The following is a 56,063-nucleotide window of genomic DNA, read 5'->3' as shown; positions in this document are numbered from 1 at the left end:
CTTTGATAGATGCCGGTCGCGAAGGTCTGGACCCCGAAATAGGAGACGGTCCCGAAATCGGCGAGCGTCTCCATCCCGACGAGAAGGGTGCCGGCCGCGATCGCGGGCCGGGCCGCCGGAAGCGAGACCTGCCGGAACGCGGCGATCGGCCCGAGCCCCAGCCCCCGCGCGGCGAGGAAGGTGGATCCGCCCTGATGCACGAACGCCGCCCGCGCCAGCAGGTAGACGTAAGGATAGAGCACGACGATCAGCACGAAGGCCGCGCCGCCGGTCGACCGGATCTCGGGGAACCAGTAGTCGCGCGGGCCCCAGCCGGTCGCGGATCGCAGCGCCGTCTGCACCGCGCCCGGATGGTCGAGCAGGTCGGTATAGGCATAGGCCAGGACATAGGCGGGAAAGGCCAGCGGAAGGACGAGCGCGACCTCGACGATGCGCCGTCCGGGAAAGTCGTAGGCCGAGACGAGCCACGCCGTCACCGTACCGACGAGGGCGGTGCCGATGCAGACCGTCGCAACCAGCATCGCCGTCACGGACAGATAGCGCGGCAGAACGGTGTCCCAGAGATGCGCGAGCGTCGAGAGATCGCCCGCGACCGCCGCCAGCAGCGTCGCGACCATCGGCAGCGCCACCAGGACGAGCAGCAATGCGACGGCGAAGTGGAGCGCGGGATGCGCCCTAGCCATCGGCGAGAAGGATCGCGGGCTCCCGCATCGACAGGCCGATGGGCGTGCCTTGCGCGTAATCGGCATTGCCGTGGATCAGCGCGACGAGGTCGGTGCCGCCATGCGCGCGGATCCAGTAGACCTGATCGTGGCCGCGGAACTCGCGGCCCATCACGACACCCGACGCGGCATCCGGCACCTTGTCCGACAGCACGATCTGCTCGGGACGGATCGAGAGGCGCACGCGGCCCCGCGCCGCGCGTTCGAGCCTGACGGGCCCGAGCGCGGTTTCGGCGATCGTGCCCTGCGCCTCGCCCTCGATGATGTTGGAATTGCCGAGAAACCGCGCGACCGTTTCCGAGACGGGACGGGTATACACCTCGCGCGGGGTGCCCGATTGCAGGATGCGCCCGGCCTGCATCACGGCGATCCGGTCGGCGAGGGCCAGCGCCTCTTCCTGGTCGTGGGTGACGACGATCGCCGCCGCACCGATCCGCTTGAGCAGCGCGCGGACTTCCTGACGCATGGCCACGCGGCGTGTCGCGTCGAGGTTGGAGAAGGGCTCGTCCATCAGGACGAGATCGGGTTCGGGGGCGAGCGCGCGGGCCAGCGCCACGCGCTGCTGCTGCCCGCCCGAAAGCTGGTGCGGCATCCGCGCGGCCTCGGGGGTCAGGCCCACCATCTCGATCAGCTCGGCCGCGCGGGCGCGTCCGGCACGGGCCCCCAGGTGATGCAGTCCGAAGCGCACGTTCTGCTCGACGCTCAGATGCGGGAAAAGCGCGTAATCCTGAAAGACGAAGCCGATGCCTCGGGCCTCGGGCGGCAGGTCGGTGACGTCGCGTCCGCCCAGATGCACGCGGCCGTCATCCGGCCGGTCGAACCCTGCAACAAGGCGCAGCGTCGTGGTCTTGCCGCATCCCGACGGCCCCAGAAGCGCGAGGATCTCGCCCCGTCCGACATCGAGCGTGACATCCGAGACCGCGGAGCCCGCGTTACCGGTGAAATGCCGCCTCAATCCCCGGATACCGAGCAGCGGGCCGTCGATCACGTCTTTCATGTCCGAAGATCCGACTGGGGCCTGGAAACGTCATGGCGCTAGCATGCCCGACAAATCTTGTAAAGTTAACCTCTCGCGAGCGGGTCGGCGGATTCCGTCAATCGACCCGGCGCTTGCCGAGCTTCCGGGCGAGCGTGCGGCGATGCATCCCGAGCCGTCGCGCGGCCTCGGAGATGTTGAAATCGCATTCGGCCAGCACCTCGTGGATGCGCTCCCACTCGAGCGTCTTGATCGAGGTCTGGCGGAACGTGACGGTGACATCCGGATCGCCCTCGCCCCGCGCGAAGGCGGCCTCGATATCGTCGGTATTCGACGGCTTGGCGAGATAATGACAGGCCCCCAGCTTGATGGCCTCGACCGCCGTGGCGATGCTTGCATAACCCGTCAGCACGACGATCTTCATGTCGGGATCGCGCTCGTGCAGGGCCTTGACGCATTCGAGCCCTGATCCGTCGCCGAGCTTGAGATCGACCACCGCGAAATCGGGCGTCTCGTCCTGCACCGCTTCGCGCGCGGCGGCGACGCTTTCGGCATGGGTGACGACGTAGTCGCGCCGCTCGAACGACCGGGCGAGGGTGCGCGACAGCGCCGCGTCGTCCTCGACGATGAGCAGAGTGGGTCTAACCTCCACGGCGATCCTCCGGAGTGAGCCGGTCGAGCGGCAGCGTCAGGCACAGCACGGCCCCGCCTTCGGGATCGTTGCGCGCGACGACCTGTCCGCCGAGCTTACGCATGACGTTCACGACGAGATATAGTCCGAGACCGCCGCCCGGCCGCCCCTTTGTCGAGGTATAGGGCCTGCCGAAGCTCTGCAGCATCTCGTCCGGAAAGCCCGGCCCGTCATCCGCGATGTCGATCTCGAGCGTTTCGCCGTCGAGCCGTGCCGTCACCTCGATCCTGAGGGCCCCGGCTTCGAACGCGTTGTCGAAGAGACTCGCGATGACCTGCCGGAGCGCCGGATCGGCCAGGATCTCGCGATCGGGATCGACCTTGTCGCGATAGCCGATCCGTCCCGTCTGCCGGGTAAGCTTCCATTCGGCGATGGTCTGCCGCATGAAATCGCCGATGGTGGTGCGGCTGATCATCTCGCCGCGCGCCTCGCCCGAGGACATGAGGATGCCCGTCACGATCGTCTTGCAGCGGTCGAGCTGCGTCTGCATCTCGGCAAGTTCCGGGCCCAGATCCGGATCGCCGCCGAGCGCGGGAGATCGCTGCCAGTCCCCGAGTATCACCGACAGCACCGAGAGCGGCGTGCCGAGCTCGTGCGCGGCACCAGACGCCAGAAGCCCGAGGCGGACGATATGTTCCTCCTCCACGGCCTGCCGTTTGAGATCGGCGAGCCTCTGGTCGCGGCTGCGCAGGTTCCGGGCGATCCGGCCGATGAAATAGACGAGCAGCCCGGACGCCAGCAGGAAGCAGATGAGGGTTCCGACGACATAGAGTTGCGGCAGGTTCGCGTCGGGCGCCAGCGTCAGGTCGTGCGACAGCGGATCGTAGATCAGCGCCGCGAAGAAGACGGCCGTCAGCGCGGCGAGGGCCCAGGCCGCACGCGGCGTCAGCAGCACTGCGCCGAGGATGATCTGCAGCAGATAGAGCATCACGAACGGGTTCGAGGCACCGCCGCTGAAGACGAGCTGCGCCGTCAGCGCGGCCACGTCGAGCAGGATCTGCATCAACAGCTCGGTGTTCGAGACATGCGGATCCCTGCGGCCGAGCGTCAACGTCGCGACATTGGCCCCCAGCAGCAGCGCCACGACGACCGCCATCGGCACCAGCGGCAGGTCGATGCCCAGCACGAGATACACGAAGAGGATCGTCGCGATCTGTCCGGCCGCCGCGATCCAGCGCAGCTGCGTCAGCAGCGCGAGGTTCTGGCGATTGGCGATCGCATCGGCGGGAAACGGTGTGTCCGTCATCCGTCGGCCCCGGTCGGCCGCCCCTTCGGGCGGACCCGCAGGACCAGCCATGTCGCGCCGAGCGACATGGCCATCAGGGTGAACCAGGTAAGCGCATAGACCATATGCGTATTGCGGAACGCGATGACGGTAAGGCCGCCTTCGGGCGGCGCGCCGCCATTCGCCCCGGCCTCGGCGTCGATGAAGTAGGGGGCGACCTGCCCCAGATCCATCGCCCGGGCGATCGCGTCGACATCGCGCGAATACCAGCGCCCGGCTTTGGGATCGTTGGCGCGCAGGAAGCCGCCATCGGGCTCGGTCATGCGCAGCAGGCCGGTGACCTCGACCGGCCCCTCGGGGCGGGTGATCTCGGCGTCGCGGGAGGGAACGAAGCCCCGATTGACGAGGATCGTGGGCCCGTCATCCGTCACGAAGGGCTGGAGAACCCAGTATCCGGCCCCCAGTTCGGTGACCGCCTGCACGAGCGAGGTTTCGCCGCGAAACCTCCCCCCCGACGAGACGCGCAGATATTCCGCATCCTCGCGGGTGAGATCCGCCCAGTCGCCGGGCCCCGGAGGGGCCACGGGCGGTGCCGTCACGCGGGTTTCGACCCGGTCGATCAGGTCGATCTTCCAGGCACGCCGCTCGATCTGCCACCAGCCGAGGCCGGCGAAGGCCACGGCGAGCGCGAGCGTCAGGAGGGCGGGCAGCAGGCGGCGCATGGCCGCGCTCAAGATCCGCCCATGTCGTGGACCGGCATCATGTTGGCGTTCATGTGATACATGACCCAGAGCGTGCCGCTGACGGCGATCACGAGGACGATGAAGGTGAAGATCAGCGCCATGAAGGTCCATCCCCCCTCGGATCGCGGATCCATGTGCAGGAAGTAGATCATGTGCACGACGATCTGCACCGCGGCGAAGGCCACGACGAGGAGTGCCGTGATCTGCGGGCTCGCGATCGGCCGGTCCATCACCAGCCAGAACGGGATCGCCGTCAGGATGACGGCGAGCACGAAGCCCGTCACGTAACCCTTGATCGACCCGTGCGACGCACCGCCGTGGTCGTGGCTGATTTCGGCCTCGGTATTGGCCTCGCCGTAGGTGTCGTGATGCGCGGGGCTCATTGCAGCACTCCCAGCAGGTAGACGAAGGTGAAGACGCCGATCCAGATGACATCGAGGAAGTGCCAGAACATCGACAGGCACATCAGGCGGCGCTGGTTGGCCCCGATGAGGCCGCGCCGGCTGACTTGCACCATCAGCGTGACGAGCCAGATCGTCCCGAAGAAGACGTGCAGCCCGTGCGTGCCGACAAGGACGAAGAAGGCCGAGAGGAACCCGCTCCGCTGCGGACCGGCGCCGATATGGATCAGGTGGTGGAACTCGTAGAGCTCGACCCCGAGGAAGCCGAGCCCCAGAAGCCCCGTGACGGCAAGCCAGGCCTGCATCGCGCCCTGCCGTCCGGACGTCATGGCGATCATGGCGAAGCCGAAGGTGATCGAGGAGACCAGCAGGATCGCGGTGTTGATCGCGATGAGGTGAAGCTCGAACAGGTCCGCGGGCGCGGGCCCGGCGGCGTAGTTGCCGCCGAGCACACCGTAGGTGGCGAAGAGGATCGCGAAGATGAGGCAATCGCTCATCAGGTAGATCCAGAAGCCCAGCATCGTCGAGCTGCCCTCTGGGTGGTGCGGCTCTTCGGGCAGGTGGAAGCGGTCGCGGGCGATGTCTGCGGTGGCGCTCATCACGTGGCTCCCGTCAGGCGTTGCGTGCGGATCGCCTCGGTCCGGGCGACCTCGTCGGCGGGGATGTGGTGGTCACGGTGATAATCGAAGCTGTGATAGATCGCGTAACCGATGACCCCCAGGAACGACAGGGCCGCGAGCCACCAGACATACCAGACGAGCGCCATGCCGAGGACCACGCTGAAGCCCGCGATGACCACGCCCGCCGAGGTGTTCGAGGGCATGTGGATGGGCTGGAAGCCGTCCTCCGGCCGCTCGTAGCCGCGTGCCTTCATGTCAGCCCAGGCGTCGGTCGCATGGACCACGGGCGTGAAGGCGAAGTTGTAGGCCGGCGGCGGCGAGGAGGTCGCCCATTCCAGCGTCCGCCCGTTCCACGGGTCGCCCGTCGTGTCGGCGAGTTCCTCGCGACGCCAGACCGAGACGGCGAACTGAACCAGCATGGCCGCGATGCCGATGGCGATGAGAACCGCGCCGAAGGCCGCGATGCCGAACCAGATCTGCAGCGAGGGATCGTCGAAGACCCGCATCCGTCGCGTCACGCCCATGAGGCCCAGGATGTAGAGCGGCATGAACGCGGCCCAGAAGCCCACGACCCAGAACCAGAACGACACCTTGCCCCAGAACGGGTCGAGCTTGAACCCGAAGGCCTTGGGCCACCAGTAGTTGATCGCCGCGAAGCTGCCGAAGAGCACGCCGCCGATGATGACGTTGTGGAAGTGCGCCACGAGGAAGAGCGAGTTGTGCAGCAGGAAGTCCGCAGGCGGCACGGCCAGCAGCACGCCCGTCATGCCGCCCACGGTGAAGGTCAGCATGAACGCGACGGTCCACATCATCGGCAGCTCGAACCGGATCCGGCCCTGATACATGGTGAAGAGCCAGTTGAAGATCTTGGCCCCCGTCGGGATCGAGATGATCATCGTCGTGATGCCGAAGAAGGCGTTCACGCTGGCCCCGTTGCCCATCGTGAAGAAGTGGTGGAGCCACACGACATAGGCCAGGACCGTGATGACCACGGTCGCGTAGACCATCGAGGTATAGCCGAAGAGCCGCTTGCCCGAGAAGGTCGACGTGACCTCGGAGAAGACGCCGAAGAGCGGCAGGATCAGGATGTAGACCTCGGGGTGGCCCCAGATCCAGATGAGGTTCACGTACATCATGGCGTTGCCGCCCATATCCGTCGTGAAGAAGTTCGTGCCGACATAGCGGTCGAGCGACAGCAGGACGAGAACGGCCGTCAGGACCGGGAAGGAGGCCACGATCAGGATGTTGGTGCAGAGGCTCGTCCAGGTGAAGATCGGCATCTTCATCAGGTTCATGCCCGGCGCGCGCATCTTGAGAATCGTGCAGATGAGGTTGATGCCCGACAATGTCGTGCCCACACCCGCGACCTGCAGCGCCCAGATGTAGTAGTCGACGCCCACATAGGGCGATGCATCGAGCCCCGATAGCGGCGGGAAGGCCAGCCAGCCCGTCTGCGCGAATTCGCCGAGGAAGAGCGAGGCCATGACCATGACCGCGCCGCCCGCCGTCATCCAGAACGAGAAGTTGTTGAGGAACGGGAATGCCACGTCGCGCGTGCCGATCTGCAGCGGGACGACGTAGTTCATCAGGCCGGTGATGATCGGCATCGCCACGAAGAAGATCATGATGACCCCGTGGGCCGTGAAGACCTGATCGTAGTGATGCGAGTTCAGGTAGCCGTCGGACCCGCCGAACGCCATGACCTGCTGAAGGCGCATCATGATGGCGTCGGCGAAACCCCGCAGCAGCATGACGATGCCGAGGATCATGTACATGATCCCGATCTTCTTGTGGTCCACGGTCGTGAACCATTCGTTCCAGAGATACCCCCAGAGACGATAGCGTTGGATCAGGTAGATCATGCCGATCCCACCCAGTGCAACGACGACGAAGGTCGCCTGCACGATGGGGTCGTAGGGGATCGCAGCCCAGGTCAGGCGCCCGAAGATGGGGCTGACGGGAATGGTTTCTGTCATTTCCATGATGTCACGATTCGCTGTCTTGGTCCGGGGACGTGCCGTCGGGGGAGGATTGCCGCGGCGCGATGCCGCCGTTTAGGAGGTCTTGCCCGGTGAGGATGGCGAAGCGGTCGCGGATCGGCAGCGCCTCGCGCGCGACGATCGCGTCCATCGCCTCTTCTTCGGTGCAGATCGCGGGGACGTAGCGGCGCTCTGGTCCGAAGACGGCCGCGGTTCGCCGGTCAGAGTTGTCGGGCAGTGTGGCGTGCAGCCCTTCGAGCCCGAGCCCGCCCTGCGCGTCGATCGCCATCATCTCGCTCATGCACATGCGACCGGGCTCGACGCACATGTTGACGATCAGGTCGAAGAGGTTGTCCTCGACGTCCGAGAAGGGGACGACCGGATCCGCCACGCTCGGCACGGCCAGTTCGAGATAGGCCTCGCGGTCGAGCGTGGAGCCGTCATCGCGCGTGCGGGCGATCCAGTCGTCGAAGCCCGCATCGTCCGTCGCCACGACATCAAAGCGCATCTGGGAGAAGCCCGCGCCGCTGTAATGGGCCGAGCGCCCCTCGAACGTGCCTTCGGAATTGAGCACGCCGTGCAGCGTCGTCTCCATTCCGGCCATGGTGTAGATCATGCCGGCCATGGTGGGCACGGAGAAGGTGTTCATCACCTTTTCGGAGGTGAGCGAGAACGTCACGGGACGATCGACCGGCACGACAAGCTCGTTGACCATCGCGACGTCGTATTGCGGATAGATGAAGAGCCATTTCCAGTCGAGCGAGACGACCTGGATCTCGATCGGCTCCACCTCGGCGTCGATCGGGGTCGAGGCGTCGATCCGCCCGAGCGGACGATAGGGGTCGAGATGATGCGTGCCCACGTAGGTCACGGCACCCAGCACGATGATGATGAGCAGCGGCACCGCCCAGACGACAAGTTCGATCTTGGTCGAATGATCCCAGTCGGGCGCGTATTCCGCGTCCTCGTTGCTTGCGCGGTAGCGCCAGGCGAAGATCACCGTGAGCGCCATGACCGGCACGATCACGAGCAGCATCAGCAGCGTGGCGAAGATCAGCAGGTTGCTCTGCTGCTGCGCGACGTCGCCTGCGGGGGAAAGCAGCACCATGTCGCATCCGGCCAGCGGCAGGACGGCGAGAAGGGCGAGAATCGTGCGTCTGAGGATCATGGCATCCACGGTCTTGGTCTGGATCGCCGCAAGGGCTACCAAGGGGGCGGGGCGGTGGCGATTGGACAATCCGTCCAATGCAGCCCGCGGCCGCGACGCGGCATAAGGGACCCTGCGGCGGGATGCGTCCGACCGCGAAAGACGCGATGAACGAGGCGAAACACGTGGCCGATTCCCCAGAGAGCGCTCTCGAGAAAGAGGCGCGCAACATCAATATCGACGATCCGCACCATGTGAATCCGGGCGATGTCGCGGTGGGCGTGGTGATCGGCCGCACATCCGAGTTCTTCGACTTCTTCGTTTTCGCGGTCGCGTCGGTGATCGTGTTCCCGGCCTGGGTCTTTCCCTATGCCGATCCGGTCGTGGGCACGATCTACTGCTTCGCGATCTTCGCGCTCGCCTTCATCGCGCGGCCCTTCGGCACGATGCTGTTCAATTACATCGACCACCGGCAGGGAAAGAGCGCGCGGCTGACATCGGCGCTGCTGATGCTCGGCACCGCGACCGTGGCGATCGGGTTTCTCCCGTCCTACGATTCGATCGGCAACTTCTCCGTCGCGATCCTGATCATCCTGCGGATCATGCAGGGGCTCGCCATCGGGGGCAGCTGGGACGGGCTCGCCTCGCTTCTCGCGCTCGACGCGCCCGACGAGAAGCGGTCGTTCTACACCATGGTGCCGCAGATCGGCGCCGCCGTCGGCTTTCTCGTGGCGACGGGGCTCTTCGCCTATTTCCTGGCCGTGCTCTCGCCCGAGGATTTCTACGATTGGGGCTGGCGTTATCCGTTCTTCGTGGCCTTCGCAATCAACGTCGTGGCACTTTTCGCCAGGCTCCGGATCGTGGTGACACCCGAATACACCAAGCTTTTCCGCGCGCGTGAATTGCAGCCCGAGCCGATCTTCAAGACGGTGCGCTCCGAGGGGCCGACCATCCTGCTGGGCGCGTTCGTGCCGCTCGCGACCTTCGCGCTCTTCCACATGATGACGGTGTTCCCGCTGTCGTGGATCTTTCTCTACACCGACGAAGAGCCGTGGCACTTCCTGACCATCTCCTCCGTCGCGTCGGCCTTCTTCCTGGTGGGGATCCTCGCCTCGGGATGGCTCGCCGCGAAATACGGTCGGCGCCGCCTCCTGCGCGATTGCGCCATCGCGACGGCCGCCTTCAGCGGTTTCGCGCCGCAATTCCTCGATGGCGGCGTGGTGGGCGAGATCTTCTTCATGTTCAGCGGCTTCGCGCTTCTCGGCATCTGCTTCGGCCAATCCTCGGGCGTGGTCGCGCAGCGTTTCTCCAAACGGTTCCGCTATACCGGGTCGGCCATCACATCCGACATGGCGTGGCTGTTCGGGGCGGGGTTCGCACCGCTCGCGGCGCTTTCCCTGTCGGCCTATTTCGGCCTGATCGCGGCGGGGGCCTATCTCCTGTCGGGGGCGATCTGCACGATCGTGGCGCTCGGGGTGGCCAACCGGCTCGACCGGAAGGGCTGAACGCCGCTCCGCGCGTTGCGGTCGGGAACCCGGCTCCGCGCGGCCTTGTTAGACGGACGAAGCAATCCCGTGCGGTGAGGAACCCCGGATATGTCGTCCGACACGAAGAAGAACATGAAGGACGCGAGCCTCGAAGAGCTCGCGCAACATCGGTTGGTGATCGAGGCGGTCGCGCCCATGATCGACGGGGGCCGGTTCGCCGCGAAAGCGGTCGAGGGCTGGCCCTTCGCGATCGAGGCCGACATCTTCGGCGACGGCCACGAGGTGGTCGCGGCGGCGGTGGTCCTGCCCGACGGCCGCGAAGAGCGGATGGCCTTTGTCGACAACGACCGCTGGGGAGCGGAGGTCACGTTCGACCGTAATGGCCCGTCAAGTTTCAAGATCATCGCGTGGCGTGATCTCTGGGGCACCTGGGCGCGCGATACCCGCAAGAAGATCGACGCGGGCCAGGATGTCGCGGTCGAGATGAAGGAGGCGGCGGATCTCCTTTCGCGGACCAAGGCCCCGCGTGGGTCGGCCGGAACGCTCAAGGCGCTCGCCACCGCCGCGAAGAAGGGCAATGCCGAGACGCTGCTGACGGCTGAGGCGGCCGAGCTCATGAACCGGATCGGGCCGCGCGGCAACGTCACCGAATATCCCATGGAAATCCCCGTCTGGGTCGATCGCGAGCGCGCCGCGTTCTCGGCCTGGTACGAGCTTTTCCCACGATCCGCCGGGTCCGCGGGCAGGCACGGCACGTTCCGCGACGTGATCGGGCGGCTCGACTACGTGCGGGATCTGGGGTTCGACGTTCTCTATTTCCCGCCCATTCACCCGATCGGCACGACGAACCGCAAGGGCAAGAACAACGCATTGCGTGCCGAGCCCGGCGATGTCGGCTCGCCCTATGCGATCGGATCGCCCGAGGGCGGAATGACCGACGTCCATCCCGAACTCGGGACGCTTGAGGATCTCGACGCGCTGGTCGCGGCGGCCCGTGAGAAGGGGCTCGAGATCGCGCTGGACATCGCGCTCAACGCTTCGCCCGATCACCCTTGGATCGAGGAACATCCCGACTGGTTCGAGCGACGGCCCGATGGAAGCATCAAGTTTGCCGAGAATCCGCCGAAGAAATATGAGGATATCGTCAACTTCCGCTACTACAACGACGATGGAAGCCCGAACGCCCCCTTCTGGAAGGCGGTGCGCGACATCTTTCTGTTCTGGGCCGATCGGGGCGTGCTGTGCTTCCGGGTCGACAACCCCCACACCAAGCCGTTCCCGTTCTGGGAATGGATCATCGCCGAAGTTCGGGACGCGCATCCCGGCGCGATCTTCCTGAGCGAGGCGTTCACACGCCCGAAGGTGATGAAGCGGCTCGCCAAGCTCGGCTTCAACCAGAGCTATACCTACTACACCTGGCGCAACACGAAGGCCGATCTGGCGGAGTATCTGACCGAGCTCACGACCGAGGAATGCCGCGATCACATGCGGCCGAACTTCTTCACCAACACGCCCGACATCAATCCGTATTTCAACCACACGTCGGGCCGTCCGGGCTTTCGGACCCGCGCGCTGATGGCCGGATCGCTTGTCGGGAACTGGGGGATGTATTCGGGCTTCGAGCTGTGCGAGGCGGACTGGCTGCCGCCCAAGGACGAATATCTCGATTCCGAGAAATACGAGTTGAAGCATCGCGACTACGATGCGCCGGGTCACATCAAGGAAGATGTCCGTCTCATCAACCATATCCGCCGGACCGAGCCCGCGATGCGCGACTTCCGCAACCTGCGGTTCTATCACGCATCGGACGACCGGGTGCTCTATTACGGTCGTTTCGACCGGAGTTCGGGCAGTTACCTGCTCTTTCACGTGCTGATCGACCCGTTCAACCCCGCCGAGTTCTCGTTCGAAGTCCCGCTCTGGGAATTCGGCCTGCCCGACGACGGTGCGATCGGGGTGGTGGACATGGTGCATGGCAACGGGTTTGACTGGCACGGCAAGACGCACATCCTGGGCCTCGATCCGCAGACGCGGCCCTACGCGATCTGGAAGCTGGTGCCGCGGGAGGCCGAATGAACGACATGGTGACGGGCGCAATGGCGCAGGCGACGGACGGGCAGGCGGCGGACTGGTACAAGGATGCCGTCATCTACCAGCTGCATATCAAGGCATATCAGGACTCGAACGGCGACGGCATCGGCGACTTCAAAGGGTTGATGCAGCGGCTCGATCATATCGAGGATCTGGGCGCGACGGCGATCTGGGTACTGCCGTTCTATCCCTCGCCGCTTCGCGACGACGGCTACGACATCTCCGAATACAAGGCCATCAACCCGTCCTACGGCACGATGGAGGATTTCGAGACGCTGGTCTCCGAGGCGCACCGGCGCGGCCTGAAGGTCATCACCGAGCTCGTCATCAACCACACCTCGGACCAGCACGAATGGTTTCAGCGCGCCCGCCGCGCGCCGAAGGGAAGCCCCGAGCGGGATTTCTACGTCTGGTCCGACGATCCGCAGAAATGGATGGACAAGACGCGGGTCATCTTCAACGACACCCATGACAGCAACTGGACGTGGGACCCGGTGGCGGAGCAGTTCTACTGGCACCGCTTCTTCGATCACCAACCCGATCTGAACTTCGACAATCCCGCCGTGATGGAGGCCGTGCTCGATGCCATGCATTTCTGGCTCGACAAGGGTGTCGACGGCCTGAGGCTCGACGCGATCCCCTATCTGGTCGAGCGCGACGGCACCAACAACGAGAACCTGCCCGAGACGCATGACGTGCTGAAGGCGATCCGCGCCGATCTCGACAAGCATTACGAGGGCCGGATGCTGCTGGCCGAGGCGAACCAGTGGCCCGAGGACACGCGCCCCTATTTCGGCGAGGGCGACGAATGCCACATGGGCTTCCACTTCCCGCTCATGCCGCGGATGTACATGGCCGTGGCGCAGGAGGACCGCTATCCGATCTCGGACATCATCCGGCAGACGCCCGAGATCCCCGAGGATTGCCAATGGGCGATCTTCCTGAGGAACCACGACGAGCTGACGCTCGAAATGGTGACGGATCGCGAGCGTGACTATCTGTGGGACTTCTACGCGTCGGACAAGCGGGCGCGGATCAATATGGGGATCCGCCGTCGCCTCGCGCCGCTGCTGCAGAACGACCGCCGCAAGATCGAGCTTCTCAATTCGCTGCTGATGTCGATGCCGGGCACGCCCATCGTCTATTACGGCGACGAGATCGGCATGGGCGACAACTACTATCTCGGCGACCGGGACGGCGTCCGCACGCCCATGCAGTGGTCGGCCGACCGCAATGCCGGTTTCTCGCGCGCGCTTCCCCAGCAGCTCTACCTGCCGACGATTCAGGACCCGGTCCACGGCTATCAGGCCATCAACGTCGAGGCGCAGCAGGCCTCGCCCACATCGCTTCTGAACTGGATCCGCCGGATGATCGGCGTTCGGCAGCGCCATCCGGTCTTCGGGCGCGGCGAGATCGAGCTGCTCTATCCCGCGAACCGCAAGGTTCTCGCCTATCTGCGCCGCGACGGGTCCGAGACGGTACTCTGCGTCGCGAACCTGTCGCGTCAGGCCCAGGCGGCCGAGATCGACCTGCACGAATTCGACGGGCGCGTGCCGATCGAGATGACGGGGCAATCGGCTTTTCCTGCGGTGGGCACGCTTCCCTATATGTTGACGCTGCCCGGATACGGTTTCTACTGGTTCCTGCTGTCCGAGGCGGATGACGCGTCGGGATGGAACGCACCGCAAGGACAGATCCTGCCGGATTTCCTGACGCTCACCACGCGCGACGGGACGCTCGCGGGTGCATTGTCGGACCGCGCGGCGGGGGCTTTCGTGCAGGATACGCTGCGCGACTACCTGCCCATGCAGAGATGGTTCGCCGCCAAGGAGAACCGGATCGACGGGGTCGAGCTGACCCAGCTCGCCCAGATGGAAGAGGGGCGGCACATGCTCGCCGTGGCCGATGTGACTGCCGGCGACGCGACGCAGCGCTATTTCATGCCCCTCTCGGCCGTTTGGGGCGAGGACAATCTTTCGATGTCGCCGCGCCTCCCCGCGACGCTGGCCAAGCTGCGCCGCGCCAACAGCGTGGGTGCGGTGCTTGACGGTGCCGTGGACGAGGCAATGGCCGTGGCGCTGCTCAGGGCGCTGCGCGACGGGCGGGAGATCGACGCGCAGGCAGGTCGTATCGATTTCACCAGAACCGACCGGATGGATGCGATCCCAGACGATCCGGGCGAGCCGAGATTGCTGTCGGGCGAGCAATCGAACGCCTCGATCGCCTTTGCCGACACGGTGATCCTGAAGCTTTATCGCCGTCTCCAGCAGGGGGTGCAGCCCGATATCGAGATCGCGCGGTTCCTGACATCCGAGACCGATTTCGCGGCAGCCCCCGCGCTGCTCGGGACGATCGACTGGACGGATGCGGATGGCGAGGTCACGACTCTCGCCGCCGCGTTCGATTTCGTCCGCAACCAGGGTGACGCCTGGACCTACGTGACGGGCGCGCTCGATCGCGGGCTCGAACGACGCGAGATGGCGGGTCGCGAGGCGATGTCGCCAGAGGACGACACCAGCCTCGACGGGCCGGTCGATATCGCGACCGTCCTCGGGCAGCGGACGGCCGAGCTTCACCTCGCGCTGGCAAGCGGGGCCGAGGGCAGCGCCTTCGCCCGCGAGCCGCTGACGCGCGACACGGTATCCGAGCTTGCCCGGACCGTCCGGGCCGAACTGTCGGACACGCTCGACCGGTTGCAATCGCATCTGGGGTCGTTGCCCGAGGAAAGCCGCGTCGTGGCCGAAGAGTTGCTCGACCGGCGTGCGGCGCTCCTCGCGCGGATCGACGCGCTCGAAGGGATGGAGCCGTCGGGCGGCATTGCCCGCATTCATGGCGATTATCATCTCGGACAGGTCCTTGTCGTCGAGACCGACGTGACGATCATCGATTTCGAAGGCGAGCCCGCGCGCCCGCTTTCGGAACGGCAGGCGAAGACCTCTCCGCTGCGCGACGTCGCGGGCATGTTGCGGAGCTTCGACTACGCGCTCTGGTCTACTCTGCGCCGTCGGATCGAGCTCGGGGCCGACCCCGACCGCACCATGGCAGATGCCGAAGAATGGAGGCGCGCGACGGAGGCGACGTTCCTGTCGGCCTATCGCGAAGTGGCGGAAGGCAGCGCGTTGCATCCCTCGGATGCCGGGTTCGAGCGTGCGTTGCTGGACCTCTTCCTGATCCAGAAGGCGGGCTACGAGGTGGGCTATGAGATGGCGATGCGGCCCGATTGGGTCGAGATCCCGCTCAGGGGCCTGCTGACCCTCGCGCGCGCGGGCTAGTTCCTGTCAGCGATTCGCCGGGCCGCATCGAGGCCCGAGCGGATCGCGGCTTCGATGGAGCAGGGAAGGCCGGTCGCAAGGTGATCGCCTGCAAGGGCGAGGTTCGAAAACCGGCTTTCCGGCGAATGCCTGCGCGCGACGGCGTCGGCCGACTGGTCCCACGTCGCCGATTTGGCGCGGATCAGCCGCCGGGCGAGGGGGGGCGCGCCACCCAGATCGAGCGCGCGGCGCACGTCCGGCCAGAGCGCGTCGAGCAATGCCTCGTTCGCCATGCCCGCCGCGCCGGAGCTTTCGGCGGCCGAAACGGTGACCGAGACCACGTCGTCGCGGCAGAAGATCCATTGCGTGCGCGCCCCGACCACACCCATGATGGATGGCAAGTCCCGCGCTTTGTCCGGCGCGATGCGGAAATGCGCGTTGAGAATGGTCTGCCCGGGCGCGGGCCGCGCGCCGTCGATCACCCGCTCCATCGCATCGGCGGAGGCGAGAACGACTGCATCGTCATGTGCGAGGGGAACGCTTTCGGACCCGAAGGAGAGCGCGGTGATCTTTCCCTCGGCGGATTCGACTCCACGCAGCGGCGCACCCCATCTGAGACGCGCCCCGCGCCGTTCGAGCAGGGCAAGCGCCGGGTCGACCAGCGCGGGGCCGAGCCCTTCAGGCGCGAGGACCGGGCGGCTCGCGCCCGCGCCTTTCAGGACCGTCTCGCGCAGAACCCGCGCGAGGAGGAGGGCCGATCCACGCTCGGGCGGCTCGTTCAGGACGGCGAGGGTCAGCGGCTCCCAGAAGGCGCGCCATCCGGGACCCCGGCCGGGGATCGTTTCGCCGACGCTCCGCCCCGGCCCGGCGCGAAGCAGGCGCAGGATGTCGAGCGCCACGCGACCCGTGCCGCCCGGAAGGCGGGTCCCATGTCGCCAAAATGCGCCGATGCCGTCTGGAATCCGCACAATCCAGCGTCTTCCGTCGGCAAGGTCGACGAAGGGCAGGGCGGCATCTTCGGCAATGCTCAGCCGGTCGCTTGCCCCGATCCGCCGCGCGTGGTCGAGAACGGCTGCGTTACCCGACAGGATCAGGTGATTTCCGTTGTCGATCACCCGGTCGAGCGCGCTGTCGTGAAAGCTCCAGCAGCGGCCACCGGCGCGGCGTGTTGCCTCCCAGAGGGTGATCCGGAGCCCCGGATCCTCGCTCAGCCGTGCGGCGCATGCAAGACCGGCCAGCCCCGCGCCGACGATGTGGATCTGCCTCATCTGAGGCCCGACCCGCCCGACAGCACGCAGGCGATGCCGTCCACCGCCTTGCGCCAGCCGGGGCTCGGGGCGGGTACGGTCCAGTGGCCCTCCATCCGGCGCAGAAGCCTCTCGTAGGGCCCCATCATGAGGAGCGCCGGCACGATCCGCAGCCGGTCATGGGCGGGAACCTCGCGCGCGGCTTGCCCGAAGGCCGCCCGCGCCCGCACCCCGAGCGCCGCGCGCGCGCGGGGAAGGCCCGGCGCGACGGCGATGAGATCGGGATCGGCGGGCACGCCCGCGCGGTCGAGCGTCTCTCGTGGGAGGTAGATCCGACCGAGCGCCGCATCCTCCTCCACGTCGCGCAGGATGTTGGTCAGCTGCAGTGCCTCGGCCAACGACAGCGCGAAGCGCTCGGACGGTGCGCCGCGCCAGGCCCCGAAAATCCGCATCGACAGAAGCCCGACCGTGCCCGCCACGCGGCGCACGTAACGATCGAGCGTCGCATCGTCGGGGGCCACGATCGGATGGATGTCCATCCGCATCCCGTCGAGGATCAGGCTGAGCTCTTCGGGCGGGAGGTCGAACCTGTCGATGGCATCCGAGAGCTCCTGCCCGAGCGGGGTCCGCGGCCGTCCGGCGGCCATGGCATCGAGCTCGTCCTCCCAGAAGGCAAGGGCGCTGGCCTTTTCCGCGGGCGGGCGCGGGGCATCCACGATGTCGTCGACGATGCGGCAGAAGGCGTAGATCGCATAGATTGCGGCGCGTCGCTCTGCCGGCAGGATCCGCATCCCGTGGACAAAGGACGAGCCCGATGCCGCGACGATCTGCCGGCTGTCGAGATGGGCCGCCTCGTTCCCCCGGCTCGTATGCGTCATGCCGAAACGCGCGCCGTCCCCGCGCGTCGCGGTCCGAGCGCCGTGCCGATCCCCGCCGCGAAGGCGCGCACGACGTCGCCGCGCGCGGGCTTGATCCGGGTGGCGAGCGGATCGCCCGCGCGGAGCCTCGCTGAAAGCCTGCGGGCGATGACGAGGATCACGCGCACCTCTCCGGCAAGACGGCGCGACGTCAGACGGCCCGGCAGCAGGGCCGCCTGCGCGAGAAGCCCGTCCGTGAGGTCGAGGGTCGCGTCGATCGCGGCCCGCAAGCCGGGGCTTGCCGCGTCCCGGTCGAGATCGGCAGGGGTGCATCCCGCCGCCTGCATCATGTCCCGCGGCAGATAGACCCGGTCGAGATCGCGGTAATCGGCGCGCAGATCCTGCATGTGGTTCAGCACCTGCAGCACGGTGCAGAGTGCGTCCGAAGGACCGTACGTCGCGGGCGCTTCGTCGTGGATGTCGAGGATGAAGCGGCCGACTGGGTCCGCCGACATCCGGCAGTAATCGACAAGGTCGTCCCAGCTGGCATAGCGCGTCCGCACGGCATCCTGCCGGAATGCGCCCAGCAGCGCGCGGGCATGGATCGTGGCACCGCCGCGATCGTCCGCGATCAGGACCCGGGCGAGTTCAACGCCATACGGCTCCCCTTCCGGCGCGAGGTCGAGCCCGGCCTCGAACCGGTCGAGCCGTGCGAGCTTCTCCCCGGAAGGCAGGACCGGATCGTCGGCCACGTCGTCGGCGGCACGCGCGAAATCGTAGAACGCAGCCATCAGCCTGCGACTGCGACGCCGCACGAGGAGCGATGCCACGGGAAAGTTCTCGCCCCGGCTCATCGCGACGCCCTGCGCCGCGGGTGGCGCATCATTTCGCCGCATGATCGAGCGTGAATCCGCACTAGCTTTCCTCGGAGTTGCATTCGGTATCATGGTTGCTGAATGGTAGTCTCAGACAAGGGCGAGACTATCAATAAGGAGGTTGAGATCGCACGGCTTGCCATTTTGTCGCTTCTGGCGGCGATCGGTCTCGGATCAGGGTCCTCTGCGGCGGATCTCGTCGTCAGTGCGACGGGCCTTCGCAGCGCGGCTGGCGATCTGCGCGTGGCCATCTGCGAGCGGGAGCATTTCCTCGAGCCGAGCTGCGCATTCGGAGCCTCCGCCCCTGCGGCAGAGGGTCGCGTGACGATCCGTGACGTCCCGCCCGGCGAATACGCGGTTCAGGCCTTCCATGACGAGAACCGCAACGGAAAAATCGACCGAAACCTGCTCGGCCGTCCGACCGAGGGGATGGCATTCAGCCGGGATGCGCCCATGCGCTTCGGCCCGCCCTCTTACGCCGATGCGGCGGTGGTGATACCCCCCGGTGGCGGACGCTTGACCATGACGATGAGGTATTTCCGATGAACGCTCCGAGACTCGAACGGGGGAGCCACGCCGTTGTGGTGGGCGCGGGGCCCGGCGGCCTCGCCACCGCGATGCTGCTTCGCGCGGCGGGGGCGCATGTCACGGTCCTTGAAGGCGCCGACCAGGTCGGCGGGCGCACGGGCGCGATCCGGCAGGATGGCTTCACCTTCGATATCGGCCCGACCTTCTTCCTCTATCCCGACATCCTGCGCGAAATCTTCGCGGCCTGCGGGCGGTCCTTCGACGACGAACTCGAGATGACGCGCCTCGATCCGATGTACCGCCTGCAATTCGACGACGGCACGACGCTCGAGGCGACGCCCGACGTGGAGCGTCTGACGGCGCAGGTCGCGCGGATCGATCCCGAGGACGCGAAGAACGTGCCGGGATACCTCAACGAGACGAAGGCCAAGTTCGACCTCTTCAAGCCTTTGCTGCAGCGCCCGTTCCACAACGTGGGCTCGATGATGAAGCCCGACATGGCGCGCGCGCTGAAGCTGTTCCGGCCTTGGCTGACCGTCGATCAGGATCTCAAGCGCTGGTTCAAGAACCCCGACGTCCGGCTCGCCTTCTCGTTCCAGTCGAAATATCTCGGCATGTCGCCCTTCAAGTGCCCGTCGCTCTTCACGATCGTGGCGCATGTCGAATACGGGTACGGCGTCTATCACCCCAAGGGCGGCGTCAACCAGGTGCCCCACGCGATGGCGCGCGTCGCCCGTGAGATGGGCGTCGATATCCGCCTGTCGGAACCGGTCGAGCATCTGACCTTCGACGGCCGCAAGGCCACGGGTGCCATCACCGCCAAGGGCAGCTATCCCGCCGACGCGGTCGTGGTGAACGGCGATTTCGCGACGACGATCCCGCGCATCGTGCCCGACAACCTTCGCAAGCGCTGGACCGATCGCAAGATCGCCTCGAAGAAGTATTCCTGCTCGACCTTCATGCTCTATCTCGGCGTCGAGGGCGAGTTCCGCGACATGCATCACCACACGATCTTCCTGTCGCCCGACTACCTCACGAATATCCGCGAGATCGATGCGGGCCAGGCCCCGGACGATCCGACGATCTACGTGCAGAACGCCTCGGTCACCGATCCCACACTCGCCCCCGAGGGACATTCGGCACTCTACGTACTGGTGCCGGTCGGCAATCTGGAGGGCGGGACCGACTGGAAGACGCTGGCACCGATCTATCGCGAGAAGATCCTCAAGCGGCTCGAACGGCTCTGCGGTCACGACATCCGGCCGCATATCAAGACCGAGATCATGTACACGCCCGACGACTGGCAGTCGCAGATGGGCATCTATCGCGGTGCGACGTTCAATCTCGCCCACAATCTGGGGCAGATGCTCCACTGGCGGCCGCGCAACCGGTTCGAGGATGTCGACGGCGTCTATCTGACGGGGGGCGGCACGCATCCCGGATCGGGCCTGCCCACGATCTTCGAGAGCGCGCGGATCGCGAGCCGGCTCGCCGCCGCGGATATGGGTCTGCCCGCACCGATCGGAACCAGCGCAGAGAAGGAGGCCGCAGAATGAGCAGGACGGGTATCATCGGCGGGGGCCTCGGCGGTCTGGCCGCGGCCTGCACGCTGGCCGCGCGGGGCCATCAGGTCACGCTGTTCGAGCGCAATTCCTGGCTCGGCGGCAAGGCGGCCGTGCTCGAACGCGATGGTTTCCGCTTCGACATGGGGCCTACCATCCTGACCATGCCGCGCGTGCTCGAACGGATCTTCGCCGAGGCGGGGCGGGACCTGTCGGATTATCTCGACCTGCGACGGCTCGACCCGCAATGGCGCTGTTTCTACGAGGACGGATCGGTACTCGATCTCGCGGACGATCGCGAGACGATGCGCCGGACGCTGCAGGATTTCGCGCCGGACGACGTGCAGGGCTACGACGACTTCCTCAAGGTCGCGAACCGGCTGTCGGACGTGTCGGACCGGTTCTTCTTCTGGAAATCGGTCGAGGATCTGCGCGACACGATGGACATGAAGAGCTCCTTCAACCTCTCGACGTTGTCGGATGTCATGTCGCTGAGGATGCACCGCACCGTCGCGGGGCAGGTCAAGCGCAACGTCCGCGACAAGCGCGTCGCGCAGATGCTCGAGCATTTCATCCAGTATGTCGGCTCGTCCCCTCTGGCCTCTCCGGCGGTGCTCTGCGGAATCGCGCAGATGCAGGTGGGCGAGGGGGTCTGGTATCCGATGGGCGGCACCCGTGCCGTGCCGCGCGCGCTGACCCAGCTGGCCGAGGAGCTTGGCGTGGAGTTCCGCACCGGCGTGGAGGTCGAGCGCATCGAGACCGAGCAGGGTCGCGCCAGCGCCATCGTCGCTGATGGCGAGCGGGTGCCCTTCGACCTCGTCGTGTCGAACATGGACAGCGTCCGCACCTATCGCGAGCTGGTGGGCGGCGAGCCGTGGACCGAGTTCCAGAAGGGCCGCAAGCGCGAGGCCGCCTGTTCGGGCGTGGTCCTCTATCTCGGGCTCGACAAGGCCTACGACCATCTCGCCCATCACAACTTCGTCTTTTCGAAGAACCCAGAGGACGAGTTTCGCGAGATCTACGACGAGGGGCACCCTGCCACCGATCCGACCGCCTATATCGCGGCCCCCGCCCGGACGGAGCCCGGCGTCGCCCCCGAGGGCGGCGAGGCGCTCTACATCCTCGTCCATACGCCCTATCTGCGCGAGGGGCAGGACTGGTCGCAGATGCTGCCGGACTATCGCCGCACCATCCTCGACAAGCTCAAGCGCTGCGCGGGGATGGAGGATATCGAGGATCGCATCGTCACCGAGGACGTGCTGACCCCGCAGGACATCCACGACCGCTACAAGGTGCTCGACGGGGCGATCTACGGGCTCGTCAGTCACGGCAAGGTCTACGGCGCGTTCAAGCCGGGCAACCGCTCGCGTCAGGTGCCGGGTCTCTATCTCGCCGGTGGATCGGCGCATCCGGGGCCCGGAATGCCGATGGCGCTGATGTCGGGCTGGATCGCGGCCGATACGCTCGACCAGGACGCGACCCGCAACGAGACGGTCCATGCCGTCGCGGAATGAGACGGCGGGCGGCGATCCCGTCGCCCTCCGCTCGCCGTCCATGTGCCGGTTCTTCGCGGGTATCATGCGTCGGCAGATGCGGCAGGGGTTCCGCGCCGTGCGGCTTGCACGGCCGGGATTGCCGGACCTGCCCGGGGATCGTCCGCTCCTCGTCTATGCCAACCACCCCTCGTGGTGGGACCCGGCATTCTTCATCCTTCTTGCCGCCGAGATATTCACGGACCGCGAGAGCTATGGCGTCATCGAGGCGCCGATGCTCGAGAAATACCGCTTCATGCGGCGCATCGGGCTTTTCGGGGTCGAGCGCGATCCGCGGCGCGGTGGCGCGCAGTTTCTCCGGACGGGCGAACGCCTGATGGCCGATCCCGCGCGGATGCTCTGGGTCACGGCGCAGGGCGGCTTTGCCGATCCGCGGCTGCGGCCGCCCGAATTGCAGGGCGGCGTCGCCCGCCTGATGGCGCGATGTCCGGAAACGGTGGCGCTGCCCCTCGCGGTCGAATATCCCTTCTGGAGCGAGAAGCGCCCCGAGGCGCTCGCGCTTTTCGGGACGCCCGTGACGCATGACGGGACCGAACCGCCCGAGGCGCTCAACGGTCGTCTTTCCGCCGCGCTCGACACCGCGATGGGCGATCTGGCCGATCGGGCCACGGCCCGCGATCCCGCCGCTTTCACGCGCCTTCTCGCGGGGCGGTCCGGGGTCGGCGGAATCTACGATGCCTGGGGGCGGCTGCGTGCCGCCGCGCAGGGACGGCGCTATGTCGCCGATCACATGGAGGAGACCTGACCCCGTGCTGCCCCTCGCCATCCTCTCGCTCGGCCTGGCGGGTCTCTACGCCGTCGTGACCTTCGTCAATCTGTCGATCTTCCGCGCGCCGAAGCGCGACCCGGCCGCACGCCTTCCGGCGATCTCGGTCCTGCTGCCCGCCCGCGACGAGGCCCGCAATATCGGCCCCGCGCTCGATGCGGTGCTTGCCAACCGGGATGTCGATCTCGAGGTGATCGTCCTCGACGACGGATCGACCGATGGCACCGACCGGATCGTGTCCGAGCGCGCGGCCGCCGATCCCCGCATCCGCCTGCTGCGGGGCGACGACCTGCCGAAGGGCTGGGCGGGCAAGCAATATGCGTGCGACCGGCTGGGCCGTGCAGCCCGCAACGAGATCCTCTTCTTCGTGGATGCCGATGTGCGTATCGCCCCCGATTGCCTGTCGCGCATGGCGGGGCATCTCGAGGCCCGCGATCTCGACCTGCTGAGCGGGTTTCCGCGGCAGCGCACCGAGACGCTGGCCGAGAAGCTGACCATCCCCAAGATCTTCGTGCTGCTGCTGGGCTATCTCCCTCTGCCCTTCGCGCGGACGTCGGACAATCCGGGTTTCGCCGCCGGGTGCGGGCAGATGATGATGGTGCGCCGGGCGGCCTACGAGCGCGCGGGCGGGCACGAGGCGATCCGCTTCACCATGCATGACGGCCTGCTGCTCCCGAGGCTGCTGCGGACGAGCGGTGCACGCACGGACCTGATCGATGCGACGCCGCTCGCCACATGCCGCATGTACGAGACCTGGGACGAGATCTGGTCCGGCTTCGGCAAGAACGCCGCCGAGGGCATGGCGAAACCCGTGGCGCTGCCCGTCTGGACGCTGCTTCTGGGGGGCGGACATGTCCTGCCCTACCTGCTGGTGCCCTTGTCGATCCTGACCGGCAACGGGCTTGCCTTCCTCGTCTCTCTCGCGGCGCTGGTGCTGGTCTTTTCGGCGCGGCTGGCCACCGCGATCAAGGTCCGCCAATCGCTGATCTCGGTGCTGCTGCACCCCGTCGGCATCTGCATCGTGCTGGCGATCCAGTGGAACGCGCTCGTCGGGGCGGGCCGCGGCCGGCGGAGCTGGCGCGGGCGCAGCTACGATGCCGGCTGAAGGGGGCTTTCCCTGGCACCGATGGTTCCACCCCTTATGCGGGGCGGATCCGCTGACGCTTCTGTCGGTCGTCGCGCGCGGGGGGATGCCCGCGCCGTCGCGCGTTCCGGCCTTCGCCATCGCCTGCGCCATGTCGGTTTTCCGGCTGCCCTTCACGCTGGCCGAACGGGTGCTCGATGCCGGTGCCTCCGCGCCTGCGCATCCGCCGGTCTTTGTCGTTGGGCATCCCCGCAGCGGAACGACGCATCTTCATAACGTGCTGGCCGCCTCGGGGGCCTTCGCGACGGTGCCGCCGGTCCTTGCCGCGCTGCCATGGGAGCGGCGCACGATCGGCCCGCTGATGCGCCCGATGATCGAGCCGCACCTGCCCGCCAACCGCCTGATCGACGGGGTCGAGATCGGTCGCGACGACCCGACCGAGGACGAGGTCGGCCTCGCCAATACTGGGCCGCTGTCCTATTTCCACGCGCTCTACTTTCCCCGTCACTTCGCGCGCGATTACCGCGCGGGACTTCTTCATCTGGGGACGGCCCGCACGCGCCGGGGCCGCGAGCGCGCGATCGCACGCTATGTCCGGAATATGGGACGCCGGTCGGTCGATCGACCGCTGCTGCTGAAGAACCCTGCCTATACGGCGCGCGTGGATCTGCTGGCGCAGCTCTTTCCCGGTGCGAAGGTCATCCATATCCATCGCGACCCTGCGGCGGTCTTTTCCTCCGCGCATCGCGCGCTCGCCATTGCGCTGCGCGAGATGTCGTTCCAGGACGCCGCGCAGGTCGATCTCGACGCCGCGATCCTCGAGACCTATCCCGAGATGATGGCATCGCTGAGGCGTTCGCGCGATGCGCTGCCCGAGGGTTGCTTTGCCGAGATCGCCTTCGAGGATCTGGTGGCCGATCCAGACGCGACGCTCGGACGGCTCTGGGCCGATCTGGACCTTCCGGGCGGGGCCGGTTCCGCGATCGGCTATTGCCGCGAGGTCGCGGGATACCGCACGCAGTCGAGCCCGCTTCCGCCCGCGCGTCGCGACGCGCTCCGCAGGCTCTGGCCCGCCGATTTCGCGGCCTACGGACGGCCTAGCGAAGCAGCAGGCGGATGATGCGCTCGATCGCCTTTCCGTAGGGCGGCCGCGACATCCCGATGGGCGCGAAACGCGACCGCACCATGATGCTGCGCGGACGGGTGAAGGCGCGGAACCCTTCCTCGCCGTGATAGGCCCCCATGCCCGATGCGCCCGCCCCGCCGAATGGCAGGGCATGGGCCGCCACATGCAGGACGCAATCGTCGATCATCGCGCCGCCTGACGGTACCTGCGCCACCATCCGCTCGCAGGCCCCGACATCCGGCCCGTAGACATAGAGCGCCAGCGGCACGTCGCGCGCGCGGACGAACCGCGCGGCATCGTCGGGCGTGCGATAGGCGACGATCGGCAGGATCGGCCCGAAGATCTCCTCACGCATCAGGTCGCTTTCGGGATCGGGGTCTAGCACGGCATAGGCCCCGAGGTGTGGAGCCTCCGGCATCCGGTCCATCAGCGGCACAGCCCGTCCACCACCGAGCAGGCCCTTGAGCCGCCTGCGGTCGGCGGGACGTGCGATCGCCGCGTAATCGCCGCCCGACGGGTCGGGATAAAGTGCCCGGCACGCGGATTTCAACGCGGCGAGGATCCCTTCCTCGCTTCCCTCGGGCACCAGCAGGTAATCGGGCGCGATGCAGGTCTGCCCGGCATTGAGCAGCTTTCCCGCCATGACGGAGCGCGCCACGCGGTCGGGATCGGCACCCGGCAGGACGATCGCCGGGGATTTGCCGCCAAGCTCCAGCGTCACGGGGGTGAGGGTTTCGGCCGCCGCCGCCATGACCCGCCGCCCAGTCGCCGTCGATCCGGTATAGAATATTCCGTCGAGCGGCATCCGCGTCAGGGCCTGCGCGACCTCCGCGCCGCCTTCGACGACGCGGGCGCGATCGCCGACGGCGGCATGGACGATCTTCGACAGAACTGCGCTGGTCCGCGGCGTGAATTCCGACGGTTTCAGCAACACGCGATTGCCCCCGGCCAACGCCGCGACCAGCGGAACGAGCGCGAGTTGAACGGGATAGTTCCACGGCGCGAGGATGCCGACGAGGCCGAGCGGCACCCGCTCGACCCGTGCGCGCGAGGGCCAGAATTCGGGGGAAAGCCGGACGCGTTCGGCCTTGGTCCATCGGCCAATCCTGGCCTTCGTCCAGCGGATGTTCTCGAGCACCATGGCGACCTCGGCCAGCATGGTCTCGGTCCGGGGCCGCCCGTTGAAATCCGCATCGATGGCGCGCGCGATCTCCTCGGCATGCGCGCGGGTCTCGCGCGCCAGCGCCGAGAGATGCGCGCGCCGTTCGGCCGGGGTCGCGGGGCCCGCCCGGCTCAGGCGGGCCTGGGCGGCGTGAAGGTCGTCGGAATCCGTATCGCTCATCTGCTCCGACATAGTGCGGAGCGGGCGGCGATCCCGTCCGTCAGCCAGCCAGCGCGATCGATGCGCCGCTGATCGCGGTGAGCAGGCCGAGGGCTCTCAGGACGCGCGTGTCGGTCGCCACGCGCGCAATTCCGACGCCGGCCGCGTGGAGCAGCGCGGTCGACAGCGCGAATCCCGCGCCGAAGGCCAGTGCCCCCGCCGCGCCGAGCTCGGCCCCGTGCGCGTGGCCGTGGAAGAGCCCGAACAGTGCCGTGAGCGCCACCGCCCCGCCGAGCGGCAGGCTGATGGCAAGGGCGAGGACGAGGCCGAGCGCCATCACCGAGACGAGGATCATCGGCTCGACGAACGGCAGCCCGACGCCCCCGACGGCCCCCGCATATCCGACGATCATTGCCCCGACGAAGGCGGCGGGCAGCGCCCAGACCGCCCGCTGGCCAAGCGCCACGGCCCAGAGGCCGACGGCCACCATCGCCAGGATATGGTCGAGCCCGAAGACCGGGTGCGACAGCCCGGCAAGCACCGATCCATGCGCTGCCGGGTCCAGATGGGCCATCGCGGGCGTCGCGGCGAGCGTCGTTAGGAGGGCGAGCGAAAGTCGGGTCATGTCGAGATCCTGATCGGTGCGTAAATCCTGTGATGACCTTGCCTCGCCTTCGATGACGGTGAAGGCCAGAGCGGGTGATCCGCGATGATAGGGTCAACAACGGAATGCCTGCAAGCAAGGCATCCGGAGATTGAAAGCGCCTAAAATGAAGGCGATATGCGAAACGGCGCGCTCCGGTCAGGGGCGCTGCCAGTCACGCCTCTCGTAGGCGCTCTGCCAGAAGGTCCATTCGTGGAGCGACGACCGCTCGAAGGCATGCCGCATCGCCATGCGCGTGGGCTCGTCCGCCGCATCGGCCAGCCGGTCGACGAGGACGAGCATCGCCGTGACCGCAGCCTCGAAATCCTCTCCGGCATAGGTGTCGATCCAGGCGCGATAGGGATGCTCGGGAGCGGCCTCTGCATGGATGGACTGGCCGACGCGAAGATAGATGCAGAAACACGGAAGAAGCGCCGTCACCGCGACCGGAAAGGGATCCGTGGCGGCCGACCGGATCAGGAAGCTGACGTAATGGTCGCAGGCGGGCGAGGGAGGTTTCGCGGCGAAACCTTCGGGCGTCACGCCGTAGAGCGCCATGTATTCGTCATGGAGCTGTCGCTCCACCGCGATGGCACCCGCCGCGGCACCCGAAAGCTGCGCGATGGTCGCGGGGTCTGGCGCGCGCGACCCGGTCAGGGCAAGCGCGCGGGCGAACCCTTCGAGATAATGCGCGTCCTCGATGATGTAGAAGCGGAAGGTCTCGGGCGGCAGGGTGCCCGACGCCATCTCGGTGTTGAAGGGCATGGTGCGGATCCGCTCCTGCAGATCGGCGGTTTCGTCCCAGAGGGTTTCGGTAAAGCTCATTGCGTGTCTCCGGCGACTGCGTGGAAATGGTGGACCGGGCCGTAACCGCCGCCGACCGACAGCTCGCCCGAGGCCGCGATGGCGCGCGCGACGTATTCCTTGGCGCGTCGGGCGGCGTCGGGCAGGGCATGCCCCTTGGCGATCTCGGTGGCGAGCGCGGAGGACAGCGTGCAACCCGTCCCGTGCGTGTTCGCGGTCGCGATGCGCGCGCCGGTCATCGTCATTTCGCCCTCGGGCGTGACCAGCAGGTCCGTCACCGCGTCGCCCGGCAGATGCCCTCCCTTCATCAGAACGGCACCACAGCCGAGCGCGAGGAGTGCGCGCCCCTGTTCGCGCATTCCCGCCGCGTCGCGCGCGGCCTCCCGCCCCAGGAGGTCGCCAGCCTCGGGCAGGTTCGGCGTGAGGATCGTCGCCATCGGCACCAGCAGCTCGGAGAGCGCCGCGACCGCCTCGGATGCAAGCAGCCGGTCGCCCCCCTTGGCGACCATCACCGGGTCGAGAACGACAGGCACCCCGAGCCCGTCAAGCGCGCGGGCGACGGCCTCGACGATCGCGGCATTGCCGAGCATGCCGATTTTTACCGCATCGATGCGGATATCCTCGCGGATGGCGGCGATCTGTGCGGCGACCATGTCGGCATCCGTCAGCGCGACCCGCGCCACGCCGCGCGTGTTCTGCGCGGTCAGCGCCGTGATCGCGGCCATCGCATAGCCACCGTTCGCCGCGATGGCCTTGATGTCGGCCTGGATGCCGGCACCGCCCGACGGGTCGGATCCCGCAATGGAAAGGATGTTGGGAATCATGTCGTGGTCCATTCGTCGATGAGGGCCTTTGCCGCGGCCTCGGGGTCGGCTGCGCGCGAGATGGCCGAGATCACGGCCGCCCCCGCGCAACCCGCCCGTCTGAGCGCGGCCATGTCACCGGGACCGACGCCGCCGATGGCGAAGCAGGGCAGGGGCGTCGCCGCCACGATCCGGGCGATGCCGTGAAGGCCGATGGGCGGGGCATGGTCCGGCTTCGAGGCGGTCGCGCGCATCGGGCCCACGCCCAGATAGCTCAGACCCTTTTCCGGCAGGGCCGCGATCTGGGCGTCCGTTTCGACCGAAAGGCCGAAGATCATGTCCGGGCCGATCCGGTCGCGGATCGCCATGGGGTCGCCGTCACCCTGTCCGGTATGGAGGCCCGCCGCCCCGACCTGCCGCGCGATCTCGACCCGGTCGTTGACGATCAGCGCGACACCGAAAGGCGTCAGCCGGTCGATCAGCGTCCGGGCGAGATCCGCGAAATCCGTATCGCCGAGCGTCTTGTGGCGAAGCTGCACCCATCCGGCACCGCCCCGCGCCGCGCGTTCGGCCTGTTCAGGGATCGAAAGCGGCGCACCCGGATCCGTGACGAAATAGAGCGGCGGTATCATGCCCGCTCGATCCGCGCGGCCGCGTCGAGACCGGGGCCGTCGATCGCGTGAAGCGCGTCGAGAAATGCCACCTGGAACGATCCCGGGCCCTTTGCCTCGCGCGCCGCGATCTCGCCCGCGTAACCGTAATGGGCGAGTGCCGCGACGCTGGCCTCGAACGCGTCGTCGGCCGGTGCAACGAAAGCCGCGATGAGGCCCGTCAGCGAACATCCCATGACCGTGACGCGCGGCATCATCGCATGGCCATTGCGGATCCGCGCGATCCGGCTTCCGTCCGTCGCGAAGTCCACCGGACCCGTCGCGATGACGACGGCACCGGTGCGGCGCGCGAGGTCGCGGGCCGCGTCCTCGGCATTCTCGACGGCATCGGCGGCATCGGCCCCGCGTCCCGCCGCTTCGGCCCCCGACAGCGCGAGGATCTCGGAGGCGTTGCCGCGCACGACCCTCGGCCCGAGCGCGAGGAGCCGCGCACCCGCCTCGCGCCGCATCGCGGTCGCGCCGACGGCCACGGGATCGAGAACCCAGGGCGTCCCCGCCTCGCGCGCGGCATCGGCGGCGATCGCCATGCACTCGATCCATTCGTCGTCGAGCGTGCCGATATTGATGCTGAGTGCAGAGGCGATGCGGGCGAATTCGGCGGCCTCGCCCCGCGCGTGGACCATCGCGGGCGACGCCCCCGCGGCCAGCAGCACGTTCGCCATGACGTTCATCGCGACGTAATTCGTGATATTCTGCACGAGCGGTGCGGCATCGCGCATCGCGCCCAGATGGTATGAGGGGGTATCCATGTCATCTCCCGCGTCTGGCGGCGGAAGATGCGCGGCGGTCCCCCGGATCGGGACCGCGTTCGCGTTGCAACTTCCTCCGCCGGCATGATCCGGATCAGGTTCCAAGGGTGCGTCTCAACCCGGCCCTGTCGGCCGGATGCCCCTGTCGCGGGATCGAGCGTTCCATGCCGGCGGGAAGGTGTCAACAGGGACGCGCGGGAACGCCCGGGGACTGGCATGCCGGCGCCCTTCGGGCTATTGCCGGGCGCGCATGCGCGGGGGAGATCCGCCAATCCGAAGGAGAAACCGCATGAAGGACGTCGTGAACCTTTCGAAGCTCGCTCTTCCCGAGCCTCTGAACCTGATCGGGGGGGAATGGGTTCCGGCCCGGTCGGGGGGCGAGATGGATGTCGTGTCGCCGATCGACGGGGAGGTCTTCGCGCGGATCGCCGACAGCGATGCGGCGGATGTGGATGCGGCGGTGCAGGCGGCGCGGGCGGCGTTCGAGGGGGGCGCGTGGTCGGAGCTGACGGCGGCCGAGCGGGGACGGCTGATGATCCGGCTGTCGGAGAGGATCCTCGAGCATGCCGAGGATCTCGCGCAGCTCGAGACGCGCGACAACGGCAAGCCCATCGCGCAGGCGCGCGCCGACATGAAGGTGACGGCGCGCTATTTCGAGTATTACGGCGGCGCGGCCGACAAGGTGCATGGCGAGGTCATCCCCTTCCAGAAGGGCTACAACGTCGAGGTGCATCGCGAGCCGCACGGCGTGACGGGCCACATCATCCCGTGGAACTATCCCGCGCAGATGTTCGGCCGCTCGGTCGCGCCGGCGATCGCGATGGGCAATGCCGCGGTTCTGAAGCCCGCGGAGGATGCGTGCCTGACCGCGCTCGCCATCGGGCGGATGGCGACCGATCTGGGCTTTCCGCCGGGGGCGATCAACATCGTGACGGGCCGGGGGGCGCGTGCGGGACAGGCGCTGGCCGATCATCCCGGCATCGACTTCATCTCGTTCACGGGGTCTCCGGAAGTGGGTCAGATGATCCAGCAGGCGGCGGCGCGGAACTTCATCGGCTGCACGCTGGAGCTCGGGGGCAAGTCGCCGCAGATCGTGTTCGAGGATGCCGATCTCGACGCGGCGCTGCCGGTGCTGGTCAACGCGGTGATCCAGAACGGCGGGCAGACCTGCTCGGCGGGCACGCGGGTGCTGGTCCAGCGGGGCATCTTCGACGCGGTGGGCGCGCGGCTCGCGGAGCGGTTCGGGGAGGTCGAGGCGGAGGCGTCGGACCATGACGGGGCGACGCTGGGGCCGCTGATCTCGGCGAAGCAGAAGAAGCGGGTCGAGACCTACATCGCCGAGGCCGACGCGCCGCTGATGGCGCGCGGGCGGATCGGGGAGGGCGCGCCCGACGGCGGGTTCTACGTGGCCCCGGCGGTCTTCGGGCCGTGCGATCCGAAGGCGCGGATCGCGCAGGAGGAAGTGTTCGGGCCGGTGGTCTGCATGATCCCGTTCGAGGACGAGGCGGAGGCCATCGCGATCGCGAACGGCACCGAATACGGCCTTGTCGCGGCGGTCTGGACGCGCGACGGCGGGCGTCAGCAGCGGGTCGCCAAGGCCATGCGCTGCGGCCAGGTCTTCATCAACGGCTACGGCGCGGGCGGCGGGGTCGAGCTGCCCTTCGGCGGCATCCGCAAGTCCGGACACGGCCGCGAGAAGGGCTTCGCAGCCCTCCTCGAATTCTCCACCATCAAGACAATCGTCAATAACCACGGGTGACTGGATGGCGGACCCTGCGTATGCGGGGTCCGGCAGAAGTGGTTCGTGCGTGCGGTCAGCGCACCCGGTCCGCGCGGGCGAGGATCTGGCGTGCCCGCGCGACGACCGGCGCGTCGATCATCTCTCCGTCGAGCTTGACGGCATCGGTCGATTTTTCGGCCGCGGCGACGACGCGGTGGGCCCAGTCGCGCTCGGCCCCGCTGGGGGCCATGGCGGCGCGGGCCGGCGCGATCTGCGCGGGATGGATCAGCATCTTGCCGCCGAATCCCATCATCGTGCCATGACGGCAATCGTCGGCGACGGCCTCGGCATCGCCGGTTGCGATCGTCACGCCGTCCCATGGCGGGACGAGCCCCGCGAGCCGCGAGGCCATGACCACTGCCGAGCGCGCGAAGGCCAGCGCCTGCCGGTCATGGGCGATTCCGAGATCGGCGGCGAGGTCGATGGAGCCGAAGGCGAGCCTGCGACAGGCCCCGGCCACGTCATGCGCGTGGTGCACCCCGAGCGCCGATTCGATGATCCCGATGACCGGCTTGCCCGTCCGCCGCGTGACTTCGGCGCAGATGCCGCGATCGGATGCCTTGGGCACGACGATCGCGGCCACCGGCAGAACCGAGGCCGCGCTGACATCCTCGTCGAAGAAGGGGGTGTCGCCACCGTTGATCCTGAGCAGGACCGGCACGGGCGGCGTGTCGGGCAACGCCCCCTTCAGCCCTGCGCGGGCACCGGGCTTCTCCGCCTCGGAGACGGCGTCCTCGAGGTCGAGGATCACGGCATCCGCACCGGAATTCAGGGCCTTGTCGAGCCGATCGAGCCGGGCGGCCGGCAGGAAAAGGGGCAGGGCGATCTCGTCGAGCGTCATGGTGGTGTCCTCCCTTCGAGGAAGACTATCCGCGCGATCGGTTGCGGACCACGCGAAATCCGCAGGTACGGATCAGAAGCTGCCGCCCGAAGGGCGGGTTCGCTCGACATCCGCGAGCGTCAGGATGCGAGCGGCATGATCGGTCGATCCGAGCGCCCGGGCGAAGCGCAGATCGGCCGTGACGAGCCGCCGGTCCATCCGTTCGGCCAGCGCGAGGTAGACGCAATCGTAGATCGGGTGGCCGAGATCGAGCGCCAGGTCGAGCGCGCGGCGTTCGAGCGCATCGTCGGGATCGGCAATGGCCACGGGGGCCTCTTGGAAGAAGGCGAAGAGATCGCGTGCTTCGGCTGGTGCGATCGCCTGTCGCGCCGCGAGGGTCCGCAACACGTTGCCGACCTCGATCCTGAGAAGGGCGGGCGCCGCCAGATCCGCATCGCGCAGCGACAACGCGGTATCGCTTCCATCCTCGTCGATCAGCCATTTGATCGCGACGGAGGCGTCGATAACCAGCCCGCCGGCGAGGCTCATTCCGTGCGGTCGCGGTCGGCGCGGATCAGGTCGGTGGTGACAGGCCCGGCCGCGCCGAGCTTTACCCGCCGCGTGCGGGCACGGTCGAAGAAATCGATGCCGCCGGGACGGCCGAGCGCCTCTTCGAGAATGCGCCGATGCTCGGCCTCGGCCGAACGGCCGGATGCCGTCGCACGGGCCTTGAGGGCGGCGGCGATGCTGTCGTCGATGTTGCGGACGGTCAATTGAGCCATGGAACCTCTCCCCGAAAGCGGAATGCCATCAAAATGACATCACTCCGCAGCCGGATCAAGCCCTCTGCCGGAAATCAGGCGAGCCGTCGGCCGGATTCCGTGTCGAAGAGGTTGATCTCGTCCAGATCCACGACGAAGGGGACAGACCTTTCGGGCGAAAGGCGCGCATTGGGCCGGAAGACGCGGGAAGTCACCTCGGCATCGCCCATCTCGAGGAAAATCAGCGCCTCGCCACCCAGCGGCTCGACGAGCGTGATGTCGGCCTCGAAGCCGAACGGACGTTTCAATGGTCCGGCCATCCGTTCGGGTGCGAGCGCCTCGGGACGCAGGCCGAGGCGCACCGCGCGGTCTGGCGCGAGATCGGCGAACTGACCCTCGCCGATCGGCAGGCGCGGCCCGCCGGGGATCTCGACCGCGCGGCCGTCTCCCTCGCGCACGATCCGCGCGTCGAGAAGGTTCATGGGCGGGCTGCCGATGAAGCCCGCGACGAAATCGGACGCGGGGGCGTGATAGACCTCGTCCGGGGTGCCGACCTGTTCGATGCGGCCGTCGCGCATCACGACGATCCGGTCGGCCAGGGTCATCGCCTCGACCTGATCGTGGGTGACGTAAATGACGGTATTGCGGACCTTTTCGTGAAGCTTGCGGATCTCGGTGCGCATCTGGCCCCGCAGCTTGGCGTCGAGGTTGGAGAGCGGTTCGTCGAAGAGGAAGACCGCCGGATCGCGCACGATGGCGCGGCCCATCGCGACGCGTTGCCGCTGACCGCCCGAGAGCGCGGCGGGCTTGCGCGACAGGAAGCCCTCGATCCCGAGAAGGCGCGAGGCGCGGCTGACCTTCTCCTCGATCTCGGATTTCGGCCGCTTGGCGATCTTGAGCCCGAAGCCCTGATTGTCGCGCACGTTCATGTGCGGATAGAGCGCGTAGTTCTGGAACACCATCGAGATGTCGCGGGCCCGTGGCGGCAGATCGTTGACGACGCGGTCGCCGATGCGGATCTCGCCGCCGGAAATGTCCTCCAGCCCCGCGATCATGCGCAACGTGGTGGACTTGCCGCAGCCCGAGGGACCGACGAAGACGACGAATTCCTCGTCCGCGATCTCGAGGTTGAAATCCTGAACCGCCTCGACCTTGCCGTAGCGCTTGACGACGTGCTTGAGCGAAACCTCGGCCATGTCCGGCCCTCCTCAGCCCTTGATCGCGCCGGCGGTGAGGCCGCCCACGAGATATTTCTGGATTGCCGTGAAGAAGATCGCCGGCGGGATGAGCGCAAGCGTCGCGGCCGCCATCATCTGCCCCCAATCGACGCCGGAGCGTCCGACGAAGCCCAGAAGACCCACGGCGAAGGTCTTCTTGGCCTCGGAGCTGATGAGCATGAGAGAAAAGAGAAGCTCGGACCATGCGGCGGTGAAGACGAAGCCCAGCGTCGCGCCGACGCCCGGCAGCATCAGCGGCAGGATGATGCGGATCAGTGCCTGGAACCGCGTGCAGCCGTCGATCATCGCCGCCTGTTCGAGTTCGCCCGGGATGCCCTCGAAGAAGGAATGCATGAGGAAGGCCGCGAAGGGCAGGTTAAAGGCGGTGAAGACGACGATCAGCCCGATCCGCGTGTCGATGAGACCCAAGGGGGCCAGAAGCTGGTAGAGCGGCGTGATCACCATCACGATCGGGAAGAGCTGCGTGATGACGAGGAACACCATCAGGGGCGTCTTGCCGCGAAAGCGGAACCGCGAGAAGGCATAGCCGATGCCGGTTGCGAGGACCGTGACGATGGCGGCCGTGCCGAGCGAGACGATGACGGTGTTGAGGAAATAGGTCGGGAAGGGGCTTTCCTCGATTACGAAGCGGAAATTCTCGAACGTCGTGACCGAGGGCCAGAGCGTCGTGCCCTCGCGATAGAGGATCTGGTCGGGCGTCAGCGCGATCCTGAGCAGCCAGAACAGCGGAAAGAGCGCAAAGACCAGATAGGCGAGACGGACGAGCCAGAGAGAGGCGCTTGCGACGATCTTCATTGTCCGAGCCTCCCCCGGACCCAGAGAAGCAGGATCGAGTAGATCACGAGCATCACCATCAGGACTGAGGCCAGCGCCGAGGCGTAGCCGAAATTCATCGAGCTGTAGGCCGAGGTGAACACGTAGTTCGGCAGCGTCTGCGACATGCCCGCGGGCCCCCCTTCGGTCATGACGAAGATCAGTTCCGGCGAGTTCGCGACCCAGACTGTCCTGAGCAGGATCGTGATCGTCATCATCGGCAGCAGGAACGGCACGGTCACGTAGCGGAAGGATTGCCACGCGCTCGCCCCGTCGATGGAGGCGGCCTCGTAGAGGTCCGACGGTACCGAGCGCAGCGCGGCCAGCAGCGTGATCGCGAAGAACGGCACGCCCCACCAGATCATCGCTGTGATCGGACCGTAGAGCGCGAGATCCGGATCGGAGAGGATATTACGGGGCGCATCGAGGATGCCGACGAAGGCCAGCCACGAAGGCAGGGGGCTCACGATCGGATTGAAGAGCCATTGCCAGTTGAGACCCGACAGGAAGGTCGGCACCGCCCATGGCAGGAAGACGAGCGACTGGAAGACCGGACGGCCCCAGAATGGCTTGTCGAGGATCAGCGCGAGGCCGAGACCGAGGCCGATCTGGAAGAGGACGGACCAGAATGTCCACTTCACCGTGTTGCCGAGCGCGTGCCAGAAGGTGCGGTCGGTCCAGAGCTCGACGTAGTTCTCGAGCCCGCTCCACCCGCGGGAGGCGGGGCGGAAGATCACGTAGTTCTGGAAGCTGAAGGAGACCCCCACGACGAGCGGCACCAGCATAACCAGCGCCACGATGGCGATGCCGGGCGCAAGATAGAAGTAGGGCTCGGCGGAACGCATCCGCCGGGCCCTGTGCGGCGAGCGCCCCGAGCGGGACGGGTCGGTCGCCATGATGCTCACTGGTTTTCCGCCATCCAGCGCTGCTGCGCCTCGGTCAGGAACTCGTCCCAGGTCTGGCCCAGCTCTTCGGCGGACATCTGGCCCAGAAGCGCGGCCTGGCTCGTCTCGACGGCGATGACGTCGAAGAATTCGCCGAGTTCGGGAAGATAGGCCGGCCATGGCACGAGATTGTACTGATCGCTGTCGAGTTCCTCGAAGAAGCCCGCATAGACGGGATCGTTGAAGTACTCGTCATCCTCGGGGATCTCGACGGCGGGAACGATGCCGATGAACTTGGCCCATTCGAGATTGGCCTCCGGCTCCATCAGGCGGCCGATGAAATCCTTGGCAAGGTCGGGGTTCTCGGAGCTTGCTGGGACCGACCAGCCGAACATGCCGATCGGGGGCGAGATCTTGCCCGGAGGGCCGAGCGGGACCGGAGCGGTGGCGAATTCGTCGTCGCCTAACCGCTCGCGCACCTGGATGAGCGCGTCGGGGTCCTGATCCATGAAGGCACAGGTGCCGGAATAGAAGCCCGAGACCTGTTCGTTGAAGCCCCAGTTCACCGAATCCCGCGGTGCCGCTCCGTCTTCGTAGAGGTCGAGCATCATCTGGATGCCCTCGATCGCCTCGGGGGAGGCGAAGACGCTGGTGCCGTCCTCGTTGAACCAGCTCTCGGCACCGGTCATTCCGGACACTGCCAGCCACCAGCCCACGAAACCGCCCGTCGATCCGCGAAGGCAATAGCCGTACTTGCCCTCGATCTCGGATACGGCGCGGGAGATCTCCGCGAACTCTTCCCACGTTTCCGGCGGAGCGTCGTAGCCCGCCTGAGAGAGCAGGTCGCGGTTGTAGTACATCGCGCGGACGAAATAGCCGTAGGGCAGGAAATAGGCGGTATCGTCGTAGATGCGGGCGAAATCCATCGTCGCCTCGGTCATCTGGTCCGCGCCCTGCCATTCGTCGAGCCAGGGGCCGAGGTCGGTCAGGAGGTCGTTGACGGCAAGGGTGGAGATCCAACGCTCGGGCATTTCGAGCACGTCGATCTGCTGGCCCGACATCGTCATGGTCAGGATCTGTTCGAAGGCGGAATCCCAGGGGACCGACACCAGCTCGACATCGACGCCCTCATGGGCGGCCTCGAACTCGGAGGCGATCTGCTCCATCAGGCCGGTGCGTTCGTTGGTGGTCAGAACCTCCACCACGCGCAGCGTCTGGGCGTTTGCCATGCCGCCCCAGGCGGCGAGTGCGGCGGCGGCCGCGATGCTCATTCCTTGGATTGTCTTCATCTCTCAACTCCCTGTTGCAGAACGTTTTTGTAGTTATTCACATTGATCGAGGGCGGCTTCGATATCGCGCCAGATATCTTCGGGATCCTCCAGTCCGACATGCAACCGGACGAGATCGTCAGGCACGCCGAAGACCTGGAACGGGTTGGTGAGGCCAGGCTGGATAAGACCCAGTTGCGCCGGAAAGGCGAGGCTTTCGTGGCCGCCCCAACTCACGCCCAGTCGGACGAGCTTCAACGCATCGCAGAAGCGCCGCGCGGCAGGTGCGCCACCCTTGAGGCGGAACGCGAAGAGCCCAGAGAAGCCCGACAGCGTCGTCTCGTTGCGTGTCTCAAGCCCCGGATGGCGCGTTTCGGAAACCGCAGGGTGATCCTTCAAGCGTCGGGCGACCGACAGGCCCGAGCGATGGTGCTGGCGCATTCGCATCGGAAGGGTTCGCATCCCACGCAGGAGAAGCCATGCGTCAAAAGGAGAAAGCTTAGCCCCCAGGCTGGGATAGGCGACGCGGTTGATCTCGGATATGAGGTCCGCACGGCCGCAGACGATGCCCGCCACGGTGTCGGAATGCCCCGAAAGGTATTTCGATGCCGAATGGATCACGAGATCCACGCCATGCTCGATCGGGCGCTGGAAGGTCGGGCTTGCCCACGAATTGTCGATGACGCTGATCGCCCCGGCATAGTTTGCGATCGCTGCAAGGCGCGGCAGGTCGAGTACGTCGAAGGTGATGCTGGTCGGGCTTTCGAGATAGAGCATCCGTGCGCCCGTCATGGCCTCGGCCACCGCATCGAGATCGGTGCCCTCGACGAAGACCGCCTCGATCCCCATTCGCGCCATCAGCCCGGTCATGATGCGATAGGTGTCAGGATAGACGTTGCGCACGCAGACGACCTTGTCGCCTGACTTGAGCAGGCCGAGGAGCGTGGCCGAGATCGCACCCATGCCGCTGGCGAAGCCGCGCGACTCCTCCGCACGTTCGAGACGGGCGACCTTCTCCTCGAAGGCTCGGACGGTCGGGTTCAGGCCGCGGGTATAGATCGCATGGCGTTCGGGCGCGCGGAACGCCGTCTCGAAGGCGTCGACACTCTCGAATGTGAAGAGGCTCGTCTGCACGATGGGCGGCACGGCCGGTCCGCCGCCTGTATCGTCGGTAACGATGGTTGCGAAATCGTCGGGGATCACTGGATCAGGCATCGTCACGAAGGGTCGTCTCCACGAAGTCGAGAATGCGGGTTACGGCCGCGACGGCCGCGTCGGGATCACGCGCGGCGATCGCCTCGTAAAGCGCGCGGTGGTCGGGCTGGGAATGATCGACGAAGGGCGTCATCACGAAGGGGTTGTCGGCGGAGGCGTTGAAGTTCTCGACGACTTTGACGTAGAGTTGACGAAATACCTGCAAATACAATGGATTGCCGCTCGCAACGTAGAGGGCTTCGTGGAAGGCATCGTCTTCCTTGTTGGCAAATCCCTGCACGGAATAGGCAGTCTCCATCGCCTCGAGCGCGACGCGCAGCCGGTCGATATCCTCTACCGATCCGCGCAGCACGGCGAGACGCGCGGCATCCGTCTCGATCACGCGCCGAAGCTCCAGCAGGTGGAACACCGCGCGCTTCTCAAGCTGGATGGTGACGGGCATATGCACCGAAGCCGCGCCGATCTCCTGCGCGAGGTAGGTGCCGCTGCCCTTGCGGATGTCGATCAGCCCCATCGCCTGCCAGGATTGCAGCGCCTCGCGGATCGTGGGTCGGCTGACGCCGAGCTGCGCCGCGAGCGTGCGTTCGGTGGGAAGCTTGTCGCCGGCACCAAGATCCGCCGCCTCGATATAAGCCGTCAGCGCCCTCAGGATCCGGATCCGGGATCCGTCCTGGGAAAGCGGGCGCAGGGTAATCGCAGCGCTTGGATCGGGGTGGGCCGTCATCCGGTCTCCGTCAATTCGGTCGGCTCTCAGCTTTGCGGCGGGCGAAAAATCTGTCAAGTGGTCTTACCAAAATGGACGCGGATTTTCCCGAACTCCTTTTTTTATCGACGGACTTCGAGCGATCAGAGCGTTTCGAGCGTCTGATCGATCGCGCCGAAGATCGACCGCCCGAGGTCGTCATGCATCTCGATCCGCACGCGGTCGCCCCATCGAAGGAAGGGCGTCGAAGGCGCACCATGCGCGATCGTCTCGATCATGCGGATCTCGGCGATGCAGGAATAGCCGCGTCCGCCCTCGGCCACCGGACGTCCGGGCCCTCCGTCGGGATCGCGGTTCGATACGGTGCCGGACCCGACGATCGTCCCGGCTCCGAGCGCACGGCTGCGGGCGGCGTGTTCGATCAGGCGGCCGAAATCGAAGGTCATGTCGATCCCGGCATCGGCGCGGCCGAATGGGGTTCCGTTCAGATCGACACGCAGCGGCAGATGCAGCTTTCCATCCCGCCAGGCATCCCCGAGTGCATCGGGCGTTACGGCCACGGGGCTGAAGCTCGATGCCGGTTTCGATTGGAAGAAACCGAACCCCTTGGCAAGTTCGCCCGGGATGAGGCCGCGCAGCGACACGTCGTTGGCGAGCATGACGAGGCGGATGCGATCGCGTGCTGCATCCGCATCGATGCCCATCGGGCAATCGTCGAGCACGACCGCGATTTCTCCCTCCATGTCGACACCCCAATCGGGAACGGCAGCCGCGGGAAACCGGATCGGCGCGTGCGGCGGCACGAACCCGTCCGATCCGCCCTGATACATCAGCGGATCGGTCCAGAAACTTTCGGGCATTTCCGCCCCCCGGGCACGACGAACGAGGTCCACGTGATTGACATAGGCCGATCCGTCCGCCCACTGGTACGCCCTTGGGAGTGGCGAGAGACATGACGCCTGGTCAAAGGGTTGCGCGTCGATGTTGCCATCCTCGACGTCGTGGAAAAGGGCGCGGAGTTCGGGTTCCGCAGCCTCCCAATCGTCAAGCGCGGACTGAAGCGTCCGCGCGGGGGCGGGCGCACAGCGCGAGAGGTCGCGGGAGACCGCGACGAGCCGTCCGTCGCGTGTGCCGTCCGAAAGGGTGGCGAGCTTCATCCTGGAACCGAGACCGTTATTTCACGCCCGACGTACCGTCGAACTTCTTTTCGAGTCCGTCCCAGCATTCGACGTAACCGTCCTGAAGGGGAGCCTCGTGCGCCGCGAATTCCGTGAGATGCTGTGGAAACCGCGTCTCGAACATGAAGGACATGGTGTTCTCGAGCTTCTGCGGTTTCAGATCCGCATTCGACGCCTTTTCGAAGGCCTCGCGATCGGGGCCATGGGGCAACATGCAATTGTGCAGGCTCATGCCGCCCGGTACGAAGCCTTGAGGTTTCGCATCGTATTGTCCGTGGATATTTCCCATCAGTTCGGACATGACGTTCTTGTGATACCAGGGCGGCCGGAACGTGTTTTCGGCCACGTTCCAGCGGTCGCGGAACAGCACGAAATCGATATTCGCGGTGCCTTCGATCCCGGACGGGGCCGTCAGCACGGTATAGATCGACGGGTCGGGATGGTCGAAAAGGATCGCACCCACGGGGCAAAAGGTGTTGAGGTCGTATTTCGCCGGCGCGTAGTTCCCGTGCCAGGCGACGACGTCGAGTGGCGAGTGCCCGATCTCGGAACGATGGAACTGGCCGCACCACTTGATGGTCATGGTCGAGGGTGCCTCGCGATCCTCGAAGGCCGCGACGGGCGTCTTGAAGTCGCGCCGGTTCGCGAGGCAGTTGGCCCCGATCGGGCCGCGATCCGGCAAGGCGAACGGCTGACCGTAATTTTCGCAGACGAAGCCCCTGGCGGGACCTTCTAGCACCTCGACGCGGTAGACGAGACCGCGCGGCAGGATCGCGATTTCCTGCGGAGAAAGGTCGATCATGCCAAGCTCGGTCGCGAAGCGCAGACGCCCTTCCTGCGGGACCACGAGGAGTTCGCCATCGGCGGAGTAGAAATACGCATCCTCCATCGAGCTGGTGACGAGATAGACATGCGAGGCCATGCCGGTCTGCGTGTTGACGTCGCCCGCGCTGGTCATCGTGCGCATTCCCGTCAGCCAATCGGTATCGACCGTCCCGTGCGGAACCGCGTCCCACCGATATTGCCCGAGCGAAGTCACGTCCTCGGGGATGTGCGGCGCGGTCTTCCAATAGGGCAGGTCGAAGCGCGCGTAGCGTCCCTGATGGCGGACGGACGGACGGATGCGGTAGCACCATGTCCGTTCGTTGCGGTGGCCCGGCGCGGTGAAGGCGGTGCCCGAAAGCTGCTCTCCGTAAAGGCCGTAGGCGACCTTCTGCGGTGAGTTCATGCCCCGCGGCAGCGCGCCCGGCAGCGCCTCGGTCTCGAAGTCGTTGCCGAAGCCCGGCATGTAGCCGTCCGCGACACCGGGCCCCTGTGCAGGCGGCGGCCCCGGCCGAGGTGCCCGATCTATCATCCTGTGTCCTCCGCGTCGTTGCGGTTCGTGGTAGAAGTTGCTTTTGTAACCAACAACCCTTTCCGTTCCCGGACCCGCAGATGGCCGATTTCGATCTTGGAACCTTCGTTCCCTACCTGCTGAACCAGGCCGCGGAGGAGACGGGGCAGGGTTTCGCGCGGATCTACAAGGCGCGCTACGGCATGCTGCGCACCGAATGGCGCGTCCTGTTCCATCTGGGCCGTTACGGGGACATGAGCGCAAGCGAGGTCGGGCGCCTCTCGAAGACCCACAAGACCAAGATCAGCCGTGCGGTCGCGGCGTTGGGGCGGAAGCGTTTCGTCGCGAAACGCGAAAGCGCCGAGGATCGCCGCCGCGAGATCCTGACCCTTTTGCCGCTCGGGCGGCGTGCATTCGAGGATCTGGTCGTCGTGGCCGAACGGCAGAACATGGCGATGCTAGAAAGTTTGTCTCAGGCGGAGCGCGAGATCCTCATCAAATGCCTCCGGAAGCTGGCGGGGTTCGGACCGACCGGTTAATGCAGGACAGCTTTCGAAAGGTCGCCGCGCAAACCCCCGATATCGCGCATCTTTAACGAGACAGACGATGAAATTCCGCGGAAGATCGACTAAGATGCCATCCATGTGCAATGAGGCACCTCTTCCCAAGGCCCTCGGGCGGCCGGCCGGCTTCGACAGGGAAGCCGTGCTCCAGATCGCCATGGATCTTCTCTGGGAGGGTGGGTTCGAAACCACGTCGGTGGGCGAGCTGATCGCTGCAATGGGCCTGAGCCGGTCGAGCTTCTACGCGGCATTCGGTTCGAAACGGGGCGCGATGCTGGCGGCACTCCAGCTCTATTCCGCGCGGTGCGACGCGCTTCTGCGGGAGATCGCCACGCGCGACGGGACGTTTCAAGACCGGCTTTCGCAGATGCTCCACGCGATCGCGATGGTGGACGACGCACGGGGCTGCTTCATGGTCAATTGCATCAGCGAGATGGCGCGCCACGATCCCGAGATCCGTAAGATAGCGGCCGAGCACAACGACGCACTCGAGCAGATTCTCGTGGAGGCTTTGCCCGAAGGTGACGGTGCGGCCGCACGGGCGAAGGCCCGTGCGCTCGTCGCGGCGGCCTATGGTGCGACGCTTCTGGTGGCGTCCGGCACCGATCGGGCGGCGATCCGCGAAATGCTGGACACCCTCGCCCGCGCCGCCTGAGCGCCCCCCTTGCATGGCCGGACCGGCGACGGTATGGCCCCCGCAACCGGTCGCAGCCTACCCGGTCATCAAAACAAGGGCCCCATAATGAAGACTCTCGTCATCTGCTCCGGCGGACTCGATTCCGTGTCGCTTGCCCATATCTCGGCGGCGACGGACGACCTCACACGCCTCGTCTCGTTCGATTACGGACAGCGGCACCGCAAGGAACTCGATTTCGCCGCCGCCGCCGCGACGCGGCTGGGCGTGCCCCATCATCTCATCGACATGCGCGGCATCGGCGCGGCACTGACAGGATCGGCGCTGACCGACGATCTCGATGTGCCAGACGGCCATTACGCCGAGGAGACGATGCGGATCACGGTGGTGCCGAACCGCAACGCGATCATGCTCAGCATCGCGTTCGGTATCGCGGCCGCGAATGGCGACGAGGGGGTGGCGACGGCCATCCACGGGGGCGATCATTTCATCTATCCCGATTGCCGTCCCGGCTTCGCCCGGGCCTTCGACGCCATGCAGCGCGCAGCACTCGAAGGCTATGCAGAGACGCGGCTGCTGACGCCTTTCGTCGACCGGACCAAGGCCGATATCGTGAGCGAGGGCGCGCGCCACGGCACGCCCTTTGCCGAGACATGGTCCTGCTACAAGGGCGGCGAGAAGCATTGCGGACGCTGCGGCACCTGCGTAGAGCGGCGCGAGGCCTTCCATCTCGCGGGCATCGAGGATCCGACGGATTACGCCGATCCGGAGTTCTGGGCGCAAGCCGTGAAGGCGCGGGGATGAGCTTTCGCATCCGCAAGGAATTCCACTTCTCCGCTTCGCACCGGCTGTCGCATCTGCCGGACGATCACCCTTGCGCGCGGCTTCACGGCCACAATTATGTCGTGGTGGTCGAGCTTTCGGCCGAGGCACCCGGGCCGGACGGGTTCGTTCGGGATTACCGCGAGCTGGCGGCTTTCAAGGACCATATCGACGAGACGCTCGATCACCGGCATCTCGACGACGTCCTGGACGTGCCCTCGACGGCCGAGAATCTGGCACGGCACCTCTTCGACTGGTGTGCGGCGCGTTGGCCCGAGACCTCCGCCGTGGCGGTGAGCGAGACGCCCAAGACCTGGGCGGAATATCGGCCATGAGCCTGAGGATCGCCGAAATCTTCGGCCCGACGATCCAGGGCGAGGGCGCGCTGATCGGCGAGCCCACGGTCTTCGTGCGCGCGGGCGGCTGCGATTATCGCTGCGCCTGGTGCGACAGCCTGCATGCGGTCGAGAGCCGCTATCGTCACGACTGGGCCGTGATGGAGACGGATGCCATATGGGACGAGGTCGTGCGCCTATCGGACAGGCGACCGCTGACCGTGTCGCTGAGTGGCGGCAACCCGGCCATCCAGGATTTCGGACCGCTTATCGCGCGGGGCCGGGCGGAGGGATACCGTTTCGCGTGCGAGACGCAGGGCTCCGTCGCGCGGCCGTGGTTCTCCGATCTGGACATGCTGGTCCTTTCGCCGAAACCCCCGTCGAGTGGCGAGCGCGTTGATTGGGATGCCTTTTCGGAATGCCTGTCGATGGGGCGTGATGCCGGTGGGATCGTGATGAAGATCGTGATCTTCGACCGCACCGACTACGACTGGGCGCGAGAAACCCATGCGCGGCACCCCGACTTGCCGCTCTATCTCCAGCCGGGCAATCCCGATAGCGATCCTGCGATGCCGGTCGATCCCGCAGCGCTGTCGGAGCGCCTCGCCTGGCTCACCGAAACCGCGATGGCCGATCGATGGTTCGCGCCGCGCATCCTGCCGCAGCTCCATGTCCTCATCTGGGGCAACAGGCGCGGCGTCTGATCCGAGAAGGAAGTGGGCGAATGTCCGACGATATCTACGCCAACCTCACGCAGCTGGGCGGTGCGACCCGGATCCCGGCCTCGCCCGAGGAGGCCGAACTCGAACGCGTGCCGAATCCGCAGGCCGATGTGAGCTACAACGTTCGATTCACGGCCCCCGAATTCACGTCGCTCTGCCCGATGACGGGGCAGCCCGATTTCGCGCATCTCGTCATCGACTACGTTCCGGGTGACTGGCTGATCGAATCGAAATCGCTGAAACTCTTTCTCACATCCTTCAGAAATCACGGGGCTTTCCACGAGGACTGTACGATCTCGATCGCGCGGCGGCTGGCGGAGTTCCTCGGGCCGCGATGGCTCAGGATCGGTGGCTACTGGTATCCGCGGGGCGGCATCCCGATCGATGTCTTCTGGCAGACCGGCTCCTGTCCCCAGGATGTCTGGGTGCCCGATCAGGGGGTGCCGCCCTATCGCGGCCGGGGCTGAGAGGCGGAGGAGCAACTTCCCTTTCGTGGCGCGACATGTCACAGATCGCTCATCATTTCACGAGGAGCGTCGATCGCGATGACCAGAGCCGCAGCCTGCGCCGCCCTCATCGCGATCTGCGGTCAAGCCTCCGCCCAGGACGGCGACGCGATCACACTCATCGTGCCCTACGATCCGGCGGGCCCCACCGACATCATGGTCCGCGCCATCGCCGATCTGATGGAGGAGGAGCTCGGATCGAGCGTCATCGTCGCGAACAGCTCGGGCGGGGGCGGGATCGTCGGCATGGAGCAGGCCCTTGCGAGCGCACCGGACGGAAAGACGGCCGGGCTCTATCTGACCAACACGCTTGTCGGGATGGCGACCGGGGCCGCACCCTTCGGCATGGAGGATATCGCACCCGCCTGCATGTTCGCCGAAACCCCCCTCGCCGTCGCGGGCATCGGCGGGGAGGAGGCGCTGTCGGGTCTCGAAGATCTCCTCGCGACCGAGGATGCACGCCTCGCGATCGAGCGCGGAACGCTTTCGCAGCTCGCCGGTCTCCTGATGGAGGACGCGAGCGGACATCAGTTCCAGCTCATCGCCGTGGAGGCGGGGCCCGACAAGGTCATGTCCGTGCTCGACGGTCTCGTGACTGCTGTGGTCACGCCGCTGCCGGGCGTCATCCGCGAGCACGAGACGGGCGAGTTCAGGATCCTCGGCGTCCTTTCCGACGAGCGGCTCGAACGCATGCCGGACCTGCCCACGGCACGCGAGCAGGGCGTGGATCTGTCGATGATCCAGAGCTTCGGCTTCATGTTTCCCGCAGGCACGCCCGAACCCGATATCGACGCATTCTGCGATACGGTCGAAACCGCGACGCAGGACGCCGACTTCCGCGCGCTGATGGACGCGCTGGGTGTCGATCTGCGCTTCCTCAGGGGCGTGAATTACGGCGAATACATGCGCGAACAACGCGAACGCATCGCCGATCTCGCGGCGATCGCAGGATTTGGCGGCTGAATGATCCGCGCGGGTATGCGTCCGCCGCGCGCCGTATTATAGGCTCGGACGACCAACGCCCGGCGATCCGGCGTTCACCATCCGCGAAGAGGTGCCCGGCACATGCCGATCTATCTGCCCATCGCCGAGATCTCGCTGAGTTTCTTTACGCTCGTCGCCGTCGGAACCGGGGTCGGAGCGATCGCGGGCCTCTTCGGTGTGGGCGGCGGGTTCCTCCTCACGCCGCTCCTGCTGATCTCGGGGGTGCCCTCGCCTGTGGCGGTCGCGTCCGTGACGGCACAGGTCGTGGCCTCCTCGGCATCCGGGGCGATGGCGCATTGGCGGCGCAAGACGATCGACATCAAGCTCGGGGGGGTGCTCGTCGCGGGCGGCGCGGTCGGATCCGTCCTGGGCGTCGCGACCTTCGACTGGCTCAGACAGCTCGGTCAGCTCGATGCGGTGCTGGCGATCAGCTACCTCGTTCTTCTCGGGTCGATCGGGACGATCATGCTGATCGAATCGGTCAGGTCGATCTTTCGAAGCCGTAACGGATCGGCTACCCGACAGACCCCCAAGCGGCGGGACTGGACCAAGACCTGGCCTTTGAGAATGCGGTTCCGCAGATCGGGAATGTATATCTCGGCGATCCCGGTCGTCATCATCGGGGCCGCGATCGGCTTCATCGGGGCGCTGCTCGGGATCGGCGGCGGATTCATCCTCGTTCCGGCTCTGGTCTATCTGCTGCGGATCCCCGGCAAGTTCGTCATCGGCACGTCGCTGATGCACCTCGCGGCTGTCATGGCGGTGACCTGCTTCCTCCATGCCTGGCAGAACCAGACCGTCGACATCGTGCTGGCACTTTGCCTCATGATCGGCAGCGTGGTTGGTGCTCAGGTCGGCACCGCGCTTGGCGGTCGACTCGGCGGAGCGCAGCTGCGCGTCCTGCTGTCGCTTCTGGTGCTGGGCGTCGCGGCCAATTTCGCCATTGACCTCTTCATCGATCCCGGTCCGATCTTCGTCTCGTCAGAGGTAGAGGTGGAGGAACTGCCATGAGCGCGCTTCGTCTCTGGCTGCTTGTTGCCCTGACGATTTTCGTCTCCGGACAATCACGGGCGCAATCGGTCGAGATCGCCTTCGCAGCCCCCGACGTGCAGATCAACTCCCGCTTCGCGGGTGAGCAGATGGCCTTGTTCGGCAGCGTGGACGACGTGGCGGGCCAAAGCTACGAGATGCTGATTGCGATCTACGGTCCGCGCCGCAACCGTGTGGTCGATCGCAAGGGGCGTCGCGCGGGCATGTTCCTCACGACCGAACGGGCATTCTACAGGCTGCTTCCGGACAGCTATTACCTGCTCGGTGGGCCGTCGCTCGAACGGATGACGGCGGAGGCACTGGAGCTGACCCCGCTCGATATCATCGAAGGCGCGCGGATGGAACCTGGCGCACTGGCCGATCCCTTCGACGAGGCGTTGCTGACCGTGCTCCAGGGGCAGTTCCAGTACGGCTATCGCGAGAACGCGATCCAGTTCCACTCGCGCGATTTCTTCTCGGCACGGTGGTCGCTCCCGTCGAACGCCAAGCCGGGCATCTACACGGCGCAGGTCTATCTGGTCTCGGAAGGCGAGGTGTTGTCTGTCGACACCCATACGTTCGGGGTCAGACTCACCGGGTTCGAGCGGGGCATCCGGCTCGCCGCGCGGAATTATCCGCCGCTTTACGGCCTCGCCTGCGTGATCGTCGCCCTTGTCGTGGGCTGGGCGGGAGCAGCGCTGGCCCGCAGGTAGCTGTCGCCGTGCTAAGTTCGACACGACGGTTTCCGGCATTCGCACATATAGGAACCGGACGGAGCCCCGTTGGATCGACCCAGCCAGTGTTCATCCGTTTTTTTGACTTTCTAGCCACAAGTACCTGCAAGAAAATCACTATCAGTTTTTCTGATAGAGAAATCCAAGTTGGGTCGAACATCCACAGCCTAAAGTTGATCTTTGCTCTTCGCCAATGACGGACTTACGGAGCCTATCTTTAGGTGACGCCGCATAGTTCGCTGGCGTTTGACAATGAGCGTCCTTCATGTAGCCTCGTTGATTGTAGACAATCTGCAGGATGCCTGCTCATGACGATGCTCGACACGGTGATACGGCGCGAGACCATGGCCGATCAGATCGTCCGGGCGATGCGCGTCGCGATCCTGAGCGGTGAGTTCGAACCGGGCGAGCCGATGACGGAGACCGCGCTGTCCGCGCGTTTCGGAGTGAGCCGTGGCCCGATGCGCGAAGCCATGCGAAGGCTCATCGACGAAGGCCTCCTCGTCTCCGTGGCGTTCACCGGCACACGGGTCCTCGACCTGTCGCTCAAGGATATCGACGATATCTACGCGATGCGGATCTGTCTCGAACGTTTCGCTTTCGAGCAGATTTGGGATCGACGCGACGCACGGTTCCGCGCCGAGCTCGCGGAGCGCCACCAATCCCTTTTCGCGGCGATCGACGCAGGTGATGATGTTCAGGCCATCGACGCCGAGCTCCATCTGCACGGCCTCTGCTACGAGGCCTGCGGAAATGCATTACTGCTGGAAAGCTGGCGGGGAATCCGTGGGCGTCTGCAACTCTACTGGGCCGCACATCACAGGGCACATGGGATAACCGGACCGAAGCGCGAAAGCCACGACGATTACGTCCGGCTCGCCCTTGGCGCGGATCTCGAACACATGCGTGCAGAGATCGATACCCACATGCGGCTTGGCCTAGAGAAGACGAAGTCCTTCGTTCAGACAATCGATAAACCACAAGAACCATATCAGCAGGAGAGACCAACATGATGAGACGTGACATCCTCGCGAGCCTGGCCGCCATCGGGATCGCCGGGGCCGCCCCGGCGCTTGCCCAATCGGGCGGGACGATGGCGCAGGTCGAAGACAGCGGTCAGCTCAGGATCGGCGTGACCTCGGCCGAGCCCTGGTTCTACAAGGATCCGATGTCGGAGGAATGGACCGGCGTGGGTGTCGCCATGGGCGAGCGCATGGCCGAAGATCTGGGCGTCGAGATGGTCCCCGTCGAGACGAGCTGGAGCAACGCAGTCGCAGCTTTGCAGGCCAACCAGATCGACATGATGTTCGTGCTCGACCCGACGGAGGAACGCCGGCAGGCGCTCGACTTCCCTGAAAACCCGCTGTTCTACTACGCGATGGGTGCTCTCGTCGGCGAGGGGTATGAGGGCACGAGCTGGGACGATCTCGACCAGCCCGACATGCGGATCGGCGTGACGCTCGGCACGTCCCTCGACCGCAATATCACGGAAATGATGGACGAGGCCGAGATCAGCCGCTTTTCCTCCAACGATGAGGCGATCGCCGCCTTCGCGGCCGGCCGCGTCGATGCAGTGGTTCAGTTCCACCCCGCGCTGGTCGTGCAATACGCCCGTCTGCAGCTTGGCGAAGTGCTTCTTCCCGAACCTGTCGAGCCGGTCGCGACCTCTGTCGGGCTTCGCAAGGACAACGACGGCGCGTTCACGGACTGGGTCAACGACACGATTGGAACCCTCTACGCGGAAGGCGTCCCCGACGAGATCTTCGATGAATATCTCGAAAGTCGCGGGGTCGACCCCGAAGGCATTCCCGGCCTCGTAAGAGAAGACTGGTAAGCCGCTGACGCTGCGCCCAGATTTTTGGCCGGGCGCATTCCGAGCCAAGCGAAGGATCTCGAATGGATTACGCCTGGGATTTCGGGCCGGTTCTGGCGCGCTTCGATATGCTGCTGATCGGTCTTCTCAACACGGTAAAGATCGCGGCGGTATCGATCGTGTTGGGCGTACTCGTCGGCCTCGTGCTCGCGATGATGCGGCTCTCACCGCGGCGTCTTGTCAGCGTACCCGCACTGGTCTTCATCGAGTTCTACCGGAACACCCCACCTCTCGTCCATTTCTTCTGGTTCTTCTATGCTTTGCCGGTCGTTCTTGCAGTCAATCTCACACCCTATGTCGCGGCGGTACTGGCGCTTTCCACGCAATCGGGAGCGTTCTATGCCGAGGTCTTTCGCGGCGGCATCGTCTCGATCGAGCGCGGGCAGTGGGAAGGCGGCCGCGCGCTCGGCATGACACCTCCGGCCCTCATGCGGCGGGTCATCCTTCCACAGGCAATGGCGCGGATGGTTCCGCCGTTCATCGAGCGCAGCTTTGAGCTGCTGAAGACCACCGCGCTCGCCTCGACGCTCGCCTATGCGGATCTTCTCTACCAGGCCATGCTGGTGAATTCCGAGACGTTCCGCCCACTTGAGGTCTATACGACGATCGCGCTGATGTACCTTGCGCTGCTCGTCACGGCGAGCCAGCTCGCCCGCCTCGCCGAAGCGCGCCTGACGGCCTATCAATGAGGGGCGGACGATGAATTACGAGCCGAACTTTTCGATCGTCTTCGACAATTGGATCGTGCTCTGGCGCGGCCTGGTCGTCACGATCCTGATCTGGCTGCCATCGATCTCGCTGGGGCTCGTCGGCGGCTTCGCCATTTCGCAGGCACGCATGTCCAGGCGGCATTGGCTGCGTATTCCAAGTCTCTGCTATATCGAACTTTTCCGAGATACGCCCGTTCTGATCCAGCTGATCTGGTTCTACTACGCGTTCCCGATCCTCATCGGGGTGCAGATGTCGCCCTTCGCGGCAGCGCTCCTCGGTCTTACTCTCAATACCTCTGCCTATTCTGCCGAGATCTTCCGCGGCGGGATCAACTCGATCCACCGCGGCCAGATGGAAGGGGCCAAGTCGATCGGCATGACCAGATCGCAGGCGATGCGTCGGATCATCCTGCCGCAGGTCGCCAAGCGGATGCTTCCGGCCTTTACCAACCGTACGATCGAAGTCGCGAAGATGTCCTCTCTCGCCTCGGTCATTCAGGTCCACGAACTCATGTATCAGGGGCGGCTGCTCTCCTCGACCTTCTACCGGCCGTTCGAGATCCTGACTGTCGTGGCCTTCATCTATTTCGTGCTGATCTATCCCGGCACATTCCTGGCGGGCCGCCTCGAAAAACGCCTCGCCCGGTCGAATTGAGGAGCGCCCATGAGCCCGCCCATCCTTGAGATCCGCGACCTTCACAAGCGCTTCGGCAGCAATCACGTGCTGCGCGGCATCGATTTCACCGTGGCCAAGGGCGAGCGGATCGCCATCATCGGGGGATCGGGATCGGGCAAGTCCACCTTCCTGCGCTGCATGAACTTCATGGAGACCCCGTCGGGGGGCGAGATCCGTCTCGACGGAGAACGCATCGGTGCAGAGAAGAACGGCCGCGTCACTTACCCGGAGAAGCAGCTTTGCAAGGTGCGCGAGCGGCTGGGAATGGTGTTTCAGCAGTTCAATCTCTTTCCCCACATGACTGTTCTGCAGAACGTCATGGAAGGCCTTGTCACAGTTAAGAAAATGAAGCGGTCCGATGCCAAGACGATCGCTGTGCGCGAATTGGAGAAGGTCGGGTTGGCGGACAAGCACGATGCCTGGCCCAGCCATCTCTCGGGAGGGCAGCAGCAGCGCGTTGCCATTGCGCGTGCATTGTCTATGGAACCCGAGATCCTGCTTTTTGACGAGCCGACCTCCTCACTTGATCCCGAGCTCGTGGGCGAAGTGCTGCGGACGATCAACCACCTCGCAAGCGAAGGGCGGACGATGCTGCTTGTCACACATGAACTGGGCTTCGCGTATCACTTCGCCACCAAGGTCATCTTCCTCGCCGATGGGGTCTTCCACGAGGTCGGAACGCCCGACGAGGTACTGAAGAGTCCGAAAATGGCCCGGACCCAGGATTTCCTGCGGCGCTTCGGCGAATTCTCTTTCTGATGAATCCAAACGGAGGCGCGACAATGACACCGCCCAGCAACACGTCCTCGCAGAGCTATGCCAAGGATTCCCGCAACGAAGGCGTCGAGGTCTACGTAAACGGCGCGTTCTTTCCCCGTAACGAGGCAAAGGTGTCGATCTTCGACGCGGGCTTCGTACTCGGCGACGGGGTCTGGGAGGGCCTTCGCCTTGTGAACGGTCGCCTGCTCGCGGTCGAGGATCATATCGACCGGCTCTACGAAGGGGCGAACTCTATCCAGCTGGATATCGGAATGCCGAAATCCGCATTGGTTGACGAAATATGGAAAGTGTTGCGTCACAATGGAATGGAGGACGGGGTTCACATCCGTCTCATGGTGTCGCGCGGGACCAAATCGACGCCGAACCAGGATCCGCGCTTCATTGTCGGCGGGGCGACGATCGTCATCGTCGCCGAGTACAAGCAACCCAACCCGGAATTGAAGAAGACGGGGCTGTCGCTCCTGACGTCGACGATCAGGTGCTCGACGCCTGACGTGTTCGATCTCAGGTTGAATTCGCACAGTCGCCTGAACTTCATTCAGGCTCTGATACAGGCGATCAACATGGGTGCGGATGAGGCGCTCATGCTTGACGACCGTGGGTTCGTTGCAAGCTGCAACTCTACGAATTTTTTCATCTTTCGCGGAGAAGAACTTTGGACCTCCCGAGGGGATTGCTGCTTCAACGGCATTACCCGGAAGAAGGCGATCGGGATATGGAAGGATGCGGGGCTTGTCGTGCGCGAGAAGGACTACACGCTTGCAGAAGTCTATGGAGCGGACGAAGCCTTCGTCACCGGAACGCTCGGCGGCATCACCCCTGTGTCACGCATCGACGGCAGGCAGATCGGTTCGGGAGTGCCGGGACCGATGACCAGCCGAATGATGGGGCTTTATCAGACGCATGTTCTGGAAACCGCATAAATCACTTGAAGGTCGGGCTTCGAGCTTTGGCTTAGCAACAAGATTGACGTTCTGGGCTTTCAACATGCCAAACTTCGACGACCCAAAGTTAGGCGCTGAAAGCTCTGACGTCTTTTAAGTTCCGTCGGCCCAGACCAGCCGCGCCTGTCTTTTGCAGATCAGGCGCGGCTGGTCTGGTTTACCACTGGATCTGCTCGATCCCGGCGAACGAGATGCTGCCGCCATCGTCGAAGGTAATGGTGCCGGCCGCGTCTTGCGACAGCGTCGCACCGCCGTCGGAAACATCGGTGATGCCGCTCCCATCCTCGACGAGCAGCGTCCAACCGTTTCCGTCGATCTGGGTGTCGCTCACATTGACCGGGCCCGAACCGTCGAAGATCCGGATGAGATCGGTCCAGCCGGTATCGCCATGAACTGTGTCCGCGCCTTCGCCGGACGAGACCCAGAACTCGTCCGATCCGTCGCCTCCTTCCATGAAATCGTTGCCCGTACCGCCGACGAGAGTATCGTTGCCGTAACCTCCGAAGATCCTGTCGTGACCCTCGTCTCCATAGAGAAGGTCGTCGCCGTAGCCGCCCTTGATCGTGTCGTCGCCCGCCCCGCCATGGACGGTATCCGCGCCATCCTCCGCTGCCCAGGCACCGCCAGCTCCGGCGTCGATGTTGTCGTTGCCCTCGCCGCCGTATATCAAATCCGACCCGACCCATCCGAGAATGGTGTCGTTCCCGGTGCCGCCGAGAAGCGTGTCGTTGCCGTTGCCGCCATCGACCCGGTCGTCGCCCGCACCGCCGTCGAGCAGATCGTCGCCGTACCAGCCGACGAGAGTGTCGTTTCCGGCACCGCCGAGAAGGGTGTCGTTCCCGACATCGCCGTCGAGCTTGTCGGCCCCGTCGCCTCCCACGATCAGGTCGTCACCCTGTCCGCCCCAGAGCGAATCGTCACCGGCACCACCGAGAAGGGTATCTTCGCCTCGGCCACCTGCGATCGTGTCGTTGCCGTCACCACCATCGAGAAAGTCGTTGCCACGGCCGCCGTCGATGCGGTCGTTGCCGTCGCCTCCCCAGAGACGGTCGTCACCGTCGCGCCCGATCAACGTGTCGTCACCCGCACCGCCGAGCACGACGCCACCGTCCGCGTGGGTGGTGATGTGATCCGCGCCCCTGCCGCCGATAATCTCCAGTTCCGAAACGCCGATATCGTCGAACACGACACCACCGTCCGCGAGGATCAGTCTCTCTGCCACATCACCGGGGGATATCAGGATCGTCTGTGTCGACTCGGCACCGAACCGATCGGATGCGGTAACGACCAGCGTGACCGGTCCCTGCTCGAAATCGAGGCTCTGTCCCTCGGCGAGCCTGAGGCCACCATCCTCGTCCACGGCGAAGCGCGGATCGTCGACCGACCATCGCACGACATCGCCCTGATCGGGGTCCTCGGCCGAGAGCCTGCCCACCATGGCCTCGATTGCATTCTCGAGAACGCCGATCTGCTCGAACGATATATCGCCCGGTGCGAGGTTCAACGCTTCCTCGATAGAGATCTCCCCGTCGGAGAAGTGCAGGGCGTCGATGCCTCGAAGGCTGTCCGTTCCATCGGGCGAACCGGGCCGCAGATCGCGGACGATCACGGCACCGGTATCGTCCTTCGTGACATCGTAGTCGGCCCGAACTCCGTCATAAACGGCGACGTCGTATCCCTGGCCCCCTTCGATCGTGTCGTTTCCGGCGTTGCCGGTAATGATGCTGCCGTCGGTGGCATGACCGGCGATCATGTCGTCGCCATCACCGCCGGTAATCGAGAGTTCCGCGACATTCGCATCGACGAAGCTGCTGCCGCCATCGGCAAGCGCGATATGCTCCGCGATGTCGTCCACGCGGATCGTGTAGGTCTGCGACGTGGCCGATCCGTCGGTCGACGTTGCGGAAACGGTGATGTCGTGATCACTCGCCTGCTCCGCATCGAGGGGTGCCGCGACAGTCACCTCGCCCGTGGCGGCATCGATCGCGAAACGTCCGCCGGCATCATCCGTAAGCGTGTATGTCACCGTATCCCCGGTATCCGGATCGGCGGCCTCGACGGTGAGGCCCGTGGACGTTCCGGGGAGCGCATCCTCAAGCACGGCATTCTCGACCGGGTTCGTGTCGGTTTGCGGGCCGATCGCGGTATTCTCCGGGCTTTCGTCGACGGGTGCGCGGGCATCTTCGGAGGTCTCGGTATTCTCCGCCGGTGGGACAGGCCCGTCACCGCCATCCTGATCCGTGGGTTCCGGTTGCAGTTCCGGATCGAGGATCGGTTCGGGTTGCGGCGGGGTTCCGGTATCGGGAATTGACGGCCCTCCGTCGGTCTTGGGCGGCTGGACCTGCTCGTCGGTCGATGATGGGGCGTCAGACACCGCAGCGTTATCACCTGCATCCTCGGGGACGGCACCAGGGGTTGCCGGATCGCCGTCCGAAAGGGGCGGGGTATCAGGCTGCGGCGGCAGATCGGGTCGGACCGCATCGCCATCGGGCAGGGTAGGATCCTCCGACGCGGAAGGCTCGCCGGCATCGGAATCCGAGCCAGACGGCGCTTCCTGCCCCGGTTCCGGATCGGTCGGAGCGTCCGGGGCAGGCTCGACGACCGGGTTCTTTCCATCGGGCGCAGTGACGTCCATCCGATCGATTGCGGCATCCTCGGGCGGGGAGGGGTCGGGAGTATCGGTGGACACGGCGTCATCAGCCCGGGACGGAACCTCGGACAGCTCCTCGACGGGCGGCAGGACGTCTTCGAAGGGGTTTGCGCGAAACTCCTCGACGGGAAAGGTCGAGCGTGGCGGGGCGAACTCGACCTCGATGGGTTCGGGCGTCGGCTGATC

At 65.9% G+C, this 56,063-nt stretch carries 55 protein-coding genes and 1 riboswitch (2 of these 56 running past the window's edge); of the genes, 25 read left to right on the top strand and 30 right to left on the bottom strand.

Annotated elements, in window-relative coordinates:
* The 9 genes from RVY76_RS16055 to cyoA all read right to left on the bottom strand — a co-directional run.
* Positions 1-683: the 5' portion of an iron ABC transporter permease gene (locus RVY76_RS16055; protein ID WP_317376904.1), read on the bottom strand. 940 nt of this gene lie to the left of the window's left edge; 683 of the gene's 1,623 nt are visible here — the first part of the coding sequence; the start codon lies at positions 681-683; its stop codon lies off the left edge, out of view.
* Complete coding sequence (locus tag RVY76_RS16050; RefSeq protein ID WP_317376903.1) at positions 676-1,719, bottom strand: ABC transporter ATP-binding protein; 1,044 nt, start codon at positions 1,717-1,719, stop codon at positions 676-678. The genes RVY76_RS16055 and RVY76_RS16050 overlap by 8 nt, the downstream gene beginning before the upstream one ends.
* Positions 1,720-1,816: 97 nt before the next feature.
* Positions 1,817-2,350, bottom strand: a complete 534-nt coding sequence (locus tag RVY76_RS16045; RefSeq protein WP_317376902.1) for a response regulator transcription factor — start codon at positions 2,348-2,350, stop codon at positions 1,817-1,819.
* Positions 2,340-3,635 carry an ATP-binding protein gene (locus tag RVY76_RS16040; RefSeq protein ID WP_317376901.1) on the bottom strand — a complete coding sequence of 432 codons (1,296 nt, stop codon included), beginning with the start codon at positions 3,633-3,635 and terminating at the stop codon, positions 2,340-2,342. The genes RVY76_RS16045 and RVY76_RS16040 overlap by 11 nt, the downstream gene beginning before the upstream one ends.
* Complete coding sequence (locus tag RVY76_RS16035) at positions 3,632-4,336, bottom strand: SURF1 family protein (RefSeq protein WP_317377159.1); 705 nt, start codon at positions 4,334-4,336, stop codon at positions 3,632-3,634. Before RVY76_RS16035 ends, RVY76_RS16040 begins: the two co-directional genes overlap by 4 nt.
* 8 nt (positions 4,337-4,344) lie before the next feature.
* The gene (cyoD, locus tag RVY76_RS16030; RefSeq protein ID WP_317376900.1) at positions 4,345-4,740 is read right to left on the bottom strand and encodes a cytochrome o ubiquinol oxidase subunit IV; all 396 of its coding nucleotides are present in this window, start codon (positions 4,738-4,740) and stop codon (positions 4,345-4,347) included.
* Positions 4,737-5,357, bottom strand: a complete 621-nt coding sequence (cyoC, locus tag RVY76_RS16025; RefSeq protein WP_317376899.1) for a cytochrome o ubiquinol oxidase subunit III — start codon at positions 5,355-5,357, stop codon at positions 4,737-4,739. Before cyoC ends, cyoD begins: the two co-directional genes overlap by 4 nt.
* Positions 5,357-7,354, bottom strand: a complete 1,998-nt coding sequence (cyoB, locus tag RVY76_RS16020; protein WP_317377157.1) for a cytochrome o ubiquinol oxidase subunit I — start codon at positions 7,352-7,354, stop codon at positions 5,357-5,359. The genes cyoC and cyoB overlap by 1 nt, the downstream gene beginning before the upstream one ends.
* A gap of 10 nt (positions 7,355-7,364) precedes the next feature.
* Positions 7,365-8,525, bottom strand: a complete 1,161-nt coding sequence (gene cyoA, locus RVY76_RS16015) for a ubiquinol oxidase subunit II (protein ID WP_317376898.1) — start codon at positions 8,523-8,525, stop codon at positions 7,365-7,367.
* A 146-nt stretch (positions 8,526-8,671) separates the two neighbouring features.
* Between cyoA and RVY76_RS16010 the strand changes: the two genes are divergently transcribed.
* From RVY76_RS16010 to treS, 3 genes are all read left to right on the top strand, one after another.
* Entirely contained in the window at positions 8,672-10,009 is a 1,338-nt protein-coding gene (locus tag RVY76_RS16010; RefSeq protein ID WP_317376897.1) for an MFS transporter, read from the top strand.
* 90 nt (positions 10,010-10,099) lie between these two features.
* Positions 10,100-12,067 (top strand): alpha-1,4-glucan--maltose-1-phosphate maltosyltransferase, encoded by a 1,968-nt coding sequence (locus tag RVY76_RS16005; RefSeq protein WP_317376896.1) that lies wholly within the window; start codon positions 10,100-10,102, stop codon positions 12,065-12,067.
* Complete coding sequence (gene treS / locus RVY76_RS16000) at positions 12,064-15,354, top strand: maltose alpha-D-glucosyltransferase (RefSeq protein ID WP_317376895.1); 3,291 nt, start codon at positions 12,064-12,066, stop codon at positions 15,352-15,354. Before RVY76_RS16005 ends, treS begins: the two co-directional genes overlap by 4 nt.
* On the opposite strand, the gene RVY76_RS15995 is transcribed toward treS, so the two are convergent.
* Genes RVY76_RS15995 through RVY76_RS15985 form a run of 3 tightly spaced genes read right to left on the bottom strand, consistent with a single transcriptional unit; the run spans position 15,351 to position 18,333 of the window.
* On the bottom strand, positions 15,351-16,601 hold the full coding sequence (locus RVY76_RS15995) for an FAD-dependent oxidoreductase (protein ID WP_317376894.1): 1,251 nt from the start codon (positions 16,599-16,601) through the stop codon (positions 15,351-15,353). The genes treS and RVY76_RS15995 overlap by 4 nt on opposite strands.
* Positions 16,598-17,458 carry a squalene/phytoene synthase family protein gene (locus tag RVY76_RS15990; protein WP_317376893.1) on the bottom strand — a complete coding sequence of 287 codons (861 nt, stop codon included), beginning with the start codon at positions 17,456-17,458 and terminating at the stop codon, positions 16,598-16,600. Before RVY76_RS15990 ends, RVY76_RS15995 begins: the two co-directional genes overlap by 4 nt.
* Positions 17,455-18,333, bottom strand: coding sequence for a squalene/phytoene synthase family protein (locus tag RVY76_RS15985; protein ID WP_317376892.1), 879 nt, complete (start codon positions 18,331-18,333; stop codon positions 17,455-17,457). Before RVY76_RS15985 ends, RVY76_RS15990 begins: the two co-directional genes overlap by 4 nt.
* Before the next feature lie 60 nt (positions 18,334-18,393).
* Between RVY76_RS15985 and RVY76_RS15980 the strand changes: the two genes are divergently transcribed.
* From RVY76_RS15980 to RVY76_RS15955, 6 genes are read left to right on the top strand one after another with little or no spacing between them, the layout of a single operon-like run.
* Complete coding sequence (locus tag RVY76_RS15980) at positions 18,394-18,858, top strand: DUF2141 domain-containing protein (RefSeq protein WP_317376891.1); 465 nt, start codon at positions 18,394-18,396, stop codon at positions 18,856-18,858.
* The gene (gene crtI / locus RVY76_RS15975) at positions 18,855-20,396 is read left to right on the top strand and encodes a phytoene desaturase family protein (protein WP_317376890.1); all 1,542 of its coding nucleotides are present in this window, start codon (positions 18,855-18,857) and stop codon (positions 20,394-20,396) included. Before RVY76_RS15980 ends, crtI begins: the two co-directional genes overlap by 4 nt.
* Positions 20,393-21,916: a phytoene desaturase family protein gene (locus RVY76_RS15970; protein WP_317376889.1), complete on the top strand. Its 1,524-nt coding sequence runs from the start codon at positions 20,393-20,395 to the stop codon at positions 21,914-21,916. The genes crtI and RVY76_RS15970 overlap by 4 nt, the downstream gene beginning before the upstream one ends.
* Positions 21,900-22,700: a lysophospholipid acyltransferase family protein gene (locus RVY76_RS15965; protein ID WP_317376888.1), complete on the top strand. Its 801-nt coding sequence runs from the start codon at positions 21,900-21,902 to the stop codon at positions 22,698-22,700. Before RVY76_RS15970 ends, RVY76_RS15965 begins: the two co-directional genes overlap by 17 nt.
* Positions 22,701-22,704: 4 nt before the next feature.
* Complete coding sequence (locus RVY76_RS15960) at positions 22,705-23,826, top strand: glycosyltransferase family 2 protein (RefSeq protein ID WP_317376887.1); 1,122 nt, start codon at positions 22,705-22,707, stop codon at positions 23,824-23,826.
* Positions 23,816-24,925, top strand: a complete 1,110-nt coding sequence (locus RVY76_RS15955; protein WP_317376886.1) for a sulfotransferase — start codon at positions 23,816-23,818, stop codon at positions 24,923-24,925. The genes RVY76_RS15960 and RVY76_RS15955 overlap by 11 nt, the downstream gene beginning before the upstream one ends.
* On the opposite strand, the gene RVY76_RS15950 is transcribed toward RVY76_RS15955, so the two are convergent.
* The 6 genes from RVY76_RS15950 to thiM all read right to left on the bottom strand — a co-directional run bounded on the left by RVY76_RS15950 (position 24,903) and on the right by thiM (position 29,922).
* Positions 24,903-26,273, bottom strand: a complete 1,371-nt coding sequence (locus RVY76_RS15950; protein ID WP_317376885.1) for an aldehyde dehydrogenase family protein — start codon at positions 26,271-26,273, stop codon at positions 24,903-24,905. The two genes, RVY76_RS15955 and RVY76_RS15950, sit on opposite strands and share 23 nt — an antisense overlap.
* 40 nt (positions 26,274-26,313) lie before the next feature.
* Complete coding sequence (locus RVY76_RS15945) at positions 26,314-26,877, bottom strand: HupE/UreJ family protein (protein WP_317376884.1); 564 nt, start codon at positions 26,875-26,877, stop codon at positions 26,314-26,316.
* 177 nt (positions 26,878-27,054) lie between these two features.
* Positions 27,055-27,720, bottom strand: a complete 666-nt coding sequence (tenA, locus tag RVY76_RS15940; protein ID WP_317376883.1) for a thiaminase II — start codon at positions 27,718-27,720, stop codon at positions 27,055-27,057.
* Positions 27,717-28,523: a bifunctional hydroxymethylpyrimidine kinase/phosphomethylpyrimidine kinase gene (thiD, locus tag RVY76_RS15935; protein WP_317376882.1), complete on the bottom strand. Its 807-nt coding sequence runs from the start codon at positions 28,521-28,523 to the stop codon at positions 27,717-27,719. Before thiD ends, tenA begins: the two co-directional genes overlap by 4 nt.
* Positions 28,520-29,134 carry a thiamine phosphate synthase gene (gene thiE, locus RVY76_RS15930; RefSeq protein ID WP_317376881.1) on the bottom strand — a complete coding sequence of 205 codons (615 nt, stop codon included), beginning with the start codon at positions 29,132-29,134 and terminating at the stop codon, positions 28,520-28,522. The genes thiD and thiE overlap by 4 nt, the downstream gene beginning before the upstream one ends.
* Positions 29,131-29,922, bottom strand: a complete 792-nt coding sequence (gene thiM / locus RVY76_RS15925; RefSeq protein ID WP_317376880.1) for a hydroxyethylthiazole kinase — start codon at positions 29,920-29,922, stop codon at positions 29,131-29,133. The genes thiE and thiM overlap by 4 nt, the downstream gene beginning before the upstream one ends.
* 54 nt (positions 29,923-29,976) lie before the next feature.
* A riboswitch (TPP riboswitch) is annotated at positions 29,977-30,076 on the bottom strand.
* A gap of 135 nt (positions 30,077-30,211) precedes the next feature.
* Between thiM and RVY76_RS15920 the strand changes: the two genes are divergently transcribed.
* Positions 30,212-31,681, top strand: coding sequence for an aldehyde dehydrogenase family protein (locus RVY76_RS15920; protein WP_317376879.1), 1,470 nt, complete (start codon positions 30,212-30,214; stop codon positions 31,679-31,681).
* Positions 31,682-31,736: 55 nt separating this feature from the next.
* Here RVY76_RS15920 and RVY76_RS15915 read toward each other — a convergent pair whose 3' ends face one another.
* From RVY76_RS15915 to hmgA, 11 genes are all read right to left on the bottom strand, one after another.
* A complete protein-coding gene (locus RVY76_RS15915) occupies positions 31,737-32,543 on the bottom strand; it encodes a CoA ester lyase (protein ID WP_317376878.1) in 807 nt (268 codons plus the stop codon).
* A gap of 72 nt (positions 32,544-32,615) precedes the next feature.
* Complete coding sequence (locus RVY76_RS15910; protein ID WP_317376877.1) at positions 32,616-33,071, bottom strand: type II toxin-antitoxin system VapC family toxin; 456 nt, start codon at positions 33,069-33,071, stop codon at positions 32,616-32,618.
* Positions 33,068-33,304: a FitA-like ribbon-helix-helix domain-containing protein gene (locus tag RVY76_RS15905; RefSeq protein ID WP_317376876.1), complete on the bottom strand. Its 237-nt coding sequence runs from the start codon at positions 33,302-33,304 to the stop codon at positions 33,068-33,070. Before RVY76_RS15905 ends, RVY76_RS15910 begins: the two co-directional genes overlap by 4 nt.
* Before the next feature lie 74 nt (positions 33,305-33,378).
* Positions 33,379-34,479 (bottom strand): sn-glycerol-3-phosphate ABC transporter ATP-binding protein UgpC, encoded by a 1,101-nt coding sequence (locus RVY76_RS15900; protein ID WP_317376875.1) that lies wholly within the window; start codon positions 34,477-34,479, stop codon positions 33,379-33,381.
* A 12-nt stretch (positions 34,480-34,491) separates the two neighbouring features.
* A complete protein-coding gene (locus RVY76_RS15895; protein WP_317376874.1) occupies positions 34,492-35,316 on the bottom strand; it encodes a carbohydrate ABC transporter permease in 825 nt (274 codons plus the stop codon).
* Positions 35,313-36,230, bottom strand: coding sequence for a sugar ABC transporter permease (locus RVY76_RS15890; protein ID WP_317377191.1), 918 nt, complete (start codon positions 36,228-36,230; stop codon positions 35,313-35,315). Before RVY76_RS15890 ends, RVY76_RS15895 begins: the two co-directional genes overlap by 4 nt.
* Before the next feature lie 5 nt (positions 36,231-36,235).
* Entirely contained in the window at positions 36,236-37,507 is a 1,272-nt protein-coding gene (locus RVY76_RS15885) for a sugar ABC transporter substrate-binding protein (RefSeq protein ID WP_317376873.1), read from the bottom strand.
* 33 nt (positions 37,508-37,540) lie between these two features.
* Complete coding sequence (locus RVY76_RS15880; protein ID WP_317376872.1) at positions 37,541-38,701, bottom strand: PLP-dependent transferase; 1,161 nt, start codon at positions 38,699-38,701, stop codon at positions 37,541-37,543.
* A complete protein-coding gene (locus RVY76_RS15875; protein ID WP_317376871.1) occupies positions 38,694-39,425 on the bottom strand; it encodes a FadR/GntR family transcriptional regulator in 732 nt (243 codons plus the stop codon). The genes RVY76_RS15880 and RVY76_RS15875 overlap by 8 nt, the downstream gene beginning before the upstream one ends.
* A gap of 122 nt (positions 39,426-39,547) precedes the next feature.
* Positions 39,548-40,561: a fumarylacetoacetate hydrolase family protein gene (locus RVY76_RS15870; protein WP_317376870.1), complete on the bottom strand. Its 1,014-nt coding sequence runs from the start codon at positions 40,559-40,561 to the stop codon at positions 39,548-39,550.
* Positions 40,562-40,577: 16 nt separating this feature from the next.
* On the bottom strand, positions 40,578-41,936 hold the full coding sequence (gene hmgA / locus RVY76_RS15865; protein ID WP_317376869.1) for a homogentisate 1,2-dioxygenase: 1,359 nt from the start codon (positions 41,934-41,936) through the stop codon (positions 40,578-40,580).
* Positions 41,937-42,016: 80 nt separating this feature from the next.
* On the opposite strand from hmgA, the gene RVY76_RS15860 reads away from it, so the two are divergent.
* From RVY76_RS15860 to RVY76_RS15790, 15 genes are all read left to right on the top strand, one after another.
* Positions 42,017-42,454, top strand: a complete 438-nt coding sequence (locus tag RVY76_RS15860) for a MarR family winged helix-turn-helix transcriptional regulator (protein WP_317376868.1) — start codon at positions 42,017-42,019, stop codon at positions 42,452-42,454.
* Between the two features lie 103 nt (positions 42,455-42,557).
* Positions 42,558-43,133, top strand: coding sequence for a TetR/AcrR family transcriptional regulator (locus RVY76_RS15855; RefSeq protein WP_317376867.1), 576 nt, complete (start codon positions 42,558-42,560; stop codon positions 43,131-43,133).
* A gap of 87 nt (positions 43,134-43,220) precedes the next feature.
* The gene (gene queC / locus RVY76_RS15850) at positions 43,221-43,916 is read left to right on the top strand and encodes a 7-cyano-7-deazaguanine synthase QueC (RefSeq protein WP_317376866.1); all 696 of its coding nucleotides are present in this window, start codon (positions 43,221-43,223) and stop codon (positions 43,914-43,916) included.
* Positions 43,913-44,269: a 6-pyruvoyl tetrahydropterin synthase family protein gene (locus RVY76_RS15845; RefSeq protein WP_317376865.1), complete on the top strand. Its 357-nt coding sequence runs from the start codon at positions 43,913-43,915 to the stop codon at positions 44,267-44,269. Before queC ends, RVY76_RS15845 begins: the two co-directional genes overlap by 4 nt.
* Entirely contained in the window at positions 44,266-44,973 is a 708-nt protein-coding gene (gene queE, locus RVY76_RS15840; RefSeq protein WP_317376864.1) for a 7-carboxy-7-deazaguanine synthase QueE, read from the top strand. Before RVY76_RS15845 ends, queE begins: the two co-directional genes overlap by 4 nt.
* Positions 44,974-44,993: 20 nt before the next feature.
* Entirely contained in the window at positions 44,994-45,458 is a 465-nt protein-coding gene (queF, locus tag RVY76_RS15835) for a preQ(1) synthase (RefSeq protein ID WP_317376863.1), read from the top strand.
* Positions 45,459-45,536: 78 nt separating this feature from the next.
* The gene (locus RVY76_RS15830) at positions 45,537-46,460 is read left to right on the top strand and encodes a tripartite tricarboxylate transporter substrate binding protein (protein WP_317376862.1); all 924 of its coding nucleotides are present in this window, start codon (positions 45,537-45,539) and stop codon (positions 46,458-46,460) included.
* Between the two features lie 102 nt (positions 46,461-46,562).
* A complete protein-coding gene (locus RVY76_RS15825) occupies positions 46,563-47,492 on the top strand; it encodes a sulfite exporter TauE/SafE family protein (protein ID WP_317376861.1) in 930 nt (309 codons plus the stop codon).
* Entirely contained in the window at positions 47,489-48,223 is a 735-nt protein-coding gene (locus RVY76_RS15820) for a TIGR02186 family protein (protein WP_317376860.1), read from the top strand. Before RVY76_RS15825 ends, RVY76_RS15820 begins: the two co-directional genes overlap by 4 nt.
* Positions 48,224-48,552: 329 nt before the next feature.
* Positions 48,553-49,257: a GntR family transcriptional regulator gene (locus RVY76_RS15815; RefSeq protein WP_317376859.1), complete on the top strand. Its 705-nt coding sequence runs from the start codon at positions 48,553-48,555 to the stop codon at positions 49,255-49,257.
* Positions 49,254-50,078, top strand: coding sequence for a transporter substrate-binding domain-containing protein (locus RVY76_RS15810; protein ID WP_317376858.1), 825 nt, complete (start codon positions 49,254-49,256; stop codon positions 50,076-50,078). Before RVY76_RS15815 ends, RVY76_RS15810 begins: the two co-directional genes overlap by 4 nt.
* Positions 50,079-50,140: 62 nt before the next feature.
* Positions 50,141-50,806: an amino acid ABC transporter permease gene (locus RVY76_RS15805; protein ID WP_317376857.1), complete on the top strand. Its 666-nt coding sequence runs from the start codon at positions 50,141-50,143 to the stop codon at positions 50,804-50,806.
* Positions 50,807-50,816: 10 nt separating this feature from the next.
* Positions 50,817-51,482 carry an amino acid ABC transporter permease gene (locus RVY76_RS15800; protein WP_317376856.1) on the top strand — a complete coding sequence of 222 codons (666 nt, stop codon included), beginning with the start codon at positions 50,817-50,819 and terminating at the stop codon, positions 51,480-51,482.
* Positions 51,483-51,491: 9 nt separating this feature from the next.
* The gene (locus RVY76_RS15795; protein WP_317376855.1) at positions 51,492-52,262 is read left to right on the top strand and encodes an amino acid ABC transporter ATP-binding protein; all 771 of its coding nucleotides are present in this window, start codon (positions 51,492-51,494) and stop codon (positions 52,260-52,262) included.
* 23 nt (positions 52,263-52,285) lie between these two features.
* Positions 52,286-53,206 (top strand): aminotransferase class IV, encoded by a 921-nt coding sequence (locus RVY76_RS15790; protein WP_317376854.1) that lies wholly within the window; start codon positions 52,286-52,288, stop codon positions 53,204-53,206.
* Between the two features lie 178 nt (positions 53,207-53,384).
* Here the strand turns inward: RVY76_RS15790 and RVY76_RS15785 are convergent, their stop codons facing one another.
* Positions 53,385-56,063: the 3' portion of a cadherin domain-containing protein gene (locus RVY76_RS15785; RefSeq protein ID WP_317376853.1), read on the bottom strand. 363 nt of this gene lie beyond the right edge of the window; 2,679 of the gene's 3,042 nt are visible here — the last part of the coding sequence; its start codon lies off the right edge, out of view; it ends in the stop codon at positions 53,385-53,387.

This window comes from Palleronia sp. LCG004, from assembly GCF_032931615.1.
In the GTDB taxonomy this organism is placed as follows: Bacteria; Pseudomonadota; Alphaproteobacteria; order Rhodobacterales; family Rhodobacteraceae; genus Palleronia.
The sequence above is the reverse complement of the archived record's forward strand: the minus strand, read 5'-3'. Positions and strand labels throughout refer to the sequence as shown.

What these genes read in the sequence shown, in the direction of transcription:
- RVY76_RS15885 (WP_317376873.1), bottom strand. Translation starts at nt 37,507, where the DNA reads ATGAAGACAATCCAAGGAATGAGCATCGCGGCCGCCGCCGCACTCGCC.
- cyoA (WP_317376898.1), bottom strand. Translation starts at nt 8,525, where the DNA reads ATGATCCTCAGACGCACGATTCTCGCCCTTCTCGCCGTCCTGCCGCTG.
- RVY76_RS16050 (WP_317376903.1), bottom strand. Translation starts at nt 1,719, where the DNA reads ATGAAAGACGTGATCGACGGCCCGCTGCTCGGTATCCGGGGATTGAGG.
- RVY76_RS15860 (WP_317376868.1), top strand. Translation starts at nt 42,017, where the DNA reads ATGGCCGATTTCGATCTTGGAACCTTCGTTCCCTACCTGCTGAACCAG.
- queE (WP_317376864.1), top strand. Translation starts at nt 44,266, where the DNA reads ATGAGCCTGAGGATCGCCGAAATCTTCGGCCCGACGATCCAGGGCGAG.
- treS (WP_317376895.1), top strand. Translation starts at nt 12,064, where the DNA reads ATGAACGACATGGTGACGGGCGCAATGGCGCAGGCGACGGACGGGCAG.
- RVY76_RS15815 (WP_317376859.1), top strand. Translation starts at nt 48,553, where the DNA reads ATGACGATGCTCGACACGGTGATACGGCGCGAGACCATGGCCGATCAG.
- RVY76_RS15915 (WP_317376878.1), bottom strand. Translation starts at nt 32,543, where the DNA reads ATGACGCTCGACGAGATCGCCCTGCCCCTTTTCCTGCCGGCCGCCCGG.
- RVY76_RS16010 (WP_317376897.1), top strand. Translation starts at nt 8,672, where the DNA reads ATGAACGAGGCGAAACACGTGGCCGATTCCCCAGAGAGCGCTCTCGAG.
- RVY76_RS15995 (WP_317376894.1), bottom strand. Translation starts at nt 16,601, where the DNA reads ATGAGGCAGATCCACATCGTCGGCGCGGGGCTGGCCGGTCTTGCATGC.
- RVY76_RS16040 (WP_317376901.1), bottom strand. Translation starts at nt 3,635, where the DNA reads ATGACGGACACACCGTTTCCCGCCGATGCGATCGCCAATCGCCAGAAC.
- RVY76_RS15965 (WP_317376888.1), top strand. Translation starts at nt 21,900, where the DNA reads ATGCCGTCGCGGAATGAGACGGCGGGCGGCGATCCCGTCGCCCTCCGC.
- cyoD (WP_317376900.1), bottom strand. Translation starts at nt 4,740, where the DNA reads ATGAGCCCCGCGCATCACGACACCTACGGCGAGGCCAATACCGAGGCC.
- hmgA (WP_317376869.1), bottom strand. Translation starts at nt 41,936, where the DNA reads ATGATAGATCGGGCACCTCGGCCGGGGCCGCCGCCTGCACAGGGGCCC.
- RVY76_RS15800 (WP_317376856.1), top strand. Translation starts at nt 50,817, where the DNA reads ATGAATTACGAGCCGAACTTTTCGATCGTCTTCGACAATTGGATCGTG.
- RVY76_RS15820 (WP_317376860.1), top strand. Translation starts at nt 47,489, where the DNA reads ATGAGCGCGCTTCGTCTCTGGCTGCTTGTTGCCCTGACGATTTTCGTC.
- RVY76_RS15905 (WP_317376876.1), bottom strand. Translation starts at nt 33,304, where the DNA reads ATGGCTCAATTGACCGTCCGCAACATCGACGACAGCATCGCCGCCGCC.
- RVY76_RS15810 (WP_317376858.1), top strand. Translation starts at nt 49,254, where the DNA reads ATGATGAGACGTGACATCCTCGCGAGCCTGGCCGCCATCGGGATCGCC.
- RVY76_RS15855 (WP_317376867.1), top strand. Translation starts at nt 42,558, where the DNA reads ATGTGCAATGAGGCACCTCTTCCCAAGGCCCTCGGGCGGCCGGCCGGC.
- RVY76_RS15875 (WP_317376871.1), bottom strand. Translation starts at nt 39,425, where the DNA reads ATGACGGCCCACCCCGATCCAAGCGCTGCGATTACCCTGCGCCCGCTT.
- RVY76_RS15870 (WP_317376870.1), bottom strand. Translation starts at nt 40,561, where the DNA reads ATGAAGCTCGCCACCCTTTCGGACGGCACACGCGACGGACGGCTCGTC.
- RVY76_RS16035 (WP_317377159.1), bottom strand. Translation starts at nt 4,336, where the DNA reads ATGCGCCGCCTGCTGCCCGCCCTCCTGACGCTCGCGCTCGCCGTGGCC.
- tenA (WP_317376883.1), bottom strand. Translation starts at nt 27,720, where the DNA reads ATGAGCTTTACCGAAACCCTCTGGGACGAAACCGCCGATCTGCAGGAG.
- RVY76_RS15895 (WP_317376874.1), bottom strand. Translation starts at nt 35,316, where the DNA reads ATGAAGATCGTCGCAAGCGCCTCTCTCTGGCTCGTCCGTCTCGCCTAT.
- RVY76_RS15970 (WP_317376889.1), top strand. Translation starts at nt 20,393, where the DNA reads ATGAGCAGGACGGGTATCATCGGCGGGGGCCTCGGCGGTCTGGCCGCG.
- crtI (WP_317376890.1), top strand. Translation starts at nt 18,855, where the DNA reads ATGAACGCTCCGAGACTCGAACGGGGGAGCCACGCCGTTGTGGTGGGC.
- queF (WP_317376863.1), top strand. Translation starts at nt 44,994, where the DNA reads ATGTCCGACGATATCTACGCCAACCTCACGCAGCTGGGCGGTGCGACC.
- RVY76_RS15980 (WP_317376891.1), top strand. Translation starts at nt 18,394, where the DNA reads ATGGTAGTCTCAGACAAGGGCGAGACTATCAATAAGGAGGTTGAGATC.
- cyoC (WP_317376899.1), bottom strand. Translation starts at nt 5,357, where the DNA reads ATGAGCGCCACCGCAGACATCGCCCGCGACCGCTTCCACCTGCCCGAA.
- RVY76_RS15985 (WP_317376892.1), bottom strand. Translation starts at nt 18,333, where the DNA reads ATGCGGCGAAATGATGCGCCACCCGCGGCGCAGGGCGTCGCGATGAGC.
- RVY76_RS15955 (WP_317376886.1), top strand. Translation starts at nt 23,816, where the DNA reads ATGCCGGCTGAAGGGGGCTTTCCCTGGCACCGATGGTTCCACCCCTTA.
- RVY76_RS15890 (WP_317377191.1), bottom strand. Translation starts at nt 36,230, where the DNA reads ATGGCGACCGACCCGTCCCGCTCGGGGCGCTCGCCGCACAGGGCCCGG.
- thiD (WP_317376882.1), bottom strand. Translation starts at nt 28,523, where the DNA reads ATGATTCCCAACATCCTTTCCATTGCGGGATCCGACCCGTCGGGCGGT.
- cyoB (WP_317377157.1), bottom strand. Translation starts at nt 7,354, where the DNA reads ATGACAGAAACCATTCCCGTCAGCCCCATCTTCGGGCGCCTGACCTGG.
- queC (WP_317376866.1), top strand. Translation starts at nt 43,221, where the DNA reads ATGAAGACTCTCGTCATCTGCTCCGGCGGACTCGATTCCGTGTCGCTT.
- RVY76_RS16005 (WP_317376896.1), top strand. Translation starts at nt 10,100, where the DNA reads ATGTCGTCCGACACGAAGAAGAACATGAAGGACGCGAGCCTCGAAGAG.
- RVY76_RS15880 (WP_317376872.1), bottom strand. Translation starts at nt 38,701, where the DNA reads ATGCCTGATCCAGTGATCCCCGACGATTTCGCAACCATCGTTACCGAC.
- thiM (WP_317376880.1), bottom strand. Translation starts at nt 29,922, where the DNA reads ATGGATACCCCCTCATACCATCTGGGCGCGATGCGCGATGCCGCACCG.
- RVY76_RS15900 (WP_317376875.1), bottom strand. Translation starts at nt 34,479, where the DNA reads ATGGCCGAGGTTTCGCTCAAGCACGTCGTCAAGCGCTACGGCAAGGTC.
- RVY76_RS15845 (WP_317376865.1), top strand. Translation starts at nt 43,913, where the DNA reads ATGAGCTTTCGCATCCGCAAGGAATTCCACTTCTCCGCTTCGCACCGG.
- RVY76_RS15990 (WP_317376893.1), bottom strand. Translation starts at nt 17,458, where the DNA reads ATGACGCATACGAGCCGGGGGAACGAGGCGGCCCATCTCGACAGCCGG.
- RVY76_RS15830 (WP_317376862.1), top strand. Translation starts at nt 45,537, where the DNA reads ATGACCAGAGCCGCAGCCTGCGCCGCCCTCATCGCGATCTGCGGTCAA.
- RVY76_RS15950 (WP_317376885.1), bottom strand. Translation starts at nt 26,273, where the DNA reads ATGAGCGATACGGATTCCGACGACCTTCACGCCGCCCAGGCCCGCCTG.
- RVY76_RS15790 (WP_317376854.1), top strand. Translation starts at nt 52,286, where the DNA reads ATGACACCGCCCAGCAACACGTCCTCGCAGAGCTATGCCAAGGATTCC.
- RVY76_RS15910 (WP_317376877.1), bottom strand. Translation starts at nt 33,071, where the DNA reads ATGAGCCTCGCCGGCGGGCTGGTTATCGACGCCTCCGTCGCGATCAAA.
- RVY76_RS15805 (WP_317376857.1), top strand. Translation starts at nt 50,141, where the DNA reads ATGGATTACGCCTGGGATTTCGGGCCGGTTCTGGCGCGCTTCGATATG.
- RVY76_RS15945 (WP_317376884.1), bottom strand. Translation starts at nt 26,877, where the DNA reads ATGACCCGACTTTCGCTCGCCCTCCTAACGACGCTCGCCGCGACGCCC.
- RVY76_RS15920 (WP_317376879.1), top strand. Translation starts at nt 30,212, where the DNA reads ATGAAGGACGTCGTGAACCTTTCGAAGCTCGCTCTTCCCGAGCCTCTG.
- RVY76_RS15795 (WP_317376855.1), top strand. Translation starts at nt 51,492, where the DNA reads ATGAGCCCGCCCATCCTTGAGATCCGCGACCTTCACAAGCGCTTCGGC.
- thiE (WP_317376881.1), bottom strand. Translation starts at nt 29,134, where the DNA reads ATGATACCGCCGCTCTATTTCGTCACGGATCCGGGTGCGCCGCTTTCG.
- RVY76_RS15825 (WP_317376861.1), top strand. Translation starts at nt 46,563, where the DNA reads ATGCCGATCTATCTGCCCATCGCCGAGATCTCGCTGAGTTTCTTTACG.